At 46.1% G+C, this 57,671-nt stretch carries 45 protein-coding genes and 1 pseudogene (2 of these 46 only partly in view); 24 read left to right on the top strand and 22 right to left on the bottom strand.

The features are described 5' to 3' along the window. From hypE to hyaA, 10 genes are all read right to left on the bottom strand, one after another. Nucleotides 1-682 carry the 5' portion of a hydrogenase expression/formation protein HypE gene (hypE, locus tag IEY09_RS07175; protein WP_069455051.1) on the bottom strand. 338 nt of this gene lie to the left of the window's left edge, so 682 of the gene's 1,020 nt are visible here — the first part of the coding sequence; the start codon lies at nt 680-682; its stop codon lies off the left edge, out of view. Beyond that, a complete protein-coding gene (gene hypD / locus IEY09_RS07170; protein WP_069455050.1) occupies nt 675-1,814 on the bottom strand; it encodes a hydrogenase formation protein HypD in 1,140 nt (379 codons plus the stop codon). Before hypD ends, hypE begins: the two co-directional genes overlap by 8 nt. Nucleotides 1,815-1,876: 62 nt before the next feature. After that, nucleotides 1,877-2,122, bottom strand: coding sequence for a HypC/HybG/HupF family hydrogenase formation chaperone (locus IEY09_RS07165; protein ID WP_037417941.1), 246 nt, complete (start codon nt 2,120-2,122; stop codon nt 1,877-1,879). Beyond that, nucleotides 2,122-2,919 (bottom strand): hydrogenase nickel incorporation protein HypB, encoded by a 798-nt coding sequence (gene hypB / locus IEY09_RS07160; protein WP_172590803.1) that lies wholly within the window; start codon nt 2,917-2,919, stop codon nt 2,122-2,124. Before hypB ends, IEY09_RS07165 begins: the two co-directional genes overlap by 1 nt. Nucleotides 2,920-3,149: 230 nt before the next feature. Further along, a complete protein-coding gene (hypF, locus tag IEY09_RS07155) occupies nt 3,150-5,579 on the bottom strand; it encodes a carbamoyltransferase HypF (RefSeq protein ID WP_188870453.1) in 2,430 nt (809 codons plus the stop codon). A 132-nt stretch (nt 5,580-5,711) separates the two neighbouring features. Continuing rightward, the gene (locus IEY09_RS07150; protein WP_188870441.1) at nt 5,712-7,550 is read right to left on the bottom strand and encodes a Kae1-like domain-containing protein; all 1,839 of its coding nucleotides are present in this window, start codon (nt 7,548-7,550) and stop codon (nt 5,712-5,714) included. After that, nucleotides 7,531-8,109 (bottom strand): HyaD/HybD family hydrogenase maturation endopeptidase, encoded by a 579-nt coding sequence (locus tag IEY09_RS07145; RefSeq protein ID WP_037417949.1) that lies wholly within the window; start codon nt 8,107-8,109, stop codon nt 7,531-7,533. The genes IEY09_RS07150 and IEY09_RS07145 overlap by 20 nt, the downstream gene beginning before the upstream one ends. 7 nt (nt 8,110-8,116) lie before the next feature. Next, nucleotides 8,117-8,791, bottom strand: a complete 675-nt coding sequence (cybH, locus tag IEY09_RS07140; protein WP_037417952.1) for a Ni/Fe-hydrogenase, b-type cytochrome subunit — start codon at nt 8,789-8,791, stop codon at nt 8,117-8,119. 21 nt (nt 8,792-8,812) lie between these two features. Then, the gene (gene hyaB / locus IEY09_RS07135) at nt 8,813-10,516 is read right to left on the bottom strand and encodes a nickel-dependent hydrogenase large subunit (RefSeq protein WP_037417953.1); all 1,704 of its coding nucleotides are present in this window, start codon (nt 10,514-10,516) and stop codon (nt 8,813-8,815) included. Between the two features lie 3 nt (nt 10,517-10,519). Further along, nucleotides 10,520-11,656, bottom strand: coding sequence for a nickel-dependent hydrogenase small subunit (hyaA, locus tag IEY09_RS07130; protein WP_037427738.1), 1,137 nt, complete (start codon nt 11,654-11,656; stop codon nt 10,520-10,522). 348 nt (nt 11,657-12,004) lie between these two features. Here hyaA and IEY09_RS07125 point away from each other — a divergent pair, with 348 nt between their 5' ends. The 10 genes from IEY09_RS07125 to mepK all read left to right on the top strand — a co-directional run bounded on the left by IEY09_RS07125 (nt 12,005) and on the right by mepK (nt 24,077). Continuing rightward, entirely contained in the window at nt 12,005-12,472 is a 468-nt protein-coding gene (locus IEY09_RS07125) for a TlpA disulfide reductase family protein (protein WP_037417957.1), read from the top strand. A 3-nt stretch (nt 12,473-12,475) separates the two neighbouring features. Then, nucleotides 12,476-12,697, top strand: a complete 222-nt coding sequence (locus IEY09_RS07120; RefSeq protein WP_037417959.1) for a DUF4266 domain-containing protein — start codon at nt 12,476-12,478, stop codon at nt 12,695-12,697. Nucleotides 12,698-12,772: 75 nt separating this feature from the next. Continuing rightward, nucleotides 12,773-14,119 (top strand): DUF3570 domain-containing protein, encoded by a 1,347-nt coding sequence (locus tag IEY09_RS07115; RefSeq protein WP_050991330.1) that lies wholly within the window; start codon nt 12,773-12,775, stop codon nt 14,117-14,119. Nucleotides 14,120-14,255: 136 nt separating this feature from the next. Beyond that, the gene (locus IEY09_RS07110) at nt 14,256-15,158 is read left to right on the top strand and encodes an FAD:protein FMN transferase (protein ID WP_188870439.1); all 903 of its coding nucleotides are present in this window, start codon (nt 14,256-14,258) and stop codon (nt 15,156-15,158) included. Nucleotides 15,159-15,167: 9 nt separating this feature from the next. Beyond that, nucleotides 15,168-15,827, top strand: coding sequence for a response regulator transcription factor (locus IEY09_RS07105; RefSeq protein WP_037417965.1), 660 nt, complete (start codon nt 15,168-15,170; stop codon nt 15,825-15,827). A 110-nt stretch (nt 15,828-15,937) separates the two neighbouring features. Beyond that, nucleotides 15,938-17,332: an ATP-binding protein gene (locus IEY09_RS07100; protein ID WP_088585664.1), complete on the top strand. Its 1,395-nt coding sequence runs from the start codon at nt 15,938-15,940 to the stop codon at nt 17,330-17,332. Nucleotides 17,333-17,741: 409 nt separating this feature from the next. Further along, on the top strand, nt 17,742-19,376 hold the full coding sequence (locus IEY09_RS07095; protein WP_037417971.1) for a glucan biosynthesis protein G: 1,635 nt from the start codon (nt 17,742-17,744) through the stop codon (nt 19,374-19,376). Between the two features lie 23 nt (nt 19,377-19,399). Next, on the top strand, nt 19,400-21,583 hold the full coding sequence (gene mdoH / locus IEY09_RS07090; protein ID WP_037417976.1) for a glucans biosynthesis glucosyltransferase MdoH: 2,184 nt from the start codon (nt 19,400-19,402) through the stop codon (nt 21,581-21,583). A gap of 409 nt (nt 21,584-21,992) precedes the next feature. Beyond that, nucleotides 21,993-23,405, top strand: coding sequence for a L,D-transpeptidase family protein (locus tag IEY09_RS07085; RefSeq protein ID WP_229777747.1), 1,413 nt, complete (start codon nt 21,993-21,995; stop codon nt 23,403-23,405). A 123-nt stretch (nt 23,406-23,528) separates the two neighbouring features. Beyond that, a complete protein-coding gene (gene mepK / locus IEY09_RS07080; protein WP_047540686.1) occupies nt 23,529-24,077 on the top strand; it encodes a peptidoglycan L,D-endopeptidase MepK in 549 nt (182 codons plus the stop codon). On the opposite strand, the gene IEY09_RS07075 is transcribed toward mepK, so the two are convergent. Continuing rightward, entirely contained in the window at nt 24,028-24,471 is a 444-nt protein-coding gene (locus IEY09_RS07075) for a hypothetical protein (protein ID WP_037417982.1), read from the bottom strand. The two genes, mepK and IEY09_RS07075, sit on opposite strands and share 50 nt — an antisense overlap. Before the next feature lie 312 nt (nt 24,472-24,783). On the opposite strand from IEY09_RS07075, the gene rplY reads away from it, so the two are divergent. Further along, on the top strand, nt 24,784-25,071 hold the full coding sequence (gene rplY / locus IEY09_RS07070; RefSeq protein WP_188870435.1) for a 50S ribosomal protein L25: 288 nt from the start codon (nt 24,784-24,786) through the stop codon (nt 25,069-25,071). Between the two features lie 194 nt (nt 25,072-25,265). Here the strand turns inward: rplY and tamB are convergent, their stop codons facing one another. Further along, nucleotides 25,266-29,450, bottom strand: a complete 4,185-nt coding sequence (tamB, locus tag IEY09_RS07065) for an autotransporter assembly complex protein TamB (RefSeq protein WP_188870433.1) — start codon at nt 29,448-29,450, stop codon at nt 25,266-25,268. Further along, complete coding sequence (locus IEY09_RS07060; protein WP_037429113.1) at nt 29,447-31,303, bottom strand: autotransporter assembly complex protein TamA; 1,857 nt, start codon at nt 31,301-31,303, stop codon at nt 29,447-29,449. The genes tamB and IEY09_RS07060 overlap by 4 nt, the downstream gene beginning before the upstream one ends. Nucleotides 31,304-31,423: 120 nt before the next feature. On the opposite strand from IEY09_RS07060, the gene IEY09_RS07055 reads away from it, so the two are divergent. After that, nucleotides 31,424-32,455: an isoaspartyl peptidase/L-asparaginase family protein gene (locus tag IEY09_RS07055; RefSeq protein ID WP_037417989.1), complete on the top strand. Its 1,032-nt coding sequence runs from the start codon at nt 31,424-31,426 to the stop codon at nt 32,453-32,455. Nucleotides 32,456-32,790: 335 nt separating this feature from the next. On the opposite strand, the gene IEY09_RS07050 is transcribed toward IEY09_RS07055, so the two are convergent. Continuing rightward, the gene (locus tag IEY09_RS07050; protein ID WP_037417992.1) at nt 32,791-35,502 is read right to left on the bottom strand and encodes a bifunctional acetate--CoA ligase family protein/GNAT family N-acetyltransferase; all 2,712 of its coding nucleotides are present in this window, start codon (nt 35,500-35,502) and stop codon (nt 32,791-32,793) included. A 431-nt stretch (nt 35,503-35,933) separates the two neighbouring features. On the opposite strand from IEY09_RS07050, the pseudogene IEY09_RS07045 reads away from it, so the two are divergent. From IEY09_RS07045 to IEY09_RS07030, 4 genes and pseudogenes are all read left to right on the top strand, one after another. Further along, nucleotides 35,934-36,551, top strand: a pseudogene (locus tag IEY09_RS07045) (methyl-accepting chemotaxis protein); the annotation flags it as partial. A 109-nt stretch (nt 36,552-36,660) separates the two neighbouring features. After that, nucleotides 36,661-37,875 carry an IS4-like element ISSod3 family transposase gene (locus IEY09_RS07040; RefSeq protein WP_069455038.1) on the top strand — a complete coding sequence of 405 codons (1,215 nt, stop codon included), beginning with the start codon at nt 36,661-36,663 and terminating at the stop codon, nt 37,873-37,875. A gap of 308 nt (nt 37,876-38,183) precedes the next feature. Continuing rightward, nucleotides 38,184-39,332 (top strand): DUF1570 domain-containing protein, encoded by a 1,149-nt coding sequence (locus IEY09_RS07035; protein ID WP_188870431.1) that lies wholly within the window; start codon nt 38,184-38,186, stop codon nt 39,330-39,332. A gap of 115 nt (nt 39,333-39,447) precedes the next feature. Beyond that, entirely contained in the window at nt 39,448-39,897 is a 450-nt protein-coding gene (locus IEY09_RS07030; RefSeq protein ID WP_144344984.1) for an SRPBCC family protein, read from the top strand. 144 nt (nt 39,898-40,041) lie between these two features. Here IEY09_RS07030 and IEY09_RS07025 read toward each other — a convergent pair whose 3' ends face one another. Further along, complete coding sequence (locus tag IEY09_RS07025) at nt 40,042-41,634, bottom strand: ABC-F family ATPase (protein ID WP_047537566.1); 1,593 nt, start codon at nt 41,632-41,634, stop codon at nt 40,042-40,044. A 1,004-nt stretch (nt 41,635-42,638) separates the two neighbouring features. Here IEY09_RS07025 and IEY09_RS07020 point away from each other — a divergent pair. The 5 genes from IEY09_RS07020 to IEY09_RS07000 all read left to right on the top strand — a co-directional run bounded on the left by IEY09_RS07020 (nt 42,639) and on the right by IEY09_RS07000 (nt 47,901). Further along, nucleotides 42,639-43,607: a helix-turn-helix transcriptional regulator gene (locus tag IEY09_RS07020; RefSeq protein WP_037429087.1), complete on the top strand. Its 969-nt coding sequence runs from the start codon at nt 42,639-42,641 to the stop codon at nt 43,605-43,607. Continuing rightward, nucleotides 43,604-44,809: an EAL domain-containing response regulator gene (locus IEY09_RS07015; protein ID WP_069455035.1), complete on the top strand. Its 1,206-nt coding sequence runs from the start codon at nt 43,604-43,606 to the stop codon at nt 44,807-44,809. Before IEY09_RS07020 ends, IEY09_RS07015 begins: the two co-directional genes overlap by 4 nt. Beyond that, nucleotides 44,802-45,110 (top strand): hypothetical protein, encoded by a 309-nt coding sequence (locus IEY09_RS07010; RefSeq protein ID WP_037418635.1) that lies wholly within the window; start codon nt 44,802-44,804, stop codon nt 45,108-45,110. Before IEY09_RS07015 ends, IEY09_RS07010 begins: the two co-directional genes overlap by 8 nt. Continuing rightward, complete coding sequence (locus IEY09_RS07005) at nt 45,100-47,034, top strand: ATP-binding response regulator (protein WP_188870429.1); 1,935 nt, start codon at nt 45,100-45,102, stop codon at nt 47,032-47,034. Before IEY09_RS07010 ends, IEY09_RS07005 begins: the two co-directional genes overlap by 11 nt. 84 nt (nt 47,035-47,118) lie before the next feature. Continuing rightward, a complete protein-coding gene (locus tag IEY09_RS07000) occupies nt 47,119-47,901 on the top strand; it encodes a CLCA_X family protein (protein ID WP_037418641.1) in 783 nt (260 codons plus the stop codon). 10 nt (nt 47,902-47,911) lie between these two features. Here IEY09_RS07000 and IEY09_RS06995 read toward each other — a convergent pair whose 3' ends face one another. Continuing rightward, complete coding sequence (locus IEY09_RS06995) at nt 47,912-48,838, bottom strand: hypothetical protein (protein ID WP_037429082.1); 927 nt, start codon at nt 48,836-48,838, stop codon at nt 47,912-47,914. Nucleotides 48,839-49,314: 476 nt separating this feature from the next. Here IEY09_RS06995 and IEY09_RS06990 point away from each other — a divergent pair, with 476 nt between their 5' ends. The 3 genes from IEY09_RS06990 to IEY09_RS06980 all read left to right on the top strand — a co-directional run bounded on the left by IEY09_RS06990 (nt 49,315) and on the right by IEY09_RS06980 (nt 51,309). After that, the gene (locus tag IEY09_RS06990) at nt 49,315-50,484 is read left to right on the top strand and encodes a PepSY-associated TM helix domain-containing protein (protein WP_188870427.1); all 1,170 of its coding nucleotides are present in this window, start codon (nt 49,315-49,317) and stop codon (nt 50,482-50,484) included. Then, the gene (locus IEY09_RS06985) at nt 50,484-50,948 is read left to right on the top strand and encodes a PA2404 family protein (RefSeq protein WP_188870425.1); all 465 of its coding nucleotides are present in this window, start codon (nt 50,484-50,486) and stop codon (nt 50,946-50,948) included. Before IEY09_RS06990 ends, IEY09_RS06985 begins: the two co-directional genes overlap by 1 nt. A gap of 97 nt (nt 50,949-51,045) precedes the next feature. Further along, nucleotides 51,046-51,309 carry a hypothetical protein gene (locus tag IEY09_RS06980; RefSeq protein WP_188870423.1) on the top strand — a complete coding sequence of 88 codons (264 nt, stop codon included), beginning with the start codon at nt 51,046-51,048 and terminating at the stop codon, nt 51,307-51,309. Between the two features lie 145 nt (nt 51,310-51,454). Here IEY09_RS06980 and nth read toward each other — a convergent pair whose 3' ends face one another. The 6 genes from nth to rsxB form a co-directional block, all read right to left on the bottom strand. Then, entirely contained in the window at nt 51,455-52,105 is a 651-nt protein-coding gene (gene nth, locus IEY09_RS06975; RefSeq protein WP_188870421.1) for an endonuclease III, read from the bottom strand. Nucleotides 52,106-52,170: 65 nt separating this feature from the next. Then, on the bottom strand, nt 52,171-52,869 hold the full coding sequence (locus IEY09_RS06970) for an electron transport complex subunit E (RefSeq protein ID WP_037418658.1): 699 nt from the start codon (nt 52,867-52,869) through the stop codon (nt 52,171-52,173). Then, complete coding sequence (gene rsxG / locus IEY09_RS06965) at nt 52,862-53,500, bottom strand: electron transport complex subunit RsxG (protein WP_088585647.1); 639 nt, start codon at nt 53,498-53,500, stop codon at nt 52,862-52,864. The genes IEY09_RS06970 and rsxG overlap by 8 nt, the downstream gene beginning before the upstream one ends. Nucleotides 53,501-53,554: 54 nt before the next feature. Next, nucleotides 53,555-54,604: an electron transport complex subunit RsxD gene (rsxD, locus tag IEY09_RS06960; RefSeq protein ID WP_069455019.1), complete on the bottom strand. Its 1,050-nt coding sequence runs from the start codon at nt 54,602-54,604 to the stop codon at nt 53,555-53,557. Nucleotides 54,605-54,684: 80 nt separating this feature from the next. Next, nucleotides 54,685-57,480, bottom strand: a complete 2,796-nt coding sequence (gene rsxC, locus IEY09_RS06955; protein WP_188870419.1) for an electron transport complex subunit RsxC — start codon at nt 57,478-57,480, stop codon at nt 54,685-54,687. Between the two features lie 3 nt (nt 57,481-57,483). Continuing rightward, nucleotides 57,484-57,671: the 3' portion of an electron transport complex subunit RsxB gene (gene rsxB / locus IEY09_RS06950; RefSeq protein ID WP_011626120.1), read on the bottom strand. Its footprint extends 394 nt past the window's final position; the window shows 188 of its 582 coding nt (coding positions 395-582); its start codon lies beyond the right edge, outside the window — the gene reads right to left on this strand; its stop codon occupies nt 57,484-57,486.

Raw genomic sequence — 57,671 nt, 5'->3', positions numbered from 1 at the left:
GCCCGCCGCGGGTTGCATCGCGCATAGCATGGAGTGGAATATTAGCAGCGATCAATTGCTCTACGACTGGCCAGAGCGTGGCACAATCGCTTTGTAGCGTGGACTCGAGGGTAAGACCCTCACGCGCCATCAAAATAGCCGCGCCATGGCAGCCGACATCACGGGAGACAATAATCGCATCGCCGGGCGCGACATTGGCCGCCGAGATATTCGGACGTAAAATGCGCCCAATGCCTGATGTATTGATAAACAAGCCATCGGCGCAGCCCTTAGGTACTACTTTGGTATCGCCACAAACAATTCTAGCCCCACTTTGTTTCAGCTCTTTGGCCATACTGCGTACAATTGTGGTTAAGTCTTTGAGCGAAAAACCTTCTTCGATGATCACGCTACAGCTTAAATATTGAGGCTCAGCACCCATCATGGCGAGATCGTTAACAGTGCCAGCAATCGCCAGCTTACCGATATCACCACCGGCAAAAAACAACGGTGATACAGTGAAAGAGTCCGTCGTAAAGGCCGTCGCACCCTGTAATTCAAGTTTTGCGGCGTCTTCTTCGCTACGAAGAATGGGATTATCGAACTCGGCAAAAAACAGCTCGCGGATGAGTTTATTCATCTCTTTACCGCCACCACCGTGGCTGAGTTGAATCGCTTTCTCTTTGGTTGATACATCAGCCATGATGTTGCTCCTTGCTATCGGTACCTTGATAGCGGTAATAAGCATTACAAGCGCCTTCGGAGCTGACCATGCAGCTACCAAGAGGGGTTTCGGGATTGCAGCCGCGGCCAAAGACTTTGCAGTCCTTCGGTTTGGCTAGTCCACGTAGAATATCGCCGCACTGGCAAGCCTTATGATCATCAATCTCTTTGACGGGCAATCTGTCTTTAAAGCGCAGCTCTGCGTCCCTGTGGGCGTATTCATCCCTTAATTGCAGCGCCGAGTTGGGGATTGGTCCAAGCCCGCGCCAACGAAATTGCGGTCTGATCTGGAAAAACTGTTCAACTTTTGCCTGTGCGGCAAGATTACCTTGCTCAGATACAGCGCGACTGTATTGGATATCGAGTTCTGCCTTGCCTGCGGCCTTTTGACGCACGATACGCAGGATAGACTCCATAACATCCACGGGCTCAAAACCAGAGACCACTACCGGTGTGCCGTATTGCTCTACGGCCGGGCGATAGATTTTGGCGCCACTGATCACACTGACGTGTGCTGGGCCAATAAAGGCATTGACCCTCGCATTAGGATCGTGCATCACGGCATCAATTGCGGGTGGGACTAATACATGGTTGATATGAAAAAACAAATTCGCCAGCTTTTCCTGCTCGGCCAGTTGCAACAATATTGCCGTCATTGGGGTGGAAGTTTCAAATCCAATGGCGAAAAACACCACGGTTTTATTTGGATTATCACGGGCAATTTTGAGCGTGTCTAAAGGGTCATAGATAGGCCGAATATCACAGCCTTTGGCTCTGAAACTGGCAAGTGAACCTTGGGAGCCGGGGACGCGGATCATATCGCCTAGCGTCACTAAAATCACATCTTCCTGCTGGGCAAGCACTGCGGCTTGATCGATCCGCTCTTTAGGCATAATGCATACAGGGCAACCGGGGCCGTGGATAAACTCAATGTTATCCGGCAGCAAATCCAGTAAGCCGTATTTCATGATGGTGTGGGTATGGCCGCCACACACTTCCATAATGTTGATTTGTTGATCGAGTGAGTGAGCGACCTGGGCAATATCCTTTGCAAGCGAGGCAATGGTTTGGGGATCGCGAAAGCCTTGATAAAGTTGTTTTAATTCAAGCATGTTCAATCCTTGTCGCAGTGTATCGTCTGTGGTTTGTGATCGTTTACAACTGCGGCTGTTGCTTAATGCGTGGTTTCATTTTCAAGTTTTGCGACTATCTCTTGATATAATTCAAGGCTTTGCAGAGCATCATTGCGATCAATTTTATTCATCACAAAACCGATATGAATGAGCACATAATCACCAATAGCCAAGGGTTCAGTCATAAGATGGCTGCTGACATCGCGTCTTACGCCTAAGGTATCGACGGTTACAGATTGGCGCTCGTTATCAACTGCTACCACTTGTGAGGGGATTGATAGGCACATTATTGTGGCTCTCCCACAGTGTTTCGGCGCAGATTTTCATTTAGCCAAGCGGCAACGGCATGCATGGAATCGCCATTTTTAATTGAGACTTCGAGTATTTGAGTGTACGGATTGAGTTTTTTAAGCTGGGCTTTGGCCTCGTCGACACTAAAATCGAAGTAGGGTAATAGGTCACATTTTGTGATCAGAACCAGGTCAGCACGGCGGAACATTACTGGATATTTTTCAATCTTATCATCGCCTTCAGGAACGGAGAGCAGCACGATATTTTTATGGGTGCCCACATCATAACTGGCGGGGCAGACGAGGTTGCCCACGTTTTCCACAAAGCAAATATCTAACCCTTCCAGCGGCAAGTGATGCAAAGCACCATGCACCATAAAGGCGTCTAGGTGGCATGCACTGCCAGTTTGAATTTGATGGGCTGTAATGCCCTTTGCGATTAAACGGTCAGCATCACGGGAGGTCTCTAAATCGCCTTCAATAACGGCGTAATTAAGTTTTGTGTACTCTTTTAAGTGCTCAAGCAAGGTCGTTTTGCCGCTACCTGGGCTACTCATTAGATTGAAGGCGGTAATATGGTGAGCCTCGAAATGGGCACGGTTGTGGGCAGCTTCTACATCATTTTTATCGAGAATTTTATGGATCACCGACAAGGTTTTTTTATCGTTAAGCTGAGGATTGGTATGCAATTCCTGATGTTTATGGCTGTGTTCGTGGGAATGACCTGTATGGTGATCATGCCCTTGTTGAATCGCAGAGTGGCGGGGTAGAGAGCAGCCGCAGTCTTTACACATCTTGTCATTCTCCTTGTTCTCGTCACAGATTTGAGCTGTTGTCCGAACAATATGGTGATGCTATCGAATAGGGTTAATTTGATTACGCTAATGTTAAGTGTGATACAAATCCTTAAAGGAATCTTTGATGTTCGTCAGGTTATTAGGTCGTTTTGACCCTGATCAATCAGATTTTGGCCATTTGGTCACGGCGCATATCAAGCTCTACGCAGATCTGTCATAGCAGCGGTTTATTTGTGGTTTTTATCCATTGCCTCTTGATGAATTCCATACCAAAGCTGGCCAAGGGCGATACCGCCATCGTTAACGGGGATATGTTTGTTGGGGAGCACGGTATTGCCTTGGAGATGAAGTTTACTGAGGCAATATTCGAGCAGATATTGGTTTTGAAATACTCCGCCACATAGCGCAATCGGCAGTGATGGATAGCGCGCAGCATAACTACAAATAGCATCTCCAAGACTATGCAAAAACGCGCGGGCGATAATGCTTTGCCTGTGGGAGGAAAGTGGCGCCTCAGTGATGTGCACGATAAGCTGTTTAAACAGTTGGCTACTACACCAAACTTGCACTTGTTGCGGGTCATCCTCTGATGAACTCAGCGGTAAATTAAGGATAAGTGGCGGTAGATGTTGTTTATCGGCGCGTCTTGCTGCGGCTTCTATCAGCATGCCCGCTTGGCCTTCAAATTGTGTGGTGTCAATCAATCCTAAGGCGCAGGCGAGAGCATCAAATAATCGGCCAACTGATGAGCTTTTAATCGTATTGCCACTTTGCCAGATCCGGTGCAAATTGCTTAACGTTAAGGGGGGCAGGCTTTTTAGGATCGGTAACTCTAAGGTTTGTACCGCCGCTAAACTCATTTGTTCAAACAGCAGTGCCAGTAATAATCGCAGAGGCTGTTTTATTGCTTGCTCACCGCCGAGTAGGGAGATGGCTTCAAAATGGGCTAAGCGCTCTGCTTTGTCTAACCTGGTTAATAACACCTCACCGCCCCAGAGACTGCCATCATCGCCAAGACCGGTACCGTCAAAACTAAAGCCTAATACCGGATCTTGGTATTGATTGATGGCCATGACGCTAAGCACGTGGGCATGGTGATGTTGCACGCTTAAGGTTTGGATTGAACCAGAGGCTCCACTCTGTGTATCAAGGCTTTTTTGTTGCTGCGCTTCTGCCCAGCGCGATGGTGCGTAGTCTGGGTGCTTATCATGGACAATCAGCTCGGGACTGAAATGATACAGGCGCGCAAAGGTGCCTAAGGTGCGCTCGAAATACTGCTCGGCACTGACACTAAAAAGATCGCCAATATGCGGACTTAAAAATACATTTGCACCAAATCCGAAAGCGATAGCATTTTTTTGCTGTGCTCCCACGGCGAGGATTGAGCGTGTTAGTGGCGCAGTTAATGGAAAACTTAATGGCGCATAACCCCGCGCTAGACGCAGCACTTGTACCTGCGGCGTATTGCCATTTGGCTGTTGAATAAGTTGCACAACACTGTCATCACAGCCGTTGAGTATCGGTCGGTTATGATCGACGATAGCATCCACCACATGCCCAAGTTGGCTGATAAGCGCATCGCAATCGGTGATAATGGGCTCGCCCGACACATTGGCGCTGGTGGCCACTAGCGGGCCATTAAATTGGCTAAGCAGTAAGTGATGCAGTGGCGTATAAGGTAAAAATACGCCCAGCTTGGGGATATTAGGTGCGATTTCGGGGCTAAGGTCATGCTCATCCAACGCTTGCATCAATACGATGGGCCGTTCCGGCGAGCTTAAGGTTTGCCACTCCGCCTCCGTGCCCGTAACGTACTGTTTTGCCATTTCAATACTAGGCATCATTACCGCCAGCGGCTTCGCCTTACGCTGTTTTCGCTGCCGTAGTTGACTCACTGCGAAGCTGTTTCTCGCGTCACACATCAAGTGGAATCCACCGAGCCCTTTTATGGCGAGGATGTGTCCTTTTGCAAGCTTATCGGCCGCGGCGGCCAATACCGCCATGCTGTTGTTTTGCGAGTGGAGCAAGGGCGTCAATGCGATTAGCTCACCCTTAGGTGTTTTTAAACTCAGGTGTGGGCCACATTTTGGGCAACTGACTGGCTGAGCGTGGTATCTGCGATTTAATGGATCTTGATAGGCCTTGGCGCAATCGGGGCACATAGCGAAATCCGCCATGGCGGTATGATGGCGATCATAGGGTAAGGCATTGATAATCGTATATCTTGGGCCGCAATTGGTGCAATTAGTAAAGGCATAGCCAAAGTGGCGATCCTGTGGATTGCACATATCGTCGAGGCAATCCTGGCAGGTACTTTTGTCGGCCGACACGGCAACGAGTGCTGCTAAGCTAGGGTCTTTTGTGCCATCACTTTGGCTATCGCTTTGAACAATCTCGAAGCGTGTCTCCGCTAATTTTACCGCTAGCTGTCCATGGGTTATATGGTCGATACGTGCCAGTGGTGGCGGGTTAGTTGCTAACTCTTGGATAAAAATATCCAGTTTTGCGCTCGGTCCTTGCAGTTCTATCATCACGCCCTTGGCATTATTGAGTACTGTGCCAGTGAGTTGCAAATCGGTTGCCCAGCGGTAGACAAAAGGCCGAAAGCCCACGCCTTGTACTATGCCAGTGATATGCAGTTGGCGACGTTCAATCATATCCTGTTGGTTAGCGGATGAGGCTGCTTGTTTCAATTTCAGTCTTCTTTTAGGTTTGGCTGCAACATTAGAAGATAACAATCTATCCTCTAATGTTGCGATATCTCTGGAGCAAACACGAATGTTAAGTATTTATCCAAGGGTGTTTAATTGCCGGTGCTTAACATACAGCGCACCTACAGCAAGGTTATCTCCCTCTAAATCGAGACTACGATTGACCAGTAACGGGAAGTTTTTACCTAAGCGTAAACTCATGCGTTTACAGAGGGTTTCGTTAGCTAACTCATTACCCGCTAAAGCAATTGTCTGAACTCCAATATTTAAGTCTATATGCTCAAGCCAATTGGCAAGGTAATCGGCGAGGGAGTCCTGCATCGCAAAAGCCAGTTGGCTTGGGTCGCTGTGGCCAGCCACTCTAAAGCTCAACAGTGTGCCAAGGGTTTTGCACCAATTAAGGCTTCGATGGGCTTCGCCTTTGGTGAGAGGGTAATCGATGCGCGGCGCATTAGCGCCCTGATAACGCATGGCTGCCGCCATGAGTGCATCGCTCAAATAGTCTTGTGACTGGGTTTCTTCCTGCGGGTTCAAACCAATCAATATCGCGGCAATTGCCCATAGGCTCTGAAGATTATCGCGTTTGCCGTTAAGTTTTAGGCTCAGCAGCTTTAAGTAGTCTTCTGGAAACAAGCTCTTAAATTTTTGCGCGACGGCTTTTTGTGGACTGCTGTCGAGGCAATGGAAAATCTCGTAACCATTGTCGGGCAGTTCGGGCAGGGCAAAAAACAGTGAAGTGTCGCCTTTATTATCGCAGGTGACAATTTGGCTCGGATGATCATGGCTTAAGTAAATCACCGCCGCATTTTTGGCTTGCTTATGGCTGGTAAATTTACCATTTAGCAGTGCAGCAAAGAGCGCTGCATCGGTAATTGTATGATCTTCTTGATCACCTTCGTAATTCGTTTCACTCTCTACAGAGGATAAGACTTGTACGCTAAGCGTGCCTTGGTGCGAGCGTGTTTTTTTATGCGCTTGCCATTGTGCTTTAAAACCGAGAAAGCGAATGTCTTCCCTTAACGGCTCCGGCGCATTGAAATGTTTGCTGATGTTATTAGCATTATCTCCATCTTGGTGGGACAACTGGGCCCATGCGCCATCAACCCAAGCTAATTTGGGCCTATGGTGCTGACCTTGAAGATAAACCCAATCAATTCCTTTTTGCCGCAAAATTTCGCTAAGGACCGCTACCACGCGACTATAGCCAAAACAAATATCGTATAGCGGCGCAAATAGTTTTTGGTGATCTTGAATGGGTCTTGCGCAAATAAGTGGTTTTTCAATGCTGGATAGCGCAACGACTTGATGATCCTTTAAGCAAAAATGCGCATTTAAGGTGTTTGGATTACAGATCAGCAGTTGTGGTCTGCTGGCATCGCGAGCAAACGGTTCTAAGCTTAACGCTATACCTTCACAGCTTAACGCTAATGAGCCTTGGGTTATTAACTGCTCAGCCATGGCTTTAAGATCGGTTAGCGTGAGGGCTTTTTGGGCAGGGGTTAAGCGGGTTTCACCGTGGCAACAGGAACAGGTTAAATCAATAGCACCAAATTGCGCCGCTTGATTATCGCCAAACAGGGGATAACATTGCTGGCAAAAAGCGGCAACCGATTTATCCATTTGGGGATCATGAGTCTCCAATAAGGTACGCTGGCCTTGTGGCTCATCGATAACTTTAATGCCTGAGTCAACCAACCAAACAGACATTAAAAAGTCAGCGGCAATCGCATCGGCCAATTGCTCTAGCGGCGCTTGTTCACCTTGGGCTTCAATAAAATAGGTTTGTGGACCAAAATCATTGTGGTTGTCGCAACCAATGCTAATATTCAGCGCATCATAATTTAGGTATTGATTACATAAATGCGCATATAAGGGCACCTGACGTGAGCAGGTAAAATCAAATCTGATGTTTTTCATCTTCTATATTTTCACCAAGAGTGACACCACGTTTATAGGAGTCGGGGATCAGCGAGTCGATACTATGATCGGCAATGCGTGTCGCAGTGAATCCAAGGGAGGCTAAGTGGGATAACAGGGTGCGCTCCATCAAAGGAACTGCGGATGCAACTTTGGGGGTGAGGCCGAGTGTCATAGGTTCAAGCACGGTTGGAGTAACACCTAATACAAAGGTTTTTGGCCTGTCGCCAACCATTTCCATCATGTTTAGGGTTTGTAGCATTTCGACTTCATGGGCGCTGCCTTGCCAGTCAATTTCCTGCGGGGCTTTATCAAAGTCGAAGAAATAGACCTCACCCGCTTCGACGCCATTGGCATTGACAGTATCGACCACGATCAAATAATCGTATTGGCAAATAATCGGAATGAGTCCCTGGGCTAAAGTGCCGCCATCGAGCATCTCGAGCTGATGGGACTCGTGCGTAAACTGATAATTCTCAGTGATGTAATTGACAAAATGTACGCCGATGCCTTCATCGGCGTACAGGACATTGCCAATACCCAGTAGCAATATCTTCATTGGACTCCTAGTGGTGTGAGTCTGGTTTCGGGTAGTCGTAACCAGAGACAATTGAGTCAACTGAGTTATGTTTGAAGCGTATCCCTGACCAAACCGCCATATAGACGTGGATAACTACAAAGATAACGAATGCCCAAGTGAGGTAGTGATGCCAAATTCTCACCTGTGCCAGCCCGCCCATTTGTGCGGTGATCCAAGCTGCACTGCTCCAAAGCATGCCACCTAAACCTTCATGGTAGACATTGGCATACAGTACGAGACCAGTAATACATATCACAAGCGCAACAAAGGAGATTGCTACATAGGTCACAAATTGCAGTGGCCCGTAAACGCCAGCTTTATGTAAATGTCCCATCCAAATGTAAGATTTTAGTTGGGTAATCCAGCTCTTAATGCTCATCACATCACGAAACGAGCGTCGCTCGATATCGCTACGACTGAAAAAATACAAGTAGAAGCGGGCCAAGGTGACTGCGGTTAAGATAAAACCGCAGATCAAATGGGCAAAACGGATCCAACCTTGTACTAATACATCCGTACTTTCGGGCGCCACAAGAAACGGCCAAGCAATATAGAATCCGGTGATCACCAGCACTAAAATCGTCAGTGCCCGTAACCAGTGGAAAATCCGTATCGCAGGACTAAAAACCAGTGTCCGAATGCGGGTTTCAGAATGGTTCATGTTGCGTTCCCTCCCTCGTTGTTATTGACCATTGGGGCTGACACGGAACTCGCTCAATGCCTGACCTTTAAAATCCATCACGTGTACAGAACACGCCATGCAAGGGTCAAATGAGTGAATAATACGTATCACCTCAAGGGGTTTAGTGGGATCTTCCAGTTTCAAACCAATCAGTGAGGCTTCATAGGGACCAATCTTGCCATTAGCATCCACGGGACCTGCGTTCCAGGTAGTAGGCACTACGGCTTGATAGTTCTCAATGACACCATTTTTGATTCGGATCCAGTGGCTTAGCATGCCGCGGGGCGCTTCAATCATGGCGTGACCCACATACTCTTTACTTGGATCGATATGGGGTTTCACATAGGTGGTTTCATCTGACTGAATGTTTGTTAACAAGGCATCGAAGGTTTTCAGGCCTTCCTGCGCGACGATCACGGTTTGCAGCATCCGCGCAGCCGTGCGGCCTAGGGTAGTGAAGAGTGCTTCTACTGGGAGACCTGTGCGTGCAAGCAAAGCATTGACGGCATCGACCACCACTTTATTGCCACGGGCATAACTGACTAATAAACAAGACAGTGGGCCCACTTCGACAGGTTCACCTTGATAACGAGGTGATTTCACCCAAGAGTATTTACCATCACCATCTAAGGTTGGCAGTTTGCCATAAACCGTATCCCGCTCAACAAAGCCGGTATAGTTTGGAATGGTGGTGCCATCATACGGATGTTGCGGCGCATCAGCATTGTACCAAGCGTGGCTGACATCTTCGGCGATAAGATCAGGGTTAATATCACTCACACCTGCTAAATCGCCATTCATTATCACGCCTTGGTCGAACATATATTCGCCATTAGCGAGCACAAAGTCATGGGTAGCCATGAAGTTTTTAACATTGACGCCGCCTAGCACGCTAGGCTCAGTACCAAAGGCTTCGGCTGCCATCACGATATCGGCTTGATAAGCACGCAGGATAAAGTCTGTTACGATTGCGTGTTTTTGCTTCCATTCTTGCAGACGTGCAGGGCTCAACATATCGCGTACAGAAGTCACGCCACCGACAACTAATGATTGAGGATGTGGCTGTTTACCGCCGAATATTGCAAGCATTTCGGCGGCAACTCTTTGTACTTCAAGGGCTTTAAGGTAGTGAGATAGAGCAATCAGGTTTTGTTCAGGGGTAAACTTATAGGTGCCATTACCCCAATAAGCGTTGGCGAATGGACCAAGTTTTCCGGTTTCTACAAAGCCTTTTACGCGCTCTTGCACAGCCCTTAATTCACCTTCTCCAGCGGCGATAGGTTTATCGGTATATTTGAGGGCGACTTGGGCGGCCTTAGCGGGGTCTGCACTGAGTGCTGAAACCACATCGACCCAATCTAAGCCATGGAGATGATAGAAGTGCACTATATGGTCATGCATATAGAGCGATGTTTGCATCAGCGAGCGAAGATACTTTGCATTCAAGGGAATTTGAATCCCTAAAGCATTTTCCACCGCTTCGGTACCACAGCGATAGTGCGAATAAGTACATACACCACAGATACGTTGCACAATGAGGCCCACGTCCATAGGCGTACGGCCTTTGAGAATAACTTCAATACCACGCCATAACGTAGAGGATGACCATGCTTTGTTGATGACATTATTCTCATCAACTTCAACTTCGATACGTAAGTGACCCTCGATACGGGTGATAGGGTCGATAACAACGCGCTTGCTCATGGGTTATTCCTCCAGCGGCTTGGCAAAAATACTGGCAACAGCGTGGGCTCCAATGCCAACGACTGTCGCGCCTAAAATCACCGCACCGACGGTGTCTGCGGTTGCATCCAATCCATGGAGCAGTTGACGACCAAGGGGTTTCTCAAAGTCAGCCATATCATCCCAGAAATTAGGTTCTGAGCAGCCCATACAACCATGACCAGCTAACACAGGCCAACTGGTATGGTGATTGAAGCGTTCAGTGGGGCAGTTGTTATAGGTATAAGGTCCTTTACAGCCCACTTTATAGAGGCAGTAGCCTTCTTTTGCACCGTGATCGCCAAATTCTTCAACGAATTCACCGGCATCAAAACGGCCACGACGTTCACAGTTATCATGTACCCGTGCGCCATAAGCCCATTTTGGACGATTGAACATATCCAGTGCAGGTAATTTGCCGAACATGATGAAGTACATCAAAGTACCGACAATGTTCTTTTCACTTGGTGGGCAACCGCCTAAGTTAATCACGGGTTTGCTCACAACTTCGTGCACGCCCTTAGCCCCTGTGGGGTTCGGGTAGGCGGCTTGTACACCACCGAAGGATGCACAGGTGCCCACAGAGATAATCGCTGCGGCGCCTTCGGCGGCATGTTTGATAATTTCTAAGCCTGTATGGCCTTTACAGCCCACGGTCAAGAAGCTGCCGTTATTGGCGGTCGGTATCGCGCCTTCCACCGCGAGCAGGTAGCGACCCTTGTAGGTTTCTAAGGCGTGCTCGAGGTTTTCCTCTGCTTGCCAACCCGCAGCTGCCATCAAGGTTTCGTGATATTCCAAGGAGATATGATCGAAGATCAGCGAATCTAGATTGGGAGTGTCGGCACGAACTAAGGATTCGGAGCAGCCAGTACATTCAGCCATATGTAACCAAATTAAGGGTACACGGTCGGCTAATTCGGCGGCCTCTGCAACTAAGTTACTAAAGGGGAGTGGTAGGGCGAGCATACCCGTTACCATCGCACTCCATTTCATGAAGTCACGGCGTGTGATGCCATGTTGTTGTAATTTATCGAGTAATGTTTGCTGTTGACGGGGAGCTAATTGGCGCAACGCATCTAAGCGCGCCTTTCCCTGTTCATAGAGGGCTGCATGTGTGTCCATGGGTCAACCTTTTGTTGTTGGAATGTAAATTGTTAAGGGTTTACATAATTGACACATGCAGTTTAGGCGCTAGGCACTAGAAAATTATTGATGCATATCAAGAATTTTTCAGAGATGTGATTAAACTGATTTTGACATTAAATTAACATGATTCAGATCTAATTTCGATTTTGCTAATGGGACAAAATGTCTCACTTTTAACATTTTTGCCGTTAGAGCTCACTTTCCAACCAATTGATGGCTCAGATGTCCATGTGGCATAAAGACTTTATTTATTCTTTTTAAGTTTAAGCAAACCTTAAGATTCAGTTAATAAATTCGAACTGTATTGTGATAAATGGATAGCCTATGAAAAAACTCGTGTTGTTCCTCGGATTATTTAGTGCAAGCGTACTTGCCGCTCCTTCACTTGAACACCTTGTCTTTGATGCACAAAATCAAACTGTTTCACTGAATGAATTTAAAGGAAAAGTCGTTTACGTCGATTTTTGGGCCTCTTGGTGTGGACCCTGCCGTAAGTCTTTTCCTTGGATGAATACCATGCAGCAAAAGTATCAAGAGCAAGGGTTAGCGGTGGTAGCCATTAACCTTGATACCGACAAAGCCCTTGCCGATGCATTTTTAAAGCAAGTACCAGCCCAATTTACGGTGCGCTTTAATCCTGAAGGCGATGTCGCACGTAGCTTCGATTTATTGGGTATGCCCAGTAGTTTTATCTTTAATCGCCAAGGCAAGTTAGTAAATCAGCATGTCGGTTTTTACCAAGACAATATTGCCGATTATGAACAAGAACTGGTGAATCTTTTGAAGGAGTGATCTATGCGCAAAATCACATTAGTTGCTGTCTCGTTAGTGATGCTAGGAGTGAGTGGTTGTTCAAGCTTAGGGGTTGAGCCGTGGGAAAGAGGGCAGTTTGCGCGTAGTGATATGGCGCTTGATAGCGAAAAGTTAGATCAGGCGTTAGATGATCATATTTACTTCAGCAAAGAAGGTAGTAGTGGTGGCCGAGCTTTTGCTGGTGGTGGATGCGGTTGTAACTAAACCTTAATTTAATAATCGTTAATACCTTAGGTTTTCGTCTAAATAAGCTTCAGTGACATAAAGGTGTTGTCAGCCATGACAAATAAGAACAATAAGTTAGACAAAAATGACTCGCAAATTGTGCAACTAAAACCGCAGACAAAACAGATCGCTAGCGCGTTAGCCTTAGCCAGTTGTGGGTTGTTCGCGTCCAATGGTCATGCAACCGAGCTGGCGAAAAATATCGATGACTGGAAAGTTGATGCCGCACTCATGTATTACGGTGAACAGGACAGAGTTCAAGCGATAGAAGCTATAGGTACGGCACAGAAAAACTTTGGTGATGACAGTGTACTTGACCTTAAGCTGGTGGTTGATAGCTTAACGGGGGCCTCGGCCTCGGGCGCTGTCGCTCAAAGTAACAGTCAAACCTTTACCCGTCCTTCAGGCAATGGCCAATATACCGTAGCAGCGGGAGAAACCCCGCTCGATGATACTTTCCACGACACTCGAGTGCAGGCAAATGCGAACTGGTCGCAGGTACTGAATCCCGATTGGAAGGTCAATGGCGGTGTTTATGCTTCTAAGGAATTCGACTATATGTCGATGGGGATTAATGCAGGTGTCGAGCGTGGCTTTAATAAGGACAACACCACGCTGTTTTTAGGCACCTCATATAGCTTCGATGTGGTTGACCCTGTTGGTGGCAGGCCTGTAGCGTTATCAACGATGGCGATCCGCGATAACTTTACCAGCGATGAAGCTTATCGCAGTGCATTTGATGCCACTCGCCAAACTAGTAGCGATAACAAACAAACTGCTGATTTGATGTTGGGTATCACTCAAATTCTTAATCAGCGTTGGTTATTGCAAGCAAACTATGGTTTATCGAGTGTCAGTGGCTATTTAACCGATCCTTACAAAGTCTTAAGTGTCGTAGACAATAACGGTACGACCGAGAATATCGTCTACGAGAATCGTCCAGATTCACGCTTAAAACACAGTTTTTATATGATGACTAAAGGCGCGCTCGATTCGGGAGTGGTCGATTTTTCCTATCGCTATACTACCGATGATTGGGATTTAACCTCACACACCTTAGAAACCCATTATCGTTATTACTTCAGTGGCAGTTTTTATGGTCAGTTGCATCTTCGTTATTATCAACAAGCTGCGGTGAATTTCTATCAACCTTTTTTGATGGCGGAGTCACCATTGCCTGAGTTTGCTAGTGCTGATTACCGCATTGGGGATATGAGCGCCTATACGGTAGGGGTTAAGTTTGGTCACCGTTTGTCAGGCGGACATGAGATGACATACCGCTTGGAATACTATCAACAAGATCCGAAAAACAATGGCACCGAGCTCCCTGGTCAGTTGCAAAACTATGATCTGTTCCCGACTCAAAAGGCGATTACTGCACAGTTTAGTTATTCTTTTTAAAGCTAAACTGTGCTAGTTAGTTCACGTTATTACGGTTTGAACTGGGCAACTGAGTTGCCCAGTTCCTGTATGTAAGACTTGTATTTAAACCTGTCATTGGTGAAGCCACATTAAGCGCCACCATAAGGAACCCGAAATGCCATCATTTTCTCCAAGTGCGCCATATCGACTCCTGCGCCGTGATTGGGGATTCTTGGGGGAATTTAGGGCAATGGCCAGCCCATGCGAGCTACTCATTGCCAGTCATGATGAGAGTATTGCCTACGATATGCTCGATATGGCAGCTCGGGAGGCGTCTCGCATCGAGCAAAAATACAGCCGTTTTATTGAAGGTAATTACCTGTGGCAGTTGAATCATGCTCAAGGCAAACCAGTGCCCATTGATGAAGAAACCTGGCAAATTTTATCCTTTGCGAAACAATGCTTTGAGCTTAGTGGCGGGCTATTTGATATTTCTGCTTGTCCATTGATGCAAGTGTGGCGTTTTACTCCGGACGCTACTCTGCCCACAATGGCTGATATCGCCGCAGCGCGATCTTTAGTTGGATTTGAACGCCTTGAATTTAATTCACACGAGCTAAAAATCCCCACGGGTATGAAACTTGATGTGGGGGGGATTGCAAAAGAATACGCGGTTGACAGCGTGGCCTATGAACTGGCGGAATCCTACCCTAAGATTTCGGTATTAGTGAATTTTGGCGGTGATATTGCTTGTCCTGTAGCGCATTCAGTTCCATGGCAGGTGGGGATTGAAGATCCGCATCGCCTTGATTGTGCAGCCAAAGTGCTCGCTATTACACAAGGTGCTTTAGCGACGAGTGGTGACACAAGGCGTTTTATTGAGGTCGATGGCAGGCGTTATGGGCATATCATTGATCCACGAACCGGATATCCTGTGCGCGGTGCGCCACGGTCGGTGACCGTTCTTGGACCCAATTGCGTTACCGCGGGAATGCTCGCCACCATGGCAATGTTGCAGGGTGAGCAGGCAGAAGCCTTTTTAACCGAGCAATCGGTTCAGTTTAGTCTTTTTCGATAGGGCATCATCATGCGTATCATGTTAGTGGAAGATAATGAATTACTGGCCCAGGGAATTTGCCTCAACCTTGCCAAAATGGGCATGCAGGTGGATCACTTAAGTAGCTATCAGCAGGCGTTAGTGGGAATAAAAAATGAAACCTTTAGCGCTATTGTGCTTGATTTAGGTCTTCCCGACGGTAATGGTAAAGAACTCCTTAAAACATGGCGTTCGCAGGGGGTATCGATTCCCACCATAGTGCTGACCGCGAATACCGATTTTGATACTAAATTGGAGTGCCTAGATGTCGGAGCCGACGATTATTTAGGTAAGCCCTTCGATGTGCGTGAGTTGGCGGCACGTATAAGGGCAATTGTGCGCCGTCAATATGGTCTAGACCATAACAGTTTAAATATTGGTGCATTAAGTATTGATCTCAACACGCGAGAAGTGATTTTTCGCGATCAAAATGTGCCCCTTTCACGCAGAGAATTTCAATTATTACTTGAACTTGCTCAGTCGGCTGGTCGAGTGTTAACCCGTAATCAGCTGGAACAGCTCACCTATGGCTGGGATGAGGTGGGCAGTAATTCAATCGAAGTCCATATTCATCATTTACGTAAAAAATTAGCTAATGAGTTAATTAAGACCGTGCGCGGAATTGGCTACACCCTTACGGAACTGAATTAGCCATCTTGCAATTTATGCAAGGATTTAAGTGACAAACTCGACGTTTATCGGTATGAAGTAACTGCTTTATAAGACAGGTTTACACTCATACAAACGACGGGGATAACGGGTTGAATCGACTCAAGGTGCTGGATGTGTACTCTTTACGCTTGCTATTAACCTTGCTAATGCTCTCGGGGATTTCGGTTTCAGTAGGGATTTCAAGCTGGTTTAGCACTCGTGATGCGAAGCATCAAATTGAAGAATTATTTGATGCTCAAATGTTGCAAACCGCAAAAATGCTCGAGTTGTTCTACCATGAAGAAGCCGATTTTAAGCTTCCCCAATCACAACCTCAAGTTCTCCATGTTCCGGACAGTCAAGTCAGTAGCTTTGCTGAAAAGGCTGATGCACTTAAGCTTGCCTATGAACATAAACTGGCGTTTCAGATCTGGAGTGAAGCGGGGCAGGCGTTGGTTTTTTCAGACAATATTGGGCGCGAGCCGATCACTAAATTTGTGCAGGGCTATAGTAAAAAAGTATTCGAAGGGGAGCTGTGGCATGTGTTCAGCTTTTTTTCTGTTAAATATAAAGTGTGGATTATCACGGCTCAGCAGGATGAAGTGCGCCAAGAGTTGGTTTCGCAAATTATGCATAACGCAGTAATAGTGCCATTAATTGTGGTACCGTTAACCCTGTTTATCGTCAGTTTACTGTTTTATATTCTATTTCGGCCGCTAAAAACCCTTGAACGGGAATTAATGGCACGCTCACCTAACGATCTCACTCCGTTAGCTATGTCATTGCCTAAGGAATTAGTGCCAGTTCGACGGGCACTCAATCAGTATATCAGCAGTATTGCACACTTCATTGCTAGAGAGCGCCGCTTCAGTGCCGATGCCGCCCATGAGTTAAAAACGCCATTATCTGTGATTAAGTTACATCAACAGGGGTTAGAGGGATTAGTCGCAGATGAACCTGCTCAGCATATCCACCTTGCCGCGATTGATGCTGGTGTTAAGCACATGAGCCATACAGTAGAACAATTATTGTTGCTCGCTCGTGTCGATTCGATTGCCGAGTTGAATGTGCAATCCCATACCTTGTTGTCTATGGTGGAGGATGCGCTCAACCAACTGATGCCCCTGATCACTGAATATGAGTGGAATATTGACGTGGATGCCGGATTATCCATTATGTGTGACCGTTTTTATATGCTGGTGGTTTTAAAGAATATTATCGAAAATGCTTGTAAATACAGCCCAGTAGAATCTGAAATTAGCATTAGTGCAGCGCAAACCACCACAGGCGTTGAAATAAAGATCGCCGACCGTGGTCAAGGGATGACAAGTGAGCAAATTGCGAATGCCACCGAGCGTTTTTACCGTGTCAATGAAAATGAAGGTATAGGTGCGGGATTGGGATTATCCATTTGTCAGCATATTATTGGCTTACACCAAGGCCAACTAACCATCACTCCCCGTGAAGAGACAGGTTTAGTCGTCAGCCTATTTTTGCCTCGATAGTGTTAAGCGTGTAAGTCAATGAAGTCTCTCACGAATCACTTTTTGTATGCTTAGGCTCGCATATTAGCGACTATCACCTAAGATTATTGTCGGTGGCCAGTTTGTAAAACTAACTGATTCAATGTTCATTCTGCGAACTTGGCAGCACTTTATTAGCCTTTGTTACTTTTAAAGATCAATTTGGTATGTTAATTCGAATTTGATATTCTTTAAAAGTATAAGTATATTGCTAAATAGTATTGTGCAAAGGGAGTTAACTGCATCTTTATTTATGAGTTTTTTACTCCTTCTGATATCTTTCGCGATGTGTAACAGTCGGTGTTTTTTTTCGCTCAAACCGCAATAAAAAAATGTCACTGTACATATAAAAAACGTTGATTTCTTAGTTTATTTTTAGGTTACCTATCCTATGGTTAGCTTGTTGCGTTGCCAATCGTTTAAACCTTCTTCACTCATTTGCTCACTGGCGCTTAGCGCGGCGTTCGCCTTTTCGGGCACTGCATTTGCTGATGAGACCAAGCCTGTTGAGAATAAACCTACCACGCCCGTGGTGAGTCCACCCAAGGCAACTGCTCAGCCTGCAAACAAAACGCAAGTAAGATTCACCAAAACAGGCACCTTTGATGGTGAAACTGTGGTGAAATTGGCGCGTAAATTGGCCTCTAAGCCCTATGTAGTGTTAAAAGATCCACTGCCTGCTGGTCTTGCTAAGTTAACCTATGATGAATACCGTGATATTCGTTTTAACCCAGTATCGTCAATTTGGCGCGATCAAGGTTTACCGTTTCAAATGCAAATGTTTCACCGCGGGTTTTATTTTCAAGATTTAATTGAAATTGCCATCGTTGAAGCAAACCAAGCGACCCACTTAGCTTATGAGCCTAAGTATTTCACTGCGGGTGAGGTTATCTCTCAAGCATTACCTAATGATGATATCGGCTACTCAGGGTTTCGTATCCATAACCAATTAAACACTAACGGTATTTTTGACGAGCTGATGGTGTTCCAAGGCGCGAGTTATTTCCGCGCCTTAGGTAAAGGTAACTCTTATGGGTTATCTGCCCGTGGTTTAGCATTAAAAACTGCTGATCCAGAAGGTGAAGAGTTTCCGATTTTCCGCGCTTTTTGGGTTGAACGTCCATCCTACGACAGTAATCTGATCGTGGTACATGCGTTGCTCGATAGCCCGAGTGTTGCAGGTGCATATCGGTTCTCGGTACGTCCAGGTGATAACACCCAAATCGACGTTGAAGCGACCTTATTCCCTCGTGTCGAATTAAATAAAGTTGGACTAGCACCTAGCACCAGCATGTTCCTGCATTCATTAAACGGTCGCCACGATACCGATGACTTTAGACCTGAAGTCCATGATTCAGACGGTTTATTGATGTTCAACGGCCGCGGTGAGCACCTATGGCGTCCATTGGCAAATCCACGTCAATTGCAGGTGAGTGCGTTTTCTGATAACTCACCACAAGGCTTTGGTCTTATACAGCGTGAACGTAACTATGCCTCTTATCAGGATCTTGAAGCCCAGTATGAGCGTCGCCCAAGTTTATGGATTGAGCCTGTGGGCAACTGGGGACAAGGTGCGGTTGTTCTGACAGAAATTCCAACAGAATCAGAAATTCATGATAATATTGTGAGCTTCTGGAAGCCGCGTCAGCCTATTCCTGCTGGTAGCGAATATCACTTCGCTTATCGCATGAGCTGGGGCGATGAACCAGTTGCGAAAACCAATTCTGTCGTGGTAAGTCGTACTGCAAGTGGTCGTGCTGACATTGCTAAAGCGACCCCTAGACGTTTGTTTGTCGTTGATTATCATCTAAATGGCGCTATGCCTGATGAGTTACCACTCGCGAAGGTTGAATCTTCTGGTGGAGTAATTTCAAATGTTGTCATCGCGCGTAATGCGGCAAACAATGGTTATCGCCTCGCGTTTGAGTTAGAGCCCGAAGATAAAGACCTTATCGAATTGCGTGCTGAACTCAAGTTCTCTACACCGCGTCAGGTTGAAACCTGGCTCTATCGCTGGACGCTTTAAGGTCCATGACGGAGCAACATAATATGACTGTATCCGAGAATTCGGTACTTGAGACTGAAGTACTCGTGGGTGGTAGCGCTATGCCTAATGAAAGGCCTGGCGCTATGGAGCCCCAAAGTTTAACCCAAATGCCTGAAGGATTTCCACGCCGTAGCACTGTGGCAAATGGAGTCCGTTCACGGGTTTCCCGTCGGGTGTTTGTTGTTGGTGGTGCCTTATTACTATCGGCCTTTGCGATCTATGAAATGGGCGCAGTTTTCAGTATTGGAGGGATTACTCCCCTCGAATATTTGATGTTGGCGTTGTTTGCGATTAACTTCTGCTGGATTGCATTGGCGTTTTGTAGTGGAATTGCTGGCTTTTTCCTCCTGTTGAAAAAGCCTAAGCCAAACGAGCTTGCACAGACTGAGCTGCACACGCGCACTGCGATTTTAATGCCTACTTATAATGAATCTCCTGACCGGGTATTTTCAGCGGTATCTGTGATGGCTGAAGCATTATCGCAAACGGGTCATGGGCATGCGTTTGATTGGTTTATCTTAAGTGATACTACCGATCCTGAAATTGCGCTGTTAGAAGAACAGGCGTTTTTAGTTCTTCGCCAAGAAACCCATAAACATTCTCGTGTTTATTATCGTCGCCGCCGTAAAAACGTCGCACGTAAAGCGGGTAACGTAGCGGACTTTTGCCGTCGTTGGGGCTCGCGTTACGACCACTTGCTAGTCCTGGACGCCGACAGTTTGATGGAGTCATCCACTATCACGGGCTTAGCGCAGCGGATGCAGGCTGATCCTGATGCGGGTCTTATTCAAACGATTCCATCACTGATCAATGGCACCACCTTAATGGCGCGTTTGCAGCAGTTTGCTGCACGCATTTATGGTCCTGTGATCGGTACTGGTCTTGGTTGGTGGGTGCAAAAAGAAGGTAACTTCTGGGGCCATAACGCTATTATCCGGACTGAAGCCTTTATGGGCGCTGCGGGTTTACCTAATCTTAAGGGTAAGCCACCTTTTGGTGGTCATATCCTAAGCCATGACTTTGTTGAAGCTGCATTGATCCGCCGTGCCGGATGGAGTGTGGTCATTGCATACGATTTACCCGGTTCCTACGAGGAATGCCCTCCATCAATTGTTGACTTAGCGGTACGCGATCGTCGTTGGTGTCAGGGTAACTTGCAGCACTCGCGTATTCTGCCAACTAAAGGGTTGCATTGGGTTAGTCGCCTGCACTTAATGACGGGTATTATGGCGTATTTATCTTCGCCATTTTGGTTGTTATTGATTTTAACGGGGTTGATGCTCGCTTTGCAGGCCCACTTTATTCGTCCAGAGTACTTCACCGATCAGTTCTCATTATTCCCAACTTGGCCAATCATGGACTCGGATAGGGCATTGAGACTGTTCTATATTACTATGGTGGTGTTATTTGGACCGAAGATCTTTGGCGTGTTGTTGCTGTTAAAAGATGGCAAATTTGCCCGCAGCGTAGGCGGGCGCATTAAAGCGATGCTCAGTGTGTTATTTGAAGTCATTCTCTCAGCATTGATCGCGCCAATCATGATGTTCATCCACTGTGGTGCGGTAATGTCGATTCTGATGGGGCGTGATAGTGGTTGGTCTCCACAGCGCCGTGACGATGGTAGCATGCCTTGGTTAACCCTGATTTATCGCCACCGTTGGCATATGCTTGCAGGTGTTATGTTGGGTTATGCCGCGATTTTGGACTCCTTAACATTGCTCGCGTGGATGAGCCCCGCCTTGATTGGTTTGTGGTTAGCGGTGCCCATTTCGGCTTGGACCGGTTCGATTAAAATTGGGGAGTTTTTCAAACGTATTGGGATCCTCGCCACTCCAGAAGAACGCAGTCCTGCGCCTATTTGTATTCGGGCACAAGAAGCGCGTGCGGCTTACCAAGCGCATATTGAACAGCCTTGGACATTAGCACAATTACTGAAAGATCCTGCGCTGATGGAGCTTCACTTAGCCATGGTTGATAAACAGCCACTACGTGCCGCCGGAACGCCGATTGAACCAGTTGAAGCCATTGTGCACGTCAAAGTACATGAAGCACAGTGTCAGCAAAGTGCCTTAGCACTCTTTAATCGCCAGGAAATGGCTTTAGTGCTGGCTAATCCGCTAATGCTGCGGAGTTTGCAAAAACTACCAGAACAGTTTGTGCCAGAGGATCTGGTTTCCTTCTGTTAATTACTTTCTATTACGCTAAATAGTAAAAATGCCACTGATGATCAGTGGCATTTTTGTTTTAGGTCGATAGTGAGCTGCATTTTACGAACAGCTTCAGCTATAGTGATCTTAATACTAATCTCGCTTTGGATAATAAATGTATCGCAAACAATTCGTTGCACGACTTACAGGATTGAATTGACTTGCTATAGGCTCGTTTTTTTGCGCCTACATTTGCCTTGTTTTCAGCGCAAAGTGCAGTTTGAGATTAGGCATTTGATTTTTTGCTGTACTGATTGCATTTATCCATCTCTTAACCTACCTAAGTTACTGTTGTCAAAGGGAGATGTCTATGGTGTCTGTGACTCGTTTTGCGCGGTGTTATCGCTTGGGGTGTTGCACATTTCAATGGTATTTAAAAGCGCTGTTGATGGTGTTTACATTCGTTTCGAGTGCACCACAAGCCGCTGAGTCTACCGAACTAACAAATGGTTCTACAGAGCTAGACATTTCTATTACACAACTACTCGATCAGACATTGTTGCTTGATCTTGCCGATGTCAGTCCGGTATTTCGAGCTAATTATCAAAAACTCAGCCAATGGCAACATCGGCCCTTGAGTACTGATGAACAAGCCGAACTGCTTAAGATGCACCAACAGCTTGAACGCTATTGGTATTACCTCGATCAGCAAGCGGAATGTGTTGAACCTTGTATCAGTAAGGTATTTACTCAACAGGACACTCATTACCGAGCCGTGCTCTTTACGCTTAAACAGCTCATGAGGTTAGAGAACATGACTTCATGGGATACGTTAACACAGGAAGAAAAACTCACTCCTGGGCAGCAAAGTCCTTTGATTTTGCCAATTGCGAAGCGACTTTTTGTATTAGGCTTTCTGCCAAATGAACCCACTATCGAATCTGCTGAAGAGGCTAAAAATGGGATGCTTTATAACGAGCAACTAGTGACTAGCATTAAGCAATTCCAGCGGCAACATGGGTTACAAGCCGATGGCGTAATAGGAAAACAAACCCTTTACTGGCTTAACCAATCGCCCCATACTCGGGCTAAGTTACTGGCGAAAAATATGCTGAGACAGTGGATATTGACACCACAGTTACCAGCACGCTACCTACTGGTTAATATTCCAGCATTTGAGCTCCAGTTAGTTGAAGCAGGGAAGGTGACTTTACAGTCTAAAGTGATTGTCGGTAAAGCATCGCGGCCAACGCCTTTATTAAAAAGTCAAATTTCCAGTGTTGTGATGAACCCTGAATGGCGAGTGCCACGCACGATTATTCAACGTGATATCCTGCCGCATATTCGCCATGATGGGCATTATCTTACTGAACGAGAATTTGATGCTTACGATTATGATGGTAAGCGCGCCGAGCATTCTGCAGAACAATGGCAAGCACTCGCTTCATCGCATTTTCCTTATCAGTTGGTGCAACGGCCAGGACCCAAAAATGCCTTAGGCCGCTATAAATTTCATTTCGACAATAGTTTTAGTGTGTATTTGCATGGAACTTCTGAGCCAAGTCTCTTTAAAAAGGCTAACAGAGCTTTATCATCGGGCTGTATTCGGGTCGAGAAGGTTGAAGAATTAGCACGCTGGTTTAAGAGCCATTTAGTCAATGATCAGCGCCTTTGGGATAAATTAAGTTCAGATATCACCCAATCCCAATGGTTTTCCTTGTCTGATAAGTTGCCCATATTTATTGTCTATTGGACGGTATGGCTTGATGACGCTGGGGAAGTGCAATATCGGAATGACATTTACCAGCAGGAGAGTGAGCTGAGTTATGTGGTTTCGGCAACGATTTTTAACATGCTCTAATTGATTGAACTTTTGAAGGATTTTTTAATCTGATTGTTTGCATGTCGATCAAGACTTGATCTGGATGGCAATTCACGATAATTTGCGTTCTCAGTGTCCAAAAAACGAACAGAAGGTGATGATGTGACCTTACTTTGTCCTGCCCGTAGGCAGTTGTTGTTAGGCCTCAGTGGTGTGGCATTGTGTTCCTTAATTCCTTCCAAAGCGATAGCGAGCCGTTCAACCAAAGGTGTGCGTGAGCTTAGCCTGTATAATCGCCATACGGGTGAATATAACAACGGTAGCTATTGGGTCGATGGCCATTATCAGAGTGAAGTGTTGGCCGATTTTAGCCACTTGCTGCGAGATCACCGTCAAAATGTAACAGCACCGATGGATAAACGCTTATTTGATCTGCTTTATACGCTTAAGACGACGTTAAATACTGATAATGAAATCCATGTGATTTCTGGTTACCGCTCACCAAAAACCAATGCGATGTTGGCAGGTAAAAGTGGTGGTGTAGCTAAAAAAAGTTACCATATGCAAGGCATGGCAATGGATATTGCGATCCCTGGGGTCAAATTAAAGACAATCAGAGATGCGGCTTTATCACTTAAGCTAGGAGGCGTAGGCTATTATCCTAAGTCTGGTTTTGTGCACGTTGACTGCGGTCCTGTGCGGCATTGGTAGTTTGTATCTTTTGCTCAGTGTTTAATGAGAGCTGCTGATAAAATTGCAGCTCTAGTGTTTGGATGTCCTGTAAGTAATACTCGAGTAGCGGCAAAAAAACTTGTCCCAGTTTATTCATCTCACGGTGTTGCTGCCAATCACTAACTTGCTTATTCAGACTTTGTGAAAACTTAAATTGTCTTAGTCTTTGGCTCTCAACTGCCGGTGATTCACAGATCTGCATTAGCATGAGTAAACTGCGGTTTTTTTGTTGTGTGCAGGCGAGTAGTTCCAGCAATTTTAACTCTATCGTGGTCTGCTGATAGGGGACAGTTTTAATGAGTGAGACCAGTTCACGGGCTAATTGGCAGGAGAGTCGATTTTCTTGTTGCAATAAATACAGCTCGTGACACATGTTTTACAAGGCTGAAGTGGCAAAATTTGCTCGAGCTTAACAGGCATCGAATGGCTTAAGTGTGATCAAGATCGCGTGTTTTTCGATTCAGATCAAAGGTGTTTCGCCTATGTAACAGCGCTAGAACAAGTTTCCCAATTCAATAAATACTCTTGTTAATTGATAACGATATCCCATTATTACCCCATTGCATTCAGAGTTTGGCTGTTCTTGTACCTGCTGAGTAACTGTGTTAGTATGCGCGCGCTTTATATGAGTCACCATTGGTCGAGAATGGTGATATTTTTTACTCTAAATTTAAGTGAGAAACACATGTCTTACACTATCCCAGCACAAACCCGCACTGAAATAGGGAAAGGTTCGAGCCGCCGCCTACGTCATGCAGGTAAAGTTCCTGCCGTTATTTATGGCGCAGGCAAAGAGCCAGTTTCTATTGTTTTTGATCACAAAGACATCATCAACATTCAAGCTAACGCTGATTTCTATACTTCTGTAGTGACTATCGTATTAGATGGCAAAGAAGTAGGCGTTAGTGCACAAGCTATGCAACGCCACGCGTTCAAGCCAATCATTGAACACGTTGACTTCGTTTACGCTTAATTGCGTAATTGAAGCAAAAAGCGCCTATATGGCGCTTTTTTTGTGGCTGTTTTTCGCTCATCAAACTCTGATGCTTGCAAGTTAAGTGACTTTAACCATCAAACAATTGCTGGTGTTTAATCATTTTGCCTGTGCACAGCGTCAATATCATCATCGGCATGTAGCTCACTATGTGTCTGCGTGCTAGCCAAGCACTACTTGATATTGAAATTGTAATAGATATCGAGGGATTGCCCTAAGGTACCGGATACGGTTTCAAGATAGAGTTGGGATAACAGGTAATATCTGACAGTCATCTCATATCCAGGATTGAATACGCCAACACCGTATTTGACCATAAGGTTATCACCGATAAAACCACTGATGGCAACACGGCCCTCATCATTAGTATCGAGTTGCACGTTAGAGAAACCAAATTCTTCGATAATGCCCGCTGCTGTATTTCCAATATTATTAATAGCGCCACCGCCACCAACCTGAGCACTGAGTCCCAGCGCAGCTCCCATCATCAAGGAGTTGTTCTGCTCATTATTGGTACTGTTGAACCCGCTGCCTTTAATAATATAAGACAGAATTTCGGCTTGTTCCTTGGCTGGATTAGAGAAAAGGGTGACCACCGGCCGAGTGGGAGTACCAGTGACGCGCACTCCCGCGACCAAATCTTCGCTCTTTATTTCCCGAATTGCTTCAATATTTAAATTAGGGACAGAAGGTGGGCCTACAAATTGCACTTCACCCGTACGGATTTTTAGCGTTTGCCCCATAAACTTATAGTTGCCTTGTTTGACCTTAATATCTCCAAATAACAGGGGTGGGCGAAACGCCTGTTGCTGAAGTTTTAAGGTTCCCTGTAGCTTACCTTTTAGGCCCATACCATCGATTTTAAGATCGTTGCCAACGTTAATATTCAGGTCGGCCACAATGGCATAGGGGCTGGCTTTAGGTTGCGCGGCGGCAATAGAGTCATTGAAAACGACATCCTCTGACAAGGCTACACCACCCTCAGCCAGTTGCACTATCTTAATATTACCCGAGGGAACATCGACTACGCCTTTGACTTCAAGTTGTTGGCTGCTAAAGGCAATCGTGAGATCGGGCGATACATCTAAGAGTGCGAGTGGTGGTTGGATCACCGCCAGTTTATCGCCTTTGACGGCAAGTTCTCCGCTAAACAGCCCTTGAGGCCAACGCATTTGTCCCGTAATTCGGCCTAAACCATTGCCCATCATCCAGCGACCTTTAAGGGATGCCTGCTGACCGCCAAGATCCATCGACAGATCAATTTTATTGATAAGGGTAGGGTTCGCTGTCAGTGCAAGAGCTCCTTGAGTGAGCGAAACATTACCCGATACTTCGGGGGCATCTAGGGTACCAGCAAAGTTTAATTTGCTAGTCAGTAAGCCTTCTAGGGTATTGAGCTGTGGGAAAAATTCGCCAAGAGGTTGAAGGTTAATTTGTTTGATATTGGCATAACCCGACAACGCGCGGTCAGGCGTCACGTTAACAGTGAGTTCACTTTGCCAGCTTGCCACGTCCTGTGACTCAAAGTTGATAGACGACATTAGTCGTTTGGCATCTAAGTTAGCTTTTAAAGCAAGTTGCTGATATTTAATGGTGACTTCGCGATTTTTGGCGCGTTTGAGTTTGATGCTACCGGGCTCGAAGTTAAAATCGACATTCGCCGTGGGTTTTCGCCCTGCGGTCCAAGCAAAGTTTGCCAATAGCGAAGAGCGACCATCCCAATCCATATTGCTTGGTAATACTGGGGCTAAAAGTTTACCAAGATTACCAGCATAACTTAGTTGCACCTCGCCTTTTTTACCTAGCGAGATTTGATTATCTAAACAAATCTTACTGTTAGGGTTGACTAGACAGAAGGGACTGACATTGCCTTTGGTTGTATTTTGATCCCATGCAACAAGGATATCTTTATCTATTTCCCAGCGACCAACAGGAGTTGCCAAGTTAATTTTATTCACTTGAGCTTGTAGTCGAGATTTTTTCATATCGTATTGACTGGTCACGCCAAGCTCGAGCCCCAAATCCCCAGTGGCACTTAGGGTCAGTTTTTGGTTTTGAATATCGCCCTTACTGCCAAAGGTGACGGTATCTAGATTCTGTGAACCGAGTTGTAGCGCCTTAGACTTGAGCGATAGGGCAAATTCGTGTGCATCCAAAGGCTTATAGTAGGCTTTGAGCGTGGATTCCCTCAGCTTAATATTTTGGTGCACCAGATCGACCAGTTGTGCGGTTAACTCAAGCTGTGGATGTTTTTCATCCCCAGTGACATTGATATCGGCCTGCAATTGGCCGCTGGCTTGGGGCAGCCATAAACCAAAATCGGGGACTTGCAGCTTACCCTCAATGTTCCAGGTTTTGTTGGTTTCTCCCGCTAAAGTTAAGGTGGAACCCAGTACCTTGGCATTGACCCCTTTGGCGCTGATATACAGTTTATCGTTGATACTGACATCGGCGGTGATATCAAATGGATATCCCTGCAAGGTGCCCGACAGTTGAGTGTCCGTTAGAGCAACTTGCCACTGTTTATCTAACAAACGTCCCGTGGTCTGTAATTGTCCCGAGATTAAACTGTTTGGCAGGCTGCTGCTTGCAGTGGCAGGCATCGCCTTATCGGTATTTGTGCTCGGTGTGTTCGTGTCCTTATTTGGCGTTGATTCTGGCATCTGCGCTATTTCTGGCAGGGTGATTTCCTGTAATTTCAGGTTATCGAGCAATACCTTGGCTTTCCAATTGATCGCCTTAGCGTAATCTAGTTCACCGGTTACATCGATCGAACCTAGCTCGCCCTTAGCATTAAACTGCTTAATATCGAGTTTCGCATCTTGATGATGGAGTTCACCGCTAATGGCTAACACTTTATGGAAAGGTGTAGTGACATTTCCTTTGAGCGTCGCGGCTTGTTGAGTAAGGGAGCCTTGGCTGTCGAGGTTAAGATCGCTGACGAGATACTCGGCATGTTGCAGTGGCCACTGTGCGCGGGCTTTCTCCAGTTTGACCTTGTAGGGAAGCGTGGGATCTTTCAGGGTCAATTGCCCATTGAGACTAAAATCGACATCTCCTTTTGCAAGGGCTTGAATACCGAGTTGTCCGACACTTTGGCTAAGCGTGAGGCTTAATTGTTGATGTGTCAGCTCCGGTAACTCGGCAACCTGAGTCACATTGGCCTTAACCTCAAGCGCGAGCGGATAGTCCTGTTCGAGGGCGAGTTGGCCCACCACAGAAAGATCTCCATAACTGTGGCCAAGTTGCAGTTTATCAAGGGTTAACTGATACTTGGCAAATTGCCCCTGAAGCTCAATATGGCTAAACAGATCTTCGCGTGGCCCAATCTGCAAACGGCTGTTGTCTAAGCTAAGTTGTTTTACATCCACCGGAAAAGGCATAAACACCTGCGGTAAATGGGCAAGTGCCCATTCCTCTGTCGATGTTTGCTTATCGGCGTTTTTATCAATTTGCTTTTCAGCCTGAGTATTCGCTGGCGTTTGCGCCGTAGCTCCCTTATTAGCAATGGGCTTATCCGCTGAAGCTTTAGCACTTGCTATCGCCGCTGCAGTTGCAGCTGTCTCGGCTGCCTTGGTGTCAGTGACTTGTGTGCCTGTGATTTGAGTATCTGTGACTTGAATACTTGCGCCTTGAGGATCTGTGGCCTGTGTGTCTAGAACAGGGCTGTCTTCGGTAGGAATTAACACAGCCAAGCCTTCACTGCTAAGCTGCTCGACTGTCAGTCCTTCGGCAAACCAAGTAGCGGCGGTCTGAATATGATTGGCCGAAAAGCGCATCTTATCGACCGCAATATTGATGTTGTTCAGTTCAGCGCTGTCGAGCTTTATCCCAAAGGGCAGAACCAGTTCACTCGGCTCATCATTTTCGGGGGTAACGTCGGCTTCAGTGGAACCTGAGCTTAAGGCCTCGGTATCGATATTGACATCGATTTGGCTCGCCGTTAAAGCATTCACACACAGTTGTTTTTGTAGCAAACAAGTGGGTTGCCACGCCAAATGTAAATTCTTGAGCTCAACGTTAATCCCTTCCATTGACCAACTGGCGTGGGCTAAGGTGAGATCCTTATTTAAGGAGCCAGAGGTGTAGGTGAGCGCCAGATCGGGCACAAATTTATCGGCTAAGCCGACACTGACCCGTGAGCCAATTTCAGTCCCCAGCAGTAATGCCATCATCACCAAGAAAGTTAAGGGGACGTAAACAATAATGCGCGTACAGAGTTTAAATATTTGCCATAGGCGCAGCTTTAGGGTTTTAGGCGGAACACAAGTTGGGTTTTGTTCCACAGTTTGTGGCTCATGCGTTTGATTTTCATGTTGAGCGGATGTATTGGGCTCATGAATTGGGGGCTGACTCATAATTCTGTCCCCATGGTTAAGTGAATACGCCATGAGCGGTCGATAGTGTCTGTCTCTTTCAAACCTACCCCTAAATCCAACTTAATTGGGCCGATGGGGGATATCCAATGGATACCACCACCTACGGCGATAACGGGCTCAAACTGATTGTTATCAAAAGCGTTACCCGCATCGACAAAGGTAGCAACCCGCCATGTTGGTGTAACGTAATATTGATATTCCAAACTACCAACCATTAAGTAACGACCACCGATAACCTCCCGGTTGACCTTACCATCGGCATCGATATAGTCCAGATAAGGGCCTAACTCTTGATAGCCATAGCCGCGAATGGTTTGGTCACCACCTGCAAAGTAACGCAGTGATGGTGGGATCAAGGCTAACTCATTTTCATTGGCAAGGTTGGCGGCTAAATCCATGCGGGCCACGATTCTGTGGTTATCAAAAAAGGTGTCAATCCATTTAAATTTTGCCTGCAAGCGGGCAAGGCGTGTTTCTGAGCCTAGATAAGGATCGGCATAATCTAGGCTGTATATTTGCCTAAAACCGGATTTGGGATCGAGGGTGTTATCGCCACGGGTCGTTTTAGAAAAGTTAATCCCCGCAAGGTAAAAACTCGGGCTGTAGTTGATATCTGATTGAGTATATTCTTCACGAATGGCATCGAGGGAATAGCTCATGAGCCATTGATTTTCCAGCCGTTGCTGTCTTAATAGACCGAGTAAATACTTGGTCGCTTCTAGCTGCCCTGTGTTGCGAAAATCACGATTTTCAGGCTCGTAAACTTGTGTAACCCCATATTTATCCCGCAGTAAGCCTAAACGGATCTTCAGTTGGTCGTCCAAAGGATGAGTCAGTGGAATGGTATAAGTGGTCAAAAATTTGGGTCTGTCTGGCGACCACTCCAAACTGGTTTCTTGGGAATGGCCGTATTTATTGATCTGCGGGGTTCGCCAAGTAACACGCACCCTAGGATCGAAGGTCTTATCTGCGCTTTGGCCGATATCACCACCTAAGCCTAATTCGATGGAATGGCTGGCTTTATCGGTCAACTCTACCTTGACGGGCAGTTGATTATCTTTTGCCTGATCGAGCTGTGGGATCACTTTAATATTGGAAAAATATCCCGTATCCAGCAATTGACGGTTAAGGGCGCTGACTCTGCGAGTCGAATAGGCTGCATCTTCCTTAAAGGGGATAAGTTTGGTGAGAATATCCGGCTCTAAGGTATGACCTTCAAAACTGACTTGGCCAAAATGGTAACGTGCGCCAGAGTTAAAATGCAGGCTGATTTGGGCGGTGTTTAAATCGCGGTTGATGTTAATCTGTGATTCTGTAAATTCGCCATCGAAATAGCCTCGCGCGAGGGCGAGCGTCACCAGTTGGGATTTGACATCCGAATATATGCCGTGGTTGAGCGTATCACCGGGCTTAATATTGACCTCTGCAAGCCATTTGTCGAAGGCTCGGTCGTCAAGCATTTCGCCTGAAAAATTAATATCGACCCATTGAATTTTAACCGGTTCACCTGCATTGACTGTAAGCTTGAGTTCCCAAGGACCTTTCTCTTTCTCGACTAAATGTTCCTCCAACTCTCCATGGTAATACCCCATAGACTCTAGGGCGGTGGTAACATTGTCTTCCACATTAAATAAGAAGGCTCGGCGCTGCACTTCGGAGTCAGGCATTGCACCTAAGTGGGCGAGAATATTACGCTTCAGGGCTTCGTCGACCCCATTGACTGAAAGCGTTAAAAAGTTATCAGCGGCCATAGTCGCTGATGCCACTAAACTTAGACTCAGTAGCAAATGAAGACGAAAAGATAATGAGGTAATTTGCAAGAATCGCTGCACTTTATAGTCCCTGTGATGTGACTTCATTGTCGCCAGAATAGCGTTAACAGGCAAGGAGATGATTGAAATTAGTCATTGAAATGGTTACAAAGGACGTTACTGTTTAAGGGGATGTAAATAATGAAAATAAAATTAGCCACCTTTAGTTTAATTCTCTCGAGTGCACTTTTTATGTCACAAAATACCCAAGCAAATGAAAAACCTTTTGCCATTGCGATCCACGGTGGCGCAGGCACGATATCTAAAGCCAATCTCACGCCTGAACTGCGACAAGCCTATAAAGATAAACTAAAAGAAGCCGTTGATAAGGGCTCAAAAATATTAGAACAGGGTGGCGATAGCATATTTGCCGTACAAACAGCCATCAATGTATTGGAAAACAGCCCTTTGTTTAACGCTGGCGTGGGTTCGGTTTACACCTATGATGGTGGTCATGAGTTAGATGCCTCTATCATGGATGGTAAAACCATGAATGCAGGCGCTGTGGCAGGTGTACGCCATATTGCTAATCCAATCGATTTAGCTATAGCGGTGATGAATAAGTCCGAGCATGTGATGCTCTCGGGCGCGGGTGCTGAGGAGTTTGCCTTGACTCAAGGTTTTACGCTGGTACCTAACAGCCATTTTGATAGCGATGCCCGTTATCAGCAATTACTCGATGCCAGACAAAAATTGCAGGCGGCTGAAAAGTCCGAGCAAATTGCAGGTATTGAGATGAAAGATCTCGATTATAAATTTGGCACCGTTGGCGCAGTCGCTTTAGACAAAAACGGTAACTTAGCGGCGGGGACATCCACCGGCGGCATGACGGCTAAGCGCTTTGGCCGGATCGGGGATTCGCCAGTGATTGGTGCGGGCACTTATGCGGAAAACGGTGTTTGCGCTGTATCTGCAACGGGTCACGGTGAGTTTTTTATTCGCTACCAAGTGGCGGGCGATATCTGCGCTAAGGTGAAATACCAGCAAAAATCCATTATTCAAGCGGCGGATGAAGTGATTAATCAACGTCTTATCACGGCGGGCGGTTCTGGTGGGGTGATTGCGGTTGATCATCGAGGCAATGTTGCTACCCCCTTTAATACTGAGGGGATGTACCGTGCAACCCGCACCAATGGTGAACCCGCACAGGTAATGATTTGGCAGGATCAATAATGTGAGTCACCTGCGATCATCACAAAGAATAAGTGTCGCATAAGCGGCACTTATTATTTGTAAGACATTAGGGTGTGTTGACGTTTCGAGATTAAATGTTGATCGTTCCGGCAGCACGTGCTCGCGAAACGAGGAATGCTGTGTCGTTATTCTACTCAAATGACGAGCGGCTCTTATGGCAGGAAGTAAGTCGAACCCTTGAGGCAGCATTTGGCGGGCGTTTCTGCCGCATTATCGTCCGTTTATGTAGAATAACTACACGGACTTTGCCTTGCATAAACGCCCGCCAAATTGCTGCAAAAATAACCCTAAAACGTCAAAACGCCCTAGATATTTCATGAATTGACAGGGCTGTTACTTTTGAGGTCCATATGCATTTTGATCAAATGTTCCTCCATATCGAAGGTCACCTTAAAGCCTAAGCTTTTAGCAAGACTTGCCATATTGCGGTTTTCAAACATGGTAAAGCCTGTAAGCACAGGGGTGTCATTGGCTTGATAGTATTTAATCAATTTTTCAAGCAGCAGTTTACCTAGCCCAATGCCTTGATGATCCCCCCGTACCGCCATAGCAAATTCTGCCTCGGTATTATCGGGGTCGATGGAGGCCCTTACCGCGCCTAAGGTAATGTCATCGCCATCGGGCCCTTTGGCCGTAGCGATAAAGGCCATTTCGCGGGCATAATCGATTTGAGTCAATACCGCCATTTCCTCGTGGGTCATTTTCGAGCGTACGCCAAAGTAGCGTTTATATCTGTCCTCATCGGAGAGGGAGTTATCAAAGGCCAAATGTTTAGGCTCATCCTCGGGAAGAATGGGGCGAAGCATCACTCTGAGGCCATTTTTTAGCTCGGCAAATTCTTCTAACTCTTTGGGATAGGGCATGATGGCAAGTCGAGAGGGATTATCCGTATTGGCATCGTGTAGACGGATATTCACATCGAGCAGGGTAATGTTTTCCCCCGCCGCCAGTACAGGGTTGAGATCCAGCGCCGCAATCTCTGGACAGTCGATAATTATGTGGGATATTTGCGTTAGCATTACGCATAGGGCGTTCATATCAAGCCCTAGTGGCAAATGCCGATCTTTTAACTTATGGGTTTTTAGGGCTTGGATGACCATATAACGGGCCAGCGCCATATTGAGCGGAGGCAAAGCAACCGCCGCATCCTGAGTCGGATCCCATTCTGAGCCGCCTTCACCCAAACAGATAGCTGGGCCAAAGACGGGATCGCTTATCACGGCGACACGGATTTCCTGCGCGCCCGCAGTCAGTGCCATCTTTTGTACTATCATGCCTTCGATAATGGCGTCCGGATTGGCTTGGTGTACCCGCTGGGTAATGGCATTCGCGGCATGGCGAATGTCTTCCTCAGAGGTGAGATTAAGCATCACCCCGTGAACATCGGATTTATGCAAAATATTGGGTGATTGCACCTTGAGCGCAAGGGGGTAACCCGCCTCATTGGCAATAGCGACGGCCTCATCAGCATCTTTGACAAACCAAGTGTCGATAGTATTGAGGCCATAGGCGCGCAAAATCGGGCTGGCTTCATGGGTTTCGAGTACCGCTTTACCCTTGGCCTGCGCCGCTTGCAGCAATTTTCGCGCTGTTTGGCTATCGGTCGGAATATTGTCGGGGATCGACTGCGGCACTTCCTGTAGCAGTTTTTGATTGCGACGATATTCCACCATATGCATAAAGGCGCCTACTGCCCCTTCGGGGGTGCGATAGGTGGAGATGCCGCCCTTGGTAAAGCGTTTGCGGGCTTGATAGGCCGAGTCTTCACCGCTCCAGTTGGTGAGGATATTTAAACGGTTTTTCTTCGGATGCGCGTGGATAACTTTAATTAAGGCATCGGCAATCTCGACACTTTCACCAAGGGCTGAGGGCGAATGCAATACTAAAATGGCATCTAATTCCTCACTATCCATTAGGATGGAGAGCGCATTGGCATAGCGGCTAGCATTCGCATCACCGATAATATCCACCGGATTTTGCTTCGACCACGTCGAGGGCAGTACTGCATCAAGCTTAGCAAGCGTGTCTGGGGATAATTCTGCTAATTTCCCGCCGCGGAGGATCAGTTCATCGACGGCTAATACCGCGGGCCCGCCACCATTACTGATAATACCTAATCGCTCTCCCTGCAGTGGATTGGAGTGGGCAAGGCTTTCAACCGCCGCAAAAAGTTCTATTAAATCATTTACCCTCAGCATCCCCGCGCGCCTAAAGGCGGCTTCATACACAGCATCATTACCACCGATACCGCCCGTATGTTGTTTCGCGGCCCGTACGCCTTCGGCGCTGCGGCCCGATTTAATCACTAAAATCGGTTTATTACGCGAGGCTGCTCGGGCAGCAGAGAGAAAATGGCGCTTCTCATTAACTGAGTCGATATACAGCATAATGGCACTGGTACGGCTATCGCGGCCGAGATAATCGAGCAGTTCATCGAAGTTAATATCAGTGGCATCGCCAAGGGAAATAAAAGACGAAAAGCCAATCCCTTTGTTATTTGCCCAATCGAGCACTGTGGTGCATATTGCCGCTGATTGGGATACAAACGCAATTTTGCCGGGTAAGGCACTCGCATGGGCAAGGCTAGCATTGAGTCCTAAGGGCGGTAAAAGCATCCCTAAACTATTAGGACCAAGGATTCGCATGCCATAACGTTTGGCATGTTGCATAGCTAGATCGAGTAAGCTTACACCATCATCGTTGACTTCCTGCGCCATTCCAGAAGCCATAATAATTGCCACTTTACAGCCAAATTGCGCGAGAGTTTCGACAATCGCGGGTACACGGCTAGCACGAGTACAAATCACCGCGAGGTCGGGTTTTATCGGTAAGGCTTCAATGTTGGGATAAGCAAGCACGCCCATTACCGCGCGATATTTGGGCGTAACGGGCATGATGGGCCCAGAAAACCCGCTGGAGAGCAGGTTTTTCATCAGCACATTACCTGCACGTTTCTCGCTATTAGAGGCGCCAATGATGGCAACGGATGTGGGTTTAAATAAGGAATGTAGTGTACGTTGACTCATAAATGATCCCATCCCAGACGAAGACGCTGCCAGTGTAACCTACGCACGTGGGGCTGCACAGTTTTGATTCAGGTATTGCGCGGTAAGTTTATTAGTAAATCATTAAGTTAAATGCGGTAAACATCATATTTTTATCTTTAATGAAACATTTTTAGTAACAGCGAAATCTCTGACTACAGAAGCGAAAACCTGTGGGCTTTGCGGAGATTTTGGCGGCCAAATGCTACAAGGCTGCAGATGGCAAACGTCTACTCCTTGCCTCTCGTCATCTGAGTCGACGTATTACGAGAGTATAAGCTTGCCAGAGCGAAGATAATCTAATCAAGAAATGTCAACACGCCCTAAACAAAGTAAAAATTTTCCGTATTTGTTTGAAAACCCCTGAATCTCAAACTACTTTTTACACACGGATAAATTATTGTGAAGTGTTTATGAGATACATGGATGGCATCATCGGAGTCTTTGCAATAGCAATAGGTTACTTGGTGGGGTCTATTACCCTTTGGCTCCTCAGTCCGGTGTTGGCGGTTGCCGTGATGTTATGTTGGCAATTTTACCGTCAGCAGCAATCTTCGGTGGTGTCTAGCACCTCTCAAGTAGAACAACGGGATGACGTCGCTCTTGGTTGGCAAACGCATCAACGCTTATACCAAGAGGCGATTGCGACTGTGAGTGAATGTGAAAATAATATCCATAATGTCCTGCGGGTTCAGGAGGATGCGGTTAATTTACTCGGAGATTCTTTTGATGGCTTAGGCCGGCTGATGACTGAGCAAACGGGATTTATCTCTGATCTAGTAAAAAGTACCGATGATGCTGAGATATTTCACTCCGAGCAGATGAAACAATTTGCGAATAATACGTCGCAAACGTTAGAACGCTTCATTCAATCCACCATAGAAATGTCTGCCTCAACAATGGAATTGCTTGAGAAAGTTAACCTTATTTACGAATCCATGCCGCAGGCGATGAAGGCCTTACAGGATATCGATCAAATATCTTCTCAAACAAACTTACTCGCTTTAAATGCCGCGATTGAGGCGGCGCGCTGAAGAATCCCCTGATGATTTTCAGATAAATCATTAAATTAGAGTGAACTTGCACCTTGAAGTGTGATCAGATGGAAGTGCGAACAAACATCAATCACAGGGCATCAAGGTGCAAGTGTTAACTATCTTACATCAATCTCTCTATCAACATTGTCCAGAAATCCATCAAAAGCGACTGAATACACTCATGGTCGCCTGCAAAGCCCTCATCAACGCGGATTGTCTCACCCTCACGCATTTAGGGCGGCACATTGATGGCACCAGCACTCATACTAAACACTCAATAAAACGCATGGATAGATTATTGGGCAACCCGCACCTTCACCATGAAAGACTGGCTGTTTATCAGTGGCATGCAAAGTGGCTGCTAACAGCACATACGATGCCGACCATACTGGTGGATTGGTCTGATATGCGTGAAGGTCGTGAACTGATTGCACTACGCGCCTCTATTGCGATTAAGGGCCGCTCTATCACGCTCTACGAGCGAACATTTCCGTTAGTACTACAAGGCACACAAACTGCCCATAATCAGTTTCTGAATGAACTCCATAAAGTGTTACCTGACAATATTACCCCGCTGATAGTCACTGACGCGGGCTTCCGTAATCCATGGTTTCGAAAAGTCGAGCAGCTCGGTTGGTATTGGCTGGGTCGTGTCAGAGGATTAAGTGTCTATCGGCTGCACCCCTTCGGTCGCCAATTTTCGCTAAAAGCGCTTTATCCCAAAGCCAGTCGTCGCGCAAAACATGTTGGGCGAGTGGCGTTATCGGTAAAGAAACCCTTGTTATGCGAGATGGTATTGTTCAGGGCTCCAAGTAAAGGCAGAAAAGGTCAGCGAAGTACGACAACAGACTGTCACCATACGGCGCAATGGACGTATGAACTGACCGCCAAAGAGCCTTGGGCACTGGTGACCAACTTGACCATAGAAGCCATGTCGCCTCAAAAACTGGTTAATATTTACCAAAAACGGATGCAAATAGAAGAAACCTTTAGAGATTTAAAAAGCCCCGCTTATGGCTTTGGTTTACGTCATAGCAGAACACGTTATGCGGCGAGGATGAACATACTGCTATTGATAGCATTATTGGTACAACTGGCATTTTGGTGGGTAGGATTATACGGAGAAACACAGCAATTACAGCGGCACTTCCAAGCCAACACGGTAAAGAAAAGGAATGTGCTATCAACAATCAGGATGGGCAAAGAACTGCTGCGGCGACGGCATGACTACCCCATATCAGCAGATGATTTGCTTTGTGCTGCGAAGAAACTAGCCCAACTCTCATTAACTCATGGTTGTTGGGGCTATGAATTATGAGGGGATCCTACAGTGCAATACCCCTTAAGGATTAATTAACCCAATTCATTTAGTTGTGTTTTGTTGGGTACCTTATAAGTGTAAACCAAGAGAGAAAAAATGCGGCAAAACAAGTCTTTTTCGATGGATATTTTGTTTAGTCTTAAGTGAATATTATAGTGTTGTGTATTTTGATGTTGTAGCTTGCTGACTGATCAAATAATGTCTTATTTCAACACATCTTGGTATTGAACTTTTGCCTATTGAAGAGAAGGTTTATGTGTTCACTCGTGAGCTTAATCGTCATTGAATCTTAGGGAGTGGTGGCAATGGAAAGCCGCACAAAGCATATTTTTGTAACGTTATTTTCAATGGCCATTATCGCTTTGCTAGTCGATTACTTTCACTATCAAGGTCGATGGAGCCGCATTGAGACCAGCCAACTAGTGACTAATATTATGAAGCCTGTTCATCACTACTGTGCTGCTTATCAATGGGATTGGTGCTCTGCATCAGAAGTTCCGCCCACAATGAGTCAAATAACACCTCGGAGTGTGGAAAATGAAACACACCAAATGGATTTTGATGGATGTAATGCCTTGGTAGTAAAACAGGGAGAAGAGGCTAAGCAAAGAAGAGGAATATATACTTGGGTTGATGAAAATGGGCTGACACATTTCTCTGATAGTAGCCATGCAATTAAGGATACTCAGCTGACACTTTACACAGAGCCGCAATATAGTTTTGATTTAAAAATTGATTCATTGGCTACGACTCCTCCACCATTTTTTCGAGATCGTCTCAATGCAACGATTAAAGACATTGATAGTATTTACCGAAAATACTTACCAAAACGTCAGCTTCATCCAATCAAAGTCAACTTAATGTTGGCTGGAAACCTGTCCGCTTATAACAAATTAAAGGCACGTTATGCTTCTCAAGTAGGTGCAAGCCAAGGATTTTATTCTGGTCAACATAACCTAGCAGCAGTATGGCATCGTGACGATGCCCAAGCATTTAGAACTGCAATCCATGAGAGTGTTCATGTAATCAATGCCGGACAATTTGGTGGTATACCTCGCTGGTTAAATGAAGGACTTGCTGAGTACTTTGAATCTTCAGAATTCTTAGAAACCGTTGAGTTAAATACTCGATATGAATCAATCATTAACAATAATACTCGGAACAAGTCGAATATGGTTTTTGTAGATGATAAAGCTCATTTATCAATGGGGCTTGTTGAGCTACTTGTATCAGAACAAGATTGGCAAGGACAGATGCAAGATGCGCTCTATCAACATTCTCACAGTTTTGTTCGCTTCTTGTTTCAACATAAAAATGGCAAACAGTTATTAAGGCGGTTATTTGAGCACCTTAGTACGCAGCGTTGTGGAACTAAGAATGTTGACGAAATACTCGCTTCTTACCCAGGGGGGATCAGTCAATTAAATAGAGATTGGCTGGGATGGAGGCAATAATAGATGGAGAATTTTAACTATAGAAATTACACGAGCAACTATAATCTTGTTTTTTGCTCGTGCTAAATACTGATGTTAGACACGGTGCTTAAACGTCATTTTAAAGGATAAGGATATGTCGGATAACACAGGTACAGTGAGATTACATCGGGTGTTGCGTGCACCAGCGGCGTTAGTCTACAAAGCATTTACCGATAAAGCGGCGTTAGAACGTTGGTTACCACCTTATGGCTTTGTAGGGACAATTCATGAGTTTGAGTTGGCTGTCGGTGCAGGGTATTCCATGAGTTTTACCCAATTTGCGACCGGGTACAGTCATTCTTTTAAGGTGACTTATACCGAGCTAATCCCTAATACACTTATCCGCCATAGCGACCAATTTGATGATACTAATCTACCCGGGGTGATGCAGGTGACAATTGAACTTGCCGAGGTAGCCTGTGGTACCCGCTTGCAGATAGTACAGGAGGGCATTCCTGCGATTATTCCTGAGGAGATGTGTTACTTAGGCTGGCAAGAGTCACTACTGCAACTTGCGGCTTTGGTTGAAGCTAAGACGGAATGAGGTCGTCAGTCACTGGGTGATATAAAAAGGGTGATATAAAAAAGACGCTTATCTCGAGTAGAGTGAAGCGTCTTTTTTATTGGGTAATTTTATTGGCAATCGATAAAGCCTTTTAAAAAGGCTTAGTACCTAGTACCCGCAGGGCTACGCACTGGCAAGGTTTGCCAGATACTCATCAAATGTCCCTTGAAAGTTCACCAATTTTCTATCACGAATATCAATAATGCGAGTCGCTAACGAAGAAACAAATTCGCGGTCATGGCTGACAAAAATCAGCGTGCCTTCAAAATCTTTGAGGGCATTATTGAGCGCTTCAATTGCCTCCATATCCATATGGTTAGTCGGTTCGTCCATAATGATGACGTTGATATCTTGCATCATTAACTTACCGAAAATTAAACGGTTTTTCTCTCCGCCGGAGCAGTTTTTAGCCTTTTTATTAGCATCATCTTCGGTAAACAGCAAACGACCTAACATGGCGCGTACCATCAAATCGTTATGTTTGGGTTGGCGCCATTGGTCCATCCATTCAATAATAGTCAAGTCATTATCGAAATCGCTGGTACTATCCTGTGGGCAATAGCCGATAGCGGCATTTTCGGACCACTTAATCGTGCCTTCATTATGGATTAATTCATTGACTAAACAGCGTAATAGGGTGGTTTTACCCACACCGTTCTCGCCAATAATTGCCAGTTTTGCGCCAGCTTCGAGAATTAAATCACCGCCTTCGAATAAGTTTTCGCCATCAAAACCATGGCCAAGATTTTCCAGCACTAAGGCTTGGCGATGCATTTTCTTGCCAGCAGCGAAACGAATCGATGGGGTAATTCGGCTGGAGGATTTCACTTCATCCAGTTTAATTTTGTCCATGCGTTTGGCGCGCGAGCTGGCTTGTTTTGCCTTAGAGGCGTTGGCACCAAAGCGGTTAACAAAGTCCTGTAATTCTTCAATCTCGGCGCTCTTTTTGGCGTTGCCAGCTAAGAGTTGTTCACGCAACAATGCCGATTGCGCTAAAAAGTAGTCATAGTTGCCGGGATAAATACGCAGTTCGCCGTAATCGATATCCGCCATATGGGTACACACAGCATTTAAAAAGTGTCGATCGTGGGAGATGATGATCATGGTACATTTGCGTTTATTCAGCTCAGTTTCAAGCCAACTAATGGTATGAATATCTAAGTTGTTGGTCGGTTCGTCGAGTAGCAAGATATCAGGGTTAGCAAACAGCGCTTGGGCTAATAACACCCGCAGTTTCCAACCAGGCGCAACCTGAGACATAGGACCATAGTGGAAAGACTCTTCGATACCGGCTTCGATGAGGATTTCGCCCGCGCGGCTTTCGGCGCTGTAACCGTCCATCTCGGCAAACTCACTCTCCAAGTCACCCACGCGCATGCCATCTTCTTCGCTCATATCTGGCTTGGCGTAAATGGCGTCACGCTCTTGCTTGATTTTCCACAGTTGGGTATCACCCATGATCACCGCATCGATAACCGTGTATTGCTCAAAGGCGAATTGATCTTGGCTTAGGGTGCCGACTTTTAGGCCTGGGGTGATGGACACGTTGCCTGATGTCGGGGCGAGGGCGCCACTTAAGATCTTCATAAAAGTCGATTTGCCGCAGCCGTTAGCGCCAATCAAACCATAACGGTTGCCGTTGCCAAATTTTGCCGAGATATTTTCAAATAATGGCTCAGGGCCGAATTGCATGGTGATATTTGCGGTAGAGATCAAGGGGATGTCCTAGGAGTTACGTCTTAATAAAAGGCTTAAACCGGCTGCGTTGCTGACAAACGCCGTTGCAACAATCATGCTTATGTCAGCAAAGTCTTGGCCAAGATAATTTGGCCGCGCAGTATAGCGATTTCACGCACAATATGCGAGTTACAAACAAATCCTTAAAGATAAGAAACTTGCCGATGAAGCCCGTTTAATAAGCATGCAGTGTCTCTTGGCTCCGCGAGGGAAGGGCATCTACGTAAGCGCCTTTATCCTTGAGTGATGCCCGTGATTAGCACTACCCATCTAAACCTTGGAGTGGTTAATTACTGCTTATTTCCACTATGGGTTCGCCTCGTTTACCCCCTAACGCGGGGTATTGCTCACCAAGCGCACAGGTTATTTTGAATTACTATTCACTAATGTGCATATCCTTTAGCAAAATTCCCGAGGTTAGCCTTTTGTTTATGCAAATTTTAGAATAAAAAACCGCTTAGGGTTTCAGTGCCTTCCTCACTGTCATGCCCCCTTGATTCAATAATTAGTCTCGTTAGTTGGCATGAGTTGCCGCCGTTGTCTGCTTATCGAAATACTGGTGTTAGCGATTGCGCCTTTATTTTCTTCGAGGCCGATATTTAACTGAATGGTAATAAAACATTGCAATTCTATGTTTGATTTCTGTATCTATTTGTATCGTCAGTAATATAGCTTGTTCGAATAGATATTACCGCATGGATCACTAGACACTTTTTCCCATGACACACTGTAATAGTGCCATGGTCTTATTTAAAAGATGACACTTATACTGCTATTACCGTAGCAAAAATATGGTTATATGGCTAAATCTATAAAGGTATAAGTGATGCAAGAAGAGAAAATCACTGGTCTCTATTTTGTGGAAGAACAGCAACGTATCTGGATTATCTATACCCTAAGGTATCCAGAACCAATAGATGATGTTGACCTTGAGACATATATGGAGCTGCTTGAGAAAATAAAAAAGACTGATGGAACACGCTATGATTTGTACACCTATCTCCTATCAAAGCAAAACAAGTGCACAGACATTCTCCAATTTCTTAAAACACACACGCACTGAAAATCAACTTTCACAGGAGGATTTATGTTGTTTACTCAGGGAAAAAAGTTGTTTATTTGATGCTTTAGATGCGATTACGATTAGCCGTTGGGAGCGAGGAGTCAATATCCCATCACTAGCAAAACAGGCAGAAATTGTAGAAATTTTTGGTTCAGAATTATTTGATATTTATCGGCAGGATAAAAGTTTTGTTAGTGAAGGGCTCGCCTCGATTAATTTATTTGATTCGAGTGTCGAACGTAGCGAACATCCTTATTATCGTAATAAACCTTATCGTGTCGAATTTATTGATAACCATCATGATAACTTTTTGACCTTACTACAGTTGAGCCTGGTGTATGAGAGTAACCCCCGGCTTTGTTTGAATAATTGTCAATTATCGCAACCCTTTTTTTTGGGATTATCGCTCGTTGTTGCATTTAGTTTTGGTGAGCAGATTGTTGGGCATTGTTTGTTTTGCCGTACGCACGCTAAGGTTGCGCTCGAGTTTATGAATGATGAAGTGGATTTGTTTGAGGTCATTAGCCATAACAGTGAGTCTAGCCCTGATACCTTAATGGTGTTTTCTTCTTTTGGTGTCACACCTCATATTGAAAACTATATGATGTCTGTCTACCTGAATGAAATGGCTTTATGTCGTTCGATAAAGTACTTAAGTTTCAGCATCTGTGATGAATCCTTAAAAAGGAAGCTTTCCCAATTCAAGTTACCTATTTTTAAAATTAGAACCTTAGAAAACAATCATAGAACTATAAAGAATTATTCCTTTTTCGCCAGTAGAACCGAAGTCATGGCTAATCGAAATTTGCTGAAATTATCGGTTATTCCTTCGGCTAAGTCTCAGACAATCGATCCTATTTTCTTTATGCAGCTAGAGACCAATATATGAATATACTCATTATTGATGATCAAAAATTTATCCGAGAAACGCTCAAAGCGGATATCAATAAATGTTTAGCCGAAAATGAAATTAATATTTATGAAGCCAGTAATGGCAATCAAGGGATTGATTTAATTATGGGGTTAAATGTATCACTCGATCTCATCATTATCGATTTGAAGATGGAGCAGGGCGATGGTATTGCTGTCATCAATATGTTGGCGACAGAGCCTCGCTGGATGTCGATTCCGATTGCCGTGATCAGTTCTTCCGATAAACGAACTCTTGAATTGGTAGACTGTATTATTCATACACTCAGGTTAAACCTATTGGGTGTGTTTGCAAAGCCTGTCAATGCCAGTGATATATTAATGCCATTGCTTACGACCGACACCGAAGATGTGCCTGAGTCAACTACGCATCGTCATCGAGGTCACCGACATGCAAATATCAACGTTCAACAGTTACTTAAGGATGAACAGTTGATCCTCTGTTACCAGCCAAAGATTAATTTAAAAACCCAAGAAATTACTGGTTTTGAGGTGTTGTCTCGTTTATGTGATCGCCACCATGGTTATATTTATCCCGACGTATTTTTGCCTTTAATCAATCAACAGGGATTAAACAGTATTTTTTCGCGGATGGTGATTTCTCAGGCGTTGCAGTGTTGGCTACGCCAGCCTCTACTCACCCCATTTTCATTATCAATCAATATTACGGCAGATGATCTCACCTGTGAGGAATTAATTGAATACATTATCGAGTCTAGTCGTGCTCATACGGGGATTCACTTAATTTTAGAGTTAACTGAATCACAGGAAATCATTAATCAAGATCGAGTTCTTAATTCGATTGCCCGGCTCATTATTAATAATGTTGATATTTCACTGGATGATTTTGGTAAAAGCTATTCGACCTATGATCGTCTTGATGCTATTCCTTTTAAAGAAATAAAAATTGATAAAAGTTTTGTCTCCGATATGGATATCAATCATCAACATTATTTAATTGTTGAGTCGACCATTGCCCTAGCGCAAAAGATGCACGTAAAAGTGGTTGCCGAAGGCGTAGAAACTGCCGCTATTGCCGCTATTTTGACAGCCTTAGGTTGTGATGTGGCACAGGGATATTTGTATAGTCCACCCATTGAAGGTCGTTACCTTATTAACTGGATAGGCCATTATCAAAGTGAGTGTTTAATACATGAATAATCATGGGCTTGAACACCAAGTGAAGCAAGCGCTGTCAGTTTTTTTTGCGCAATATCAACAGCCTCAGCAACAAGTGTTAAGGCGAGCTTTACTCATAGAGCTTGAACGCATGAGTCTGCAACTTATGTCACTCAACGCTGAAGAATGTTTTTCTGATCTTAGGCATGAGTTTTTGGGGATGACGAGTTATCTCGCCTTGGATGAGACGTTGTGTGTTTCAAATTTGGCTTCAGTATCGGCTTTTAACACCCAGATCCAATTTTTGTTAAATGCCGTAAAGGAGCAAGATAATGGGGAGTAAATATACTTCAAGCATGTACTTGCTTACCGGGTTATTTATTACGCTGATTATTATTTGCTTAACACTTGCCCATTCAATTAATGAATTTAAAGCGGTTTATCAAAAAAAAGCTCAGGCAGTATTTTCATCATCCCAAGATATGTTTTTACAACACCGTATTATGTTAGACGCATTGCGATCGTTTTTTAATGCTTCCGCTGCGGTGACCACAAAAGAATTTGAAGTATTTGCTAAGGATTTGTTGAAGATCAAATCTGCCGTTGCCTTCACATTAACCCCTGAACTCGAACTGGCGTATATTTCTGATCCATCCATCTTACCAGAACTTAAACCATTAACATTAAGTATGATGGACAACGGGAGTTTACACGCCAGGCTAATCAATTATACCCTTTTGACCGTTAAGATTGATGAACCTCAGATGCCTTATTTGATTTATGCCATTTCCCAAAAAAGGATTTTGACGCGTATCGATCAAGAGCAAGATGTATGCATTACGTATCAGTTCGAGCATTCAATTTTACGAAGCGCTTACTGTGATATCCCTGCTGCAACGGGGATTTGGCGCTTATTTGCCTATTCAGATCGTCAGTTTATTACATTGAACGAATATCAGACCCGTTTCAATTTACAGGTTTATTATCAGGTACCTCGAGCGGAAGTGATTGAGCTTTTCGTTATAATCCTATCGATTGCGCTTCTTGGGCTAGCATTTTCGCTACTATGGTTTTTTAAAGCGAAACATCAACAGCTTATTGAACGCATCGAATGTGAAAATCGTTCGAAATTAGCGGTAATGGCCAGTATTAATCATGAGATCCGCACGCCAATAAATGCCTTACTTGGATATAGTCGGATGCTCAAGAAAACTCTTTCAATACCATCCGAGCCAGCGCAGCAGGGCACATCAAGACAGGAGCTAAGCCATATTGTCGATAAAATGATCTGGTCAGCAAATTTGCTTTATTCGGTTGCAGAAAACACATTAAATTACAGTAAGGCTGAAGTTGGAAAACTCACATTAGATCAGCATGCGATTAATCTTAGAGAATATGTTGGTCGCATTCAGGAATACTATCAAGCTTTCAATACTACTTCGGGTAAAACCCTCACTGTGTCGGTGAGTGATACGTTACCTGACTTGCTTAAGCTTGATGGCACTAAGCTATTCCAACTTGTCACCAATATTATTAATAATGCTTTTAAATACAGTACTGGTGAGCAGGTACACTGTTATATGGATTTACATCCTTCATTTAATCAAGCTTCAGCTTCACCTATGTTGAGGGTGTTGATCCGTGATTTTGGTGAAGGTATGCCTATGCAGGCAAAGCGGGCGTTAGATAGTCCTTTTATTTATCAATCACTGTCCAGCTCCTATGGTATTTCGGGAGTAGGGCTTGGGCTTTATACCTGTAAGCGATTATTGGAGCAGATTGGCGGTAAATTACGGATACGCAGTCAGCAAGGACGAGGAACCACGGTATTAATGCACTTTCCGTGTCAGTTTTATCACCAGAAGCAGGAGCCAATACACCGTTATACCCAGCAACCATTACTATTAGTGGACGATAATCTGTTTAATCTTGAGATTTGCCGTGGAGCGCTCGAGTCCCATTTTGCCCAAATCCACTGTACAGATCAGGCTGAATCGGCGTTAAGGCTATTTAAAACGCTGCGGCCACCATTGGTGATTGTCGATTATCGGTTAAAGGAGACTGACGGATTAGTGTTAATCCAACAAATGCGCCAGCTTATCATTGAGATGGATGATAGTACTTGGGGATGCCAGTATTTTCTGCTCTCAGCCAATGATAGTGATGAGATCCCAGCACTTAGGCGATTCCCCGATGTGGTCTTTATCCAAAAGCCCTTTAGTTTAGAAGTGTTTTTGAGCAAATTAGCGGCAATTACGCCAGTATAGGATGGTTACTGGAACACTATAAATGCATTCGGCTTTCACATAGAATGGCCTTTATACATACTTAACCGACGATTCTAACGGATTGTGCTAATCCATCAGCAATACCACCGTCATGGCCCCGATTATCGCTTTGGGGAGCAAATGACTTTTCTCGACGTGAAACAAACCTTTGGCTTTAGTCATGTGCGCGTAGGGCGTTGGGTTACGCGGGAAGAATCCTTAATTGCCGCTAATTTAGTGTTTGATTCGCTGGCAGACCTTGCCTTTATCCTGCATTTACCGCCCTTAACCTTAGGGCTAAGGCAAACCTTAAGTCTTGCCTTTGGTCATGGCGGGCAAAAGGGTGTGCAGGCCCATTATGCTCCCGCGGCTAGAGAGCTGGCATTAGCAAAAAATGCCGGCGCTGGCGCCTTGGCCCATGAGTTTTGGCATGCGTTTGACCATTATGTGGCGCCGAAGGCGTTTTCGCGAACCACGGGACGTTTTAAGTGCGCCAGTGATCTCTGGCTTGCTGATCTGCCGCTCATTGATCATCCGTTAAATCAACGTTTAGCCGAAATTTTTCGAGTGACATTACTCTCTGAGGACAATCTAGCGCCGAGCGATTATGTACGCCGTGCAATAGCATTAGATAAGCGTTATGGTGCGCAGTATTTTGCTAAACCCACCGAAATGATGGCTCGGGCCTTTGAAGCGTGTATCGAATCCTATCAAGGGATCCAAAATCCGTATTTGGTGTCTGGCACACGTTACTCTGCGCTGGCAAAGGAAGGAGCTTATCCCGATGAATCACATAGACAACGTATCTTTAATGCCTTGATAGCCTACTTTGAGCCATTAGGCATAGCGTTAGGGAAAGTAGGATAAGCGAACAGTGTTAATCTGCGAGTTGCTGCTGGCAGTAGGCAAGTTGGTGGCGAATGGCATCGAGCCATTGTGAGGCGCGGTAATCCATTAAATACCAAGGGCTGAGCTGTGTTTCGGGCTGATGATTAAAAAACAGCGACTCACATGCGATGAGTTTAGCTTTATCCGCACACTGCAACCAAATAGCGCTTGGCGTATGTGCTAACTCGGCTAAATGCTGCCGTACTCCTTGCTTGGTATCCTCATTTACACACTCAATGAGGCGATATTGTCTCAATAAATCCAGTTTGATAAAGGGATCTTCACTTTCACTGATAAAGTTTATTTGGTGTGTGGCCTCAGTTGTTTGCTCCCAAGGTTTCAGCGTAAATTCAGTCCAGTCTAAGCGCTCACAGAGTAGGGCTTTAGCGATCCTTCTTTCCCCTAACCAGTTATGAACCATGCAGGGGAGATGGACCGTCTCGGGCAGTTCAACACTGCGCCGTAAGCTGGGCAGTAGCGACATGCGCTGAACTTGTAGTTGTTGTGCCAAGGTCATCATAAGAACGATCGCCGTTAAGCCCGATGATGGCCAGCAACCGAGAGTTGCAGTGAGATCGGTGGCGACTTGGGTTAATGCTTTCGCCAGTTGCACACCTTGGTGATGACCTTGTACTTCAAAAGCATATTGCGATTCGGCAAAGCCACCATTGGCAATCGTAACCACATGACCATGGGGCGTGAAATGCTGCGGACATTGCGTACCATTAAAAATAAAGGTGAGACCTTTCGCGGCAGGTTGCCATTCCCCTGACGCATTGCCAATGATGGTGGCTTGCTCAAGCTTGAGTTGCTCGGCAAGTGCTTTGAGGGAAATCCTAGGTTGCGGCTTAGCCAATTGACGGTGCATATGCGTATGTGGCTGAGGCGCATCGGCTAAGGGGTGTGAATAGGGCATACTCGCAAGGACTCTCTAAAGCAAAGAGGGCTAGTGTACTGGATCTTCTGTGCTGACTAAAGAATTATTGCCTACAAGCTATCGGTAAAATAATTAATAAAATTTTATAATAACAGTACGTTACACTGTTTTGTTTATCAGTATTACTTACTCACTAATCATCATAAACACAGGTATCTCAGCAAGAAACCTATACCAATTGCTCCAGAGTTTCATCTAGACGCGCCTTCGACAGGCTAAGGAATATATGTCGATTTGAATCGGTGGTAATCAGCAGTATGCTATAAACATTTTCATTTAAACCTATCTCGCTTCATCCATCCTGAGCGCTGCTTGAGTTGAATATCCAGAGGCTGGTCGTCCTTAAATGTGTGACTGATCTTGTAAATATAGTAGATTACCCATATACCGTATTGATAATAATTCGTATTAACTTTACACTAACAGGATTTTAAAAGAGGTAGGAACAACTCCCCATGGCGAAAATAAGTAATCGCTTCTGGTTTATGTTACACGGCTGGGTATCATTGCCCATCTGGATTTTATTCAGTTTCATCTGCTTAACGGGCACGGTTGCAGTACTTAGTCATGAACTGACTTGGCTGACTAACCCTGCAGCCCGTGCGACCAATCCGAATGAGCTACCCGCTAAACCCGTTGATGAATTAATGCTGGTGGTGGAAAAGGCCTATCCGAATGCGCAAGTCATGAGAGCGATGACCTTTGAGCCTTATATAGTCAATGCCATTACTTTTACCGATGCCGATAAGCCTTATGCTATCGCCTATGTGAATCAATATACGGGTGAGATCCAGCAGATCAACGAAGGCATCACTTTTATCGGCTTTATGCGTTCATTACATGGTTGGCTGTTGTTTCCTTGGCAGGGCGGTTATAGCTTGGGGTATTACCTAGTGTGCTCTATGGCGCTCTTGATGCTTGCCTCATTAGTGACAGGGCTCATTGTGTACAAACGCTTTTGGCGCAGCTTTTTTGCGCCTAAATTACGTCTAACGCAAGGAAAGAAGACCTTGTTGTCGGATCTGCATAAGTTATCGGGCGTTTGGTCGATTTGGTTTATCGCGATAATGAGCCTCACCGGGCTTTGGTATTTAGTCCAAGCTATCTTCTGGCATGCGGATATTGATATCGAGCCCCATGCACCATTGATTGCTGCCGAGCAAGTGCCGCTAGTACAGGCTGGCGATTCAAAAGTGCCAAGCGCCAATGTCTCTTTTACCGAGGCTTTAAGTTTAGCCAAACAGCGCTTCCCCGATTTTCAACCAAGTTATGTGATGCTGCCTGAGCATCAACGGGATATGTATCATTTAAGCGGCAGCGGCGATCATATTTTTTATGATCAATATTCCTATAATCTGAGCATTAATCCATGGACCGGCGAAATCGCCAGTGTCAACTCGCCAGAAACCATGACAGGTATGCAAACCTTAATGCATATTGCCGATCCGCTGCATTACGGCACCTTGGGAGGGATTTGGACTAAATTGATTTGGTTCTTTTTTGGTCTGGTGCTTTCTGGGATGTCAATCACTGGTTTTATGATGTGGGGATTGCGCCATGTTCGCGCCTTTAAACAGGCCGAAACCACAGATTTGGCCGCAGATATGATTGGGGAGGCTCGCTAATGGCAAAATCAGTATTTTGGTTAAAGCATAAATACAAGCTCAGTGGCTTGATTTTAATTTTACCCTTAGTGTTCCTCTATCAGTCGCTTAGCCCGAGTTTTCCACCTGCTTGGCCGAGTCAGCAACTAGGGGAGTTTAAGATTGCGCCTATGCCGTTAGATTTAAAGTCGCCCTATAAACACCACGATGATTACGTTAAAGATTTTATGTTGATCTTTGAACAGGGAGATGTGGCTCATATTCGTCAAGCTTATGTCAATATCGGCCCAGTGGCACTGCCATTAGAAGCCCTACAAAAAGGTGAAAATGGGGTGTTACATGGCAGCAAACATGGCCAACATGTGCATGCGATTACGGGCGCTAAGTTAGCGGCAACGGACAGCTTGTGGGTGTCGATTCAAAATTGGCAGGGCGAATGGTTGGTTAGCCAATGGCCCGTGCCCGAGGCGGTGTTAGTTCAGTAATAACGCTATAAAATTGTTTGCAGTAAACTAGCCCTCAGGTGCAAACTGTGCCTGAGGGTTATTTTTATCGGGTAGATTTTACTGCATAGGATGTGATATGGAATTTACTGAAACAGAACTCGCGTTAATTGCGGCCGCAACACAAAAAGTGCAAATGGCGCAGCGGGTGCGGATGGGGGTGATTATTTTGCTTATCTTAGGTACGTTCACGTTGCTGGCAGGATTTTGGAGTCACCCTTACGCGATTTATATTGCCTTTGCGCTGGTGGTCTTTGCGGTCGCGCTACCTCAGTTTGGCCAAGGGCCCAAATATGAAGAATTGCTAGCTCTATTGCAGCAAAAAGCCGCTCAAGCAAAATGATTAATCTGCATCAAAGTGCTAAGAACGGTGCTAACAACAGCGCGAATAACAAAAGGGCTTTCAGCAAAATATTCTCTAGCCTAAAAGCCCTTGTTATTTGTTCATTCCGTTAGTTAAAGCGCTTAACGACAGCCATATGGCGCCCTTATTCTTCGGGGTAGACCTTTTCTTTTGGTGGAGAGTACTCGCAAAGATCCTCAATAATACAGCTGCCGCAGCGGGGTTTGCGGGCAAGGCAAGTATAACGACCATGCAGAATAAACCAGTGGTGCACATCGACCTTAAATTCAGCGGGAACAACCTTTAACATACGCTCTTCGACTTCGACCACGTTTTTACCGGGGGCGAATTTAGTGCGGTTTGCGAGGCGAAAGATATGGGTGTCGACGGCGATGGTTGGCCAGCCAAAGGCGGTGTTTAACACCACATTGGCGGTTTTACGGCCGACACCGGGAAGCGACTCTAGCGCTTCTCTGTCCTCTGGGACTTCGCCATTGTATTTTTCAATCAAGATCTCACAGGTTTTAATCACATTGATAGCCTTGTTGTTATACAGGCCAATCGTCTTGATATATTCCTTTAATCCTTCCACGCCTAAGGCATAAATGCTGTGGGCGGTATTGGCCACCGGAAACAGTTTATCGGTCGCCTTATTCACGCTCACATCAGTTGCTTGTGCCGACAAGGTCACCGCCACCAGTAATTCAAAGGGACTGGAGAAATTCAGCTCAGTTTCGGGTTTGGGATTGTTTTCACGTAGGCGGGTGAGGATTTGGATGCGTTTTTGTTGATTCATAGTGATCCTTGTCAGTAGTGGGTTGAACGTTAAACCCACTACTTAAGCTGTTATCTCAATGAGGCTTAACTCACTTTGGTGATCCGCGCCCGTGTCACACTCGGCTGCGCTGCTGCTTGTGGTTGGCGCTCTTTAAGCTTTTTATCGACAATATTTTTCAGGGCGATAAGTAGGCCCATTACGATAAAGGCACCAGGCGGCAACATAGCGAGCAAGAAAGGGGTATCGACTTGCCATACTTGAATGGTTAAAGCCTTTGCCCATGGGCCGAGCAGCTGGTCGGCGCCATCAAATAGCGTGCCTTGGCCAAGAATTTCCCGCGTAGCCCCAAGCACGGCTAATACTAAGGTAAAGCCTAGTCCCATCATCAAGCCATCGAAGGCCGAGCTAAAAGCATTATTACGGGAAGCAAATGCTTCGGCGCGGCCAATGATAATGCAGTTGGTCACAATCAGCGGTAGGAAGATCCCTAACGACATATACAACCCATAGGCGTAGGCATTGACTAACAGTTGCACCGCTGTCACCAGCGCCGCAATGATCATCACAAACACGGGGATACGGATTTCCTTCGGCACATAGTCGCGCACTAACGAGACTAAAACGTTTGAGCCAATCAGCACCAGCATTGTTGCGATACCTAGGCCAAGGGCGTTGGTGAGGGTTGCGGTTACGGCTAACAGTGGGCAAAGCCCCAGCAGTTGCACTAACCCTGGGTTATTTTTCCACAGTCCTTGCCACGCAATTTCACGATAATTAGTCATGCTTGGCCTCACAATTCAGTGGTTGGCTGAAAATTTCTGTTTGATGCTGAGTAAAGTACCACACGGCGCGTTTAACGGCTTTCACATAGGCGCGTGGCGTAATTGTCGCGCCAGTGAATTGGTCGAAATCGCCGCCGTCTTTTTGCACCTGCCACTGCTTATCATCTTCAGATGTAAGCACTTTACCGACAAATTTGGTGACCCAATCGGATTTACGTAACTCGATTTTATCCCCAAGCCCGGGCGTTTCTTGGTGGGAAAGCGTACGAACGCCTAATACTTCACCTTGGGTGTTGATACCTACAATCAGCTTAATATTACCGTTGTAACCATCGGGAGCGATGGCTTCTAAGGCGATAGCAACGGGTTTACCCGCTGCGGTGGCAATATACGCAGGCAAGGCATCTTCAGTGCCGAGCGCCTCTTTATTTTGCAGTAACGTGCACTGCGCGGTCAGCTCATTGTCATGGAGTTCATCTGGGATCAGTTGATGTAAGATGCCCATCAGTTCTTTCTGCTGTTGCAGCTTTATTTCATCAAAGGTCTGTTGATTAACCACAGCCACTAAGCCGGTGCAGAGCAGGGCAAATAGGGCAAGTAGCAGACCATTTTTAATCATTGGGTTATTCAATTTTTTTCCTCAAGAGTCTTTGTTCAAGCTCGCTTGATTCTCTATTTCACAGGTCTAGCCCGCTGAGTGGCCATAGGCACGCGGACGCACATAATAGTCAATAAATGGCGCGCACAGGTTGGCGAGCAATACAGCAAAAGCAAATGCGTCGGGATAACCGCCTTGGGTACGGATGATATATACCAAGACACCGATTAAAGCACCGAAAATCAAACGGCCGCGTGGGCTGGTGGCGGCGGTGACAGGATCGGTCGCAATAAAGAAGGCGGCGAGCATGGTCGCACCCGAGAATAAATGGAACAGCGGGCTTGCCTGCATATCGGGCGACAGTAAAAAGCCGATGCTCGAGGCCACAAATAATCCTGCCAAGACGCCAGTACTGATGTGCCAACGAATGGCTTTTAATTTAAGCAGCACTAACCCGCCAGCGAGATACGCCAAATTGACCCAAAACCAACCTACACCAGTGCCACCATCGAATATGCTTTTGGTCATACTTTCGGTAGTAGTCAACCCTAAGGACAAATCGGTTTTGAGGGTATCGAGCGGCGTTGCCATACTGATACCATCAATCCCTAAACGGAATTGATCCATCCCACCATGGGCACCGAGATTGAAGATCAATTGCAAGCTATCGATAACACTTGGGGTATTGAGTGCAACGGTACTTGGCGCAATCCAGCTGGTCATCTGTAGTGGAAACGACACCAGTAGCAACACATAGGCAGCCATGGCAGGGTTAAACAGGTTATGGCCTAAGCCGCCATAGAGGTGCTTAACAATAACAATCGCAAAGGCGGTGCCCATCACGATCATCCACCAAGGTGCCAGTGGCGGGATTGCAACCCCAATTAAGATTGCCGTCAGCATGGCGCTGTTATCGCTTAAGCTCGCTTTGATGCTGCGATGACGCAGTTTCATCACCGCTGCTTCACAGCTTAGGGCCACGATAATCGCCAGTAACACTTGAATAAGCGTGCCCCAGCCAAAAAAGGCACATTGCACCACAAGGCCGGGCAACAAGCATAAAATAACCCGTTGCATAACCGTTGAAGTATGCAAGTTACGGGTAACATGGGGTGATGAGGCTATTTTAAACGCCATTGTGATCCCTTTTATCTAATCTTGAGTCACTGATTTTTAAGCTAATAATTTTTAATATACTGATGTCAAAATCAGCAGTGCTATTCATTTGAGTCACTGAGCGCATCCGCTTCTCTGGCTGCTTTTTTGGCTTTCGCGCGAGCAACCGCAGCAGCGACCTTGGCCTTTTTCTCATCATCAGGACTGAGTGGCGCACTTGGTTCAGCGACTGAGCTTGATTCATTGCCTGATTCAGAGTCTGATTGAGAGTCTGGTTCAGAGCCTGACTCAACGCCTGAATCAGTCTTAGCCTGTTCGACTAGCTCGGGCTGAACTTCAGTAACCTTAGTCGATTCAGCCTGCAGTGCGGCGGCCTTTTTGGCTTTTGCACGGGCAACGGCAGCAGCGACCTTGGCCTTTTTCTCATCTTCAGGGCTAAGCGGCGCACTTAGTTCCGCGGCTGAGCCTAATTCATTGCGTGATTCAATGTCAGAGCCTGACTCTTGCTTAGCGTCTGCGACTAACTCGGGCTGAACTTCGGCCACATTACTCGATTCAGCTTGCTGTGCGGCGACTTTTTTGGCTTTCGCGCGAGCAACCGCAGCAGCGACCTTGGCCTTTTTCTCATCTTCAGGGCTAAGCGGCGCGCTTGACTCGGTGGTTGAGTCTGATTCATTGCCTGACTCGGGCTTAGCGCCTGCTGCTAGCTTGGGCTCAATTTCGACAACATCAGTCGACTCTGCCTGCTGTGCGGCGGCTTTTTTGGCTTTCGCACGAGCAACCGCAGCAGCGACCTTGGCCTTCTTCTCATCTTCAGGGCTAAGCGGCGCACTTAGTTCCGCGGCTGAGCCTAATTCATTGCGTGATTCAATGTCAGAGCCTGACTCTTGCTTAGCGACTAACTCGGGCTGAACTTCGGGCACATCACTCGATTCAGCTTGCTGTGCGGCGGTCTTTTTGGCTTTTGCGCGGGCGACGGCAGCAGCGACTTTGGCTTTTTTGTCATCCGCCTCTGTGCTCGTAGCCGTTTCTGCTACTGGCTGATTCGCATTGACAGTCGCTTCAGTATCGCCATTGGCATCCGAGTCGGCCTTCAATGCCGTTTTTTTCGCTTTGGCACGAGCGATAGCGGCGGCGACTTTATCTTTTTGTGATAAAGATTCGGCTTGAACCGTTGGCTCGCTTGATTCAGAAGAGACTGCTTGCTTTGACGATTCTGCATCATCCGCCCCTTGAGCCGCCTTCTTGGCTTTAGCGCGAGCAATTGCGGCGGCAACAGCCGCTTTACCCTTAGGCGCTTCTGTATTGCTCGTATCAGCAACAACGACCTCGACCGTCGCGTTATCGGTTGTGGCTTCTGCCGCTGCTGCCTTTTTGGCCGCGATCCGCGCCATAGCTTCAGCAACGGCACTCTTATCCGTTGAGGTCATGGTCGCTTGGCGACGCGCAGCGGCTTCTTTAGCCTTGGCTTCGCGGGCGAGTTTTTCTTCTTCGAGGCGTTGAATACGCGCCTCGAAGCGCAGTTTGGCGCGCTCGGCTTGATGCTTCTCATCGGCGGCTTGTTTTAGTGCCGATTTAGCGATGCGGTAGTATTCCACCAGTGGAATATCACTCGGGCACACATAACTACAGCAACCGCATTCGATACAGTCTTTTAGGTTGTAGCTGGCCGCCTTGTCATATTCTTCGGCTTTTGCATGCCAAAACAGTTGTTGTGGTAGCAAGAGAGCAGGGCAGGCATTGGCACATTCGCCGCAGCGGATACAGGCCTTTTCCTCTGGAGTTATCCCAATCTCTTGACTGCTCGGGACCAAAATACAGTTTGTGCCCTTTAAAATCGGTACTTGGATGGTTGGCAATGCGTGGCCCATCATTGGCCCGCCAATAATCACTTTTTGTTCGGCTTCGGCATTAAATTCAGTTTGCTTGAGCACATGTTCAACGGGCGTGCCTATGGGTAACCAATAGTTGCCAGGTTTACCCACATTTTGCCCGGTAACGGTTACCACACGTTCAATCAGCGGTTTTCCTTGGGTCACGGCTTGATGAATCGCAAAGGCGGTTCCCACGTTATGCACGACAATCCCAAGCTTAGCGGGAATGGCGCCCGAGGGCACTTCACGACCTGTGATGATTTGGATCAGCTGTTTTTCACCGCCAGAGGGATACTTCGTTGGGATCACCGTTACCCGAGTGCTGCCGGCAGGGAGCGTAGATTGACTCACCGCCTGTTGCATCACCTTTATGGCTTCAGGTTTGTTGTCTTCGATAGCAATCACAATGCGTTTTGGCGACAAAAGGCGATGGATAATCGCAATCCCCGCCAGAATGTCTTGGCTGTATTCGCGCATTAAGCGATCGTCGGCGCTGATATAAGGCTCACATTCCACGCCGTTGATTATCACTAATTCAATTTCACTAACGGGATTGAGCTTAATATGGCTTGGGAAGGCGGCGCCACCCATGCCGGCTATCCCTGCGCCATGGATTTTGGCAATCATCTCCTGATTGCTGAGCTCAATTGAGCCTGGCGTTAACTCGCACCAGCGGTCTTCACCATCGGCAGCAATCACACAGGTATTGACCGGCAAGGCCGAGGCATGGTTACTGGCTCTTGGCTCAATGGCGACCACAGTACCAGAGGTTGGCGCGTGCACGGGCAAATGCCAAATTGAGGTACCTTGAGTTAATGGCGCGCCTTTTAATACTTTGTCACCCACTTTGACTGCAAGGGAGCAGTTTTCGCCTACCTGTGGCACAGGCACAAGGTATTCCTGCGCTAATGGCAGTTGGCTAATCGGTGTAGTGTTGGAGAGGAATTTGACTTCAGGTGGATGAATGCCACCAGGTGAGCGCCAAAGGGTTCCTTTATCTAATTGATCTAATAAAGTCTGCACCGCTTATCCTCTCTTTTCTTCGTGCGGGGTCTCTTGGATAAGAGTCACGGGAATGGCATTTAAGCGCCAGTTCCAGTTTTTCAGATTTTGGCCCACAGGGATCATATCGATACAGTCAACGGGGCAGGGCTCGACACAGAGATCGCAACCTGTGCAGTCAGCGGTGAGCACGGTATGCATGAGTTTGCCCG

Source organism: Shewanella xiamenensis, assembly GCF_014647135.1.
Lineage (GTDB): Bacteria > Pseudomonadota > Gammaproteobacteria > Enterobacterales > Shewanellaceae > Shewanella > Shewanella xiamenensis.
This window is presented reverse-complemented; position numbering and strand designations above follow the sequence as displayed.

Coding starts and splice junctions, on each gene's coding strand:
- hypD (WP_069455050.1), bottom strand. CDS start 1,814: ATGCTTGAATTAAAACAACTTTATCAAGGCTTTCGCGATCCCCAAACC.
- IEY09_RS07165 (WP_037417941.1), bottom strand. CDS start 2,122: ATGTGCCTATCAATCCCCTCACAAGTGGTAGCAGTTGATAACGAGCGC.
- hypB (WP_172590803.1), bottom strand. CDS start 2,919: ATGTGTAAAGACTGCGGCTGCTCTCTACCCCGCCACTCTGCGATTCAA.
- hypF (WP_188870453.1), bottom strand. CDS start 5,579: ATGATTGAACGTCGCCAACTGCATATCACTGGCATAGTACAAGGCGTG.
- IEY09_RS07150 (WP_188870441.1), bottom strand. CDS start 7,550: ATGAAAAACATCAGATTTGATTTTACCTGCTCACGTCAGGTGCCCTTA.
- IEY09_RS07145 (WP_037417949.1), bottom strand. CDS start 8,109: ATGAAGATATTGCTACTGGGTATTGGCAATGTCCTGTACGCCGATGAA.
- cybH (WP_037417952.1), bottom strand. CDS start 8,791: ATGAACCATTCTGAAACCCGCATTCGGACACTGGTTTTTAGTCCTGCG.
- hyaB (WP_037417953.1), bottom strand. CDS start 10,516: ATGAGCAAGCGCGTTGTTATCGACCCTATCACCCGTATCGAGGGTCAC.
- hyaA (WP_037427738.1), bottom strand. CDS start 11,656: ATGGACACACATGCAGCCCTCTATGAACAGGGAAAGGCGCGCTTAGAT.
- IEY09_RS07125 (WP_037417957.1), top strand. CDS start 12,005: ATGAAAAAACTCGTGTTGTTCCTCGGATTATTTAGTGCAAGCGTACTT.
- IEY09_RS07120 (WP_037417959.1), top strand. CDS start 12,476: ATGCGCAAAATCACATTAGTTGCTGTCTCGTTAGTGATGCTAGGAGTG.
- IEY09_RS07115 (WP_050991330.1), top strand. CDS start 12,773: ATGACAAATAAGAACAATAAGTTAGACAAAAATGACTCGCAAATTGTG.
- IEY09_RS07110 (WP_188870439.1), top strand. CDS start 14,256: ATGCCATCATTTTCTCCAAGTGCGCCATATCGACTCCTGCGCCGTGAT.
- IEY09_RS07105 (WP_037417965.1), top strand. CDS start 15,168: ATGCGTATCATGTTAGTGGAAGATAATGAATTACTGGCCCAGGGAATT.
- IEY09_RS07095 (WP_037417971.1), top strand. CDS start 17,742: ATGGTTAGCTTGTTGCGTTGCCAATCGTTTAAACCTTCTTCACTCATT.
- mdoH (WP_037417976.1), top strand. CDS start 19,400: ATGACTGTATCCGAGAATTCGGTACTTGAGACTGAAGTACTCGTGGGT.
- IEY09_RS07085 (WP_229777747.1), top strand. CDS start 21,993: ATGGTGTTTACATTCGTTTCGAGTGCACCACAAGCCGCTGAGTCTACC.
- IEY09_RS07075 (WP_037417982.1), bottom strand. CDS start 24,471: ATGTGTCACGAGCTGTATTTATTGCAACAAGAAAATCGACTCTCCTGC.
- rplY (WP_188870435.1), top strand. CDS start 24,784: ATGTCTTACACTATCCCAGCACAAACCCGCACTGAAATAGGGAAAGGT.
- tamB (WP_188870433.1), bottom strand. CDS start 29,450: ATGAGTCAGCCCCCAATTCATGAGCCCAATACATCCGCTCAACATGAA.
- IEY09_RS07055 (WP_037417989.1), top strand. CDS start 31,424: ATGAAAATAAAATTAGCCACCTTTAGTTTAATTCTCTCGAGTGCACTT.
- IEY09_RS07050 (WP_037417992.1), bottom strand. CDS start 35,502: ATGAGTCAACGTACACTACATTCCTTATTTAAACCCACATCCGTTGCC.
- IEY09_RS07035 (WP_188870431.1), top strand. CDS start 38,184: ATGGAAAGCCGCACAAAGCATATTTTTGTAACGTTATTTTCAATGGCC.
- IEY09_RS07030 (WP_144344984.1), top strand. CDS start 39,448: ATGTCGGATAACACAGGTACAGTGAGATTACATCGGGTGTTGCGTGCA.
- IEY09_RS07020 (WP_037429087.1), top strand. CDS start 42,639: ATGATTTGTACACCTATCTCCTATCAAAGCAAAACAAGTGCACAGACA.
- IEY09_RS07015 (WP_069455035.1), top strand. CDS start 43,604: ATGAATATACTCATTATTGATGATCAAAAATTTATCCGAGAAACGCTC.
- IEY09_RS07010 (WP_037418635.1), top strand. CDS start 44,802: ATGAATAATCATGGGCTTGAACACCAAGTGAAGCAAGCGCTGTCAGTT.
- IEY09_RS07005 (WP_188870429.1), top strand. CDS start 45,100: ATGGGGAGTAAATATACTTCAAGCATGTACTTGCTTACCGGGTTATTT.
- IEY09_RS06995 (WP_037429082.1), bottom strand. CDS start 48,838: ATGCCCTATTCACACCCCTTAGCCGATGCGCCTCAGCCACATACGCAT.
- IEY09_RS06990 (WP_188870427.1), top strand. CDS start 49,315: ATGGCGAAAATAAGTAATCGCTTCTGGTTTATGTTACACGGCTGGGTA.
- IEY09_RS06985 (WP_188870425.1), top strand. CDS start 50,484: ATGGCAAAATCAGTATTTTGGTTAAAGCATAAATACAAGCTCAGTGGC.
- IEY09_RS06980 (WP_188870423.1), top strand. CDS start 51,046: ATGGAATTTACTGAAACAGAACTCGCGTTAATTGCGGCCGCAACACAA.
- nth (WP_188870421.1), bottom strand. CDS start 52,105: ATGAATCAACAAAAACGCATCCAAATCCTCACCCGCCTACGTGAAAAC.
- IEY09_RS06970 (WP_037418658.1), bottom strand. CDS start 52,869: ATGACTAATTATCGTGAAATTGCGTGGCAAGGACTGTGGAAAAATAAC.
- rsxD (WP_069455019.1), bottom strand. CDS start 54,604: ATGGCGTTTAAAATAGCCTCATCACCCCATGTTACCCGTAACTTGCAT.